The following is a 55,095-nucleotide window of genomic DNA, read 5'->3' as shown; positions in this document are numbered from 1 at the left end:
CCTCAACGGCAGTAAGAATTCTGCCTGGTGTGAAATCTGATTTATTGCGCAGCATGAAAATTGACAGGAAAAATCGACTATAGTTGCCCGTTATTTAATCCCCTCAGGGTGAAGGGGTAAAGCAAAAGGAGTTGCACTGTGTCAGAACAATCGTTTGATCCCAACGCGCTGTTTAAGCAGCCTGCCATTTCTCTTCCCTGTCGTCTGTTTGAGACGATTAACCGCATGGATGAGTACAGTGCCGAGGATATGCGCTATGGCGACGTGTCAGAATCCCGTCTGAAAAACGATTTCAAGCTAAGGGACGTTTCCGCAAGGGTGGATCCTTACAGGGGTGAGAGGATAACGGCATCGCGTTTTAATCTCTTTAATCAATGGGCATCACAACCCCTAACTGTGAAAGAACGATCGGATATTTTATTTGATGAATTTCGCGAGTTATCGAGGGTGTTTTCATTCGTTGGTCCTTATCGGGGTCTGATTGAGAAGTTAATTACCCATATGCAGACAGGGAATGGTGCGTTATTTAGCAGTCACTTGTTAGACAGTGCGTATAAGGAGCAGATAGTGAATGATTCATCAAGAGATAGCTCACTTCTGAAAATCAAGAATACATTATCTGATTTTATTAACTGGGAGGTTGGGCGCTACGATAGTAAAAATAAATACAAGTTTACCGAGAATATGTATAAAACTATTTTACCAAAATTCAATAAATGGGTGGATAGAATCAACTCGCTTACTATCAGCGTTCATGATGTGTGGGCAACCACGATTACGTTAAAGTCTCTTGTCATCAACGGGGATAACTATTCTGCTACCATTCACTATCGGGCACAGGACCATTTTGGGCTGGATTCCAAAGATGTTCTGAACCCGATTTACAGGCAGTTTAGAATTTTTCGCATCTGGTTTTTACTGCAACATTATGATAAATATTCATTTAAGCCATTCATTACAGAGATGAACGCTACCATAACAATAACAGGTAATCGCTATGATTAATTCAAAAATAAAGACGAGTCGGCAACGTTTTGAAAAAGTAGTGCCGGCCACTGTCATTTTGGTTTCCGCTCTTATCATACTGTATTTTTTCCTCAGGCCAGTGAAAATTGTCAGTACTGTCCGTGAATGGAATCAGGGTTATTTTTTTGTGGGTAACTTTCCCATGACGGCTAAAGCGAGAATTGAATGGTGGGAAGAGAATAAAGAAGTGTTAAAGGAAAAATACAACATGCCTTTTATTGGTACTGATAAGCAATGGACAGTATTGATTGGCGAAGCAGGTGATGGTTTTCAATTTCTGCAGCACAGGGCCAGCGACAATGACCTTATTTGTTTTGACAGTCTTAAGCCTGGCGCCAATTGTGCCGAAAAAAAATGGCTGTTATGGATATCGCACTTTAATCAAGTCGACACCAGATACACGACGGATGATAGTGAATATATTCAGCGTGGCGTAAATGCTGAAATTAAGCGCGTTGATAATTAATAGCGAATGCTGAGATTAATCCGTAGTATCGGACTTTTTTTCTGAATCTCTGGTACAGATTGGCAGCAAAAATTTCGTATAGTGTAAAATCTGATTTATTGTGCAGCATGAAAATTGACGAGAAAACCAGGCTATAGTTGCCCGTTATTTAATCCCCTTCAGGGTGAAGGGGTAAAGCAAAAGGAGTTGCACTGTGTCAGAACCATCGTTTGATCCCAACGCGCTGTTTAAGCAGCCTGCCATTTCTCTTCCCTGTCGTCTGTTTGAGACGATTAACCGCATGGATGAATACAGTGCCGATGATATGCGCTATGGCGACGTGTCAGAATCTCGTCTGAAAAGCGATTTCAAGCTAAGGGACGTTTCCGCAAGGGTAGACCCTTACACCGGCGAGAGGATAACGGCATCGCGTTTTAATCTCTTTAATCAATGGGCATCACAACCCCTAACTGTGAAAGAACGATCGGATATTTTATTTGATGAATTTCGCGAGTTATCGAGGGTGTTTTCATTTATTGGACCTTATCGGGGTCTGATTGAGAAGTTAATTACCCATATGCAGACAGGTAATGGTGCGTTATTTAGCAGTCACTTGTTAGACAGTGCGTATAAGGAGCAGATAGTGAACGACTCATCAACGAATAGTTCCCTCCTGAAAATCAAGGGTACATTATCTGAGTTTATTAACTGGGAGATTGGGCGTTATGATAGTAAAAATAAATCCAAGTTTTCTAAAAGTATGGCTAACATGATTTTACCAAAATTCAATAAGTGGGTGGATAGAATAAATTCACTCACTATCAGCGTTCATGATGTGTGGGCAACCACGATTACATTAAAATATCTTGTCATCGAAGGTGATAACTACGCTGCTACAATCCATTATCGGGCACAGGACCATTTTGGACTGGATTCCAAAGACGTTTTGAATCCGGTTTACAGGCAGTTTAGAATTTTCCGTATCTGGTTTTTACTTCAGCATTATGAAAAATATTCATTTAAACCTTTTATTACAGAGATGAACGCCACCATAACAATAACAGGTAATCGCCATGATAAAATTTAAGGGTAGGACGAATAAGCAACGTTTTAAACAGAGGGTGATGGTTGCTGCCGGTTTTACCATTGCTCTTATTTTATTGGTTTTTTTTCTTAGGCCGGTTAGCATTGTCAGTGTTGTTCGGGAATGGAATGAGGGATATTTTTTTGTAACTAATTTTCCAATAACCGATAAAGGGAGGATTGCATGGTGGCAGAATAATAAAGATTTATTAAAAGAAAAATACAATATGCCATTTATTGGCACTGATAAGCAATGGACAGTATTGATTGGCGAAGCAGGTGATGGTTTTCAATTTTTGCAGCACAGGGCCAGCGACAATGATTTACGCTGTTTTGACAGTCTAAAACCTGGCGCTAATTGTATCGAGAAAAAATGGCTGTTATGGATATCGCACTATAACCAAACCGATACCAGTTACTCTATGGGTGATAGCTTATATGTCCAGCTTGGCGAGAACGCTGAAATTAAGCGTGTTGCTGATTAATAGATAACGTTGAGATTAATCCGTAGTGGCTGACCCTCTTTTTCGGTCAGCCAGTGATGTTGATCCGCTGCCAACCCGGTTTTACGGGACGATCGGAAAAGATGATCGCCCCCTACGCAAGATCGCAATGGCGTCGGGGTTTTAAAATTCACAGCGAGCAAAAGTTCTGCGGGGATGGGGCCAGATTGAGGTAAGCCGGACGTCACGCGACAGGACGTCGCGTGCCGAGGCCCGCATGGATGCGGCCGTTGCCGTTCCGGCGTGCTCAAACTGGCCCCGGACCTGAAGCCAGACTACCAGCCATTCATTTTGTGGGGATCCCTCAGTGATCGCCCCCTACATCAGATCGAAACGCTGTGGAGGTTTTAAAGCTGAGCGGATCAGCAGTGACGGAAGATCATAAAATCAGCCCCCAATACCCCAACGGCATAAAATTTCGTTTCCCGCAGCAAAACACGCGTCGGCAAGCATCGGCCGAAACGATAACGCAGCATTGCCTGCGCCTCCTCCGTTAAAGTGAAATGAACTTATTGAGGAGACGCTATGCTCGCACAACGTTTACAGGATGCCACTCTGCTGCGCCAGCAGGCTTATTTCAACGGACAGTGGCAGGATGCTATCAATGGCGAAACCCTGCCGGTGATCAACCCTTCTACCGGGGAGGTGCTCTGTACGATCCCGTCGCTCGGTGCTGAGGAAACCGAACAGGCAATTGCCTTTGCCGATGCGGCGCGCAAAAGCTGGGCGAAAACACCGAATGCGCAGCGCGCGCTGCTGCTGGAGAAATGGCACCAGCTGATCATCGACAACGCCGACGACCTGGCGATTATCATGACCGCCGAGCAGGGTAAACCGCTGGCGGAAGCCAAAGGGGAAGTGCTGTACGGCGCAGGATTTGTGAAATGGTTTGCCGAAGAAGCCCGCCGTATCTACGGTGACACCATCCCGGCACCGAGCGACGACCGCCGCATCCTCGTGCTGAAACAACCCGTTGGCGTGGCGGCGGCGATTACGCCGTGGAACTTCCCGATTGCGATGATCACCCGCAAAGTCGCCCCGGCGCTGGCCGCCGGCTGCCCGATTATTGTCAAACCCTCAGAGCTGACGCCGCTCTCGGCGCTGGCGCTGGTTGAGCTGGCCCAGCGTGCAGGCATTCCTGCGGGCGTATTGCAGATTGTCACCGGGCTGCCGAAAGCGATTGGGGAAACCCTGACGGGCAGCCGCACGGTGCGTAAAATCTCCTTTACCGGTTCAACCCGTATTGGTCAGCTGCTGATGCAGCAGAGCGCCGACAGCATTAAACGCCTGAGCCTGGAGCTGGGCGGTAATGCCCCGCTGATCGTCTTCGATGATGCCGATCTGGATATCGCCATCAGCGGCGTGATGATGAGTAAATTCCGCAATGCCGGACAGACCTGCGTCTGTGCCAACCGTATCCTGGTGCAGCGCAATATTTATCCGCGCTTTGCCGAACGTCTGCTGGCCGAAGTGGCGAAACTGAAAGTCGCCGACGGATTCGCCGAAGGCAGCACCATCGGGCCGCTGATCAATCAGGCCGCAGTCGCTAAGGTGAACGGCCATATTGAAGATGCGCTCAGCCACGGCGCAGAGCTGCTGGCCGGTGGCATCAGCAACGGCAACGGCACCTTTGTGATGCCGACGGTGCTGGGTGACGTCACCCGCGCCATGCGCATTGCCCACGAAGAGACCTTTGGCCCGGTCGCACCGCTGTTTATCTTCGATACGGAAGAGGAAGCCATTGCGATGGCGAATGACACACCATTCGGTCTGGGTGCTTATTTCTTCACCGAAGATATTCGTCGAGCCTGGCGCGTTGGCGAGGCGCTGGAGTTTGGCATGGTTGGATTTAATACCGGATCGGTTTCGCTGGAAGTGGCACCGTTTGGCGGGATTAAATTATCCGGCGTGGGCCGCGAAGGTTCACGTTATGGCATCGAAGAATATTTGGAATCGAAGGCCTTCCATTTCGGGAGTCTCTAACTTACCCGTCATACTTCAAGCCGCAGATGCGTTGGCTGCATTCATTCACCCCAGTCACTTAGTTATCTAAGCTCCTGGGGATTCATTCTCTTGCCGCCTGCCTGCAACTCGAATTATTTAGGGTAAGGATTAAGGTTAACTCTTAAAAAAGGCCCGCCACCCATAAAGGTGCGGGCTTTTTTTTTATCGGTAATACCAGCACTTAACGCAAAACTGAAACATTCACCGCTCTTATTTGGTGCAAGTTTAGTACCGAATTCACCGCGCTGGTGCATCTTTTTTGTGATGAAAATCATCTATTTAATCACTCGGTTTATCTGGAAAAAAACACCTGCTATTACGGCAGAAAATTTTTTTGCACCCGCTTTTACGCATTATTATTTTTTTGCACGAGTGGCATACTTTCTGCATTGCTTAATACAAATGAAATAACTAAGACCAAAAAGTTCTGGTCTCCATTAAGGGTCTATTCATGCTCAGTTTCGATCCCGACAAAATAGCGTTACCGGCAGGACACTTCATTAATGGTCAGCATCTGACCGGTAAAGGTGAAGCATTAACGGTTAACCGTCCTTCCGATGGCTTACGTGCCGCCGAACTGTTTGAAGCCGATGCCGCGCTGGTCGACGACGCCGTCAGCAATGCTGACCGTGCGGTGCGTGAAAGCGGCTGGGCATCCTGCCCGCCACGCCAGCGCGGTGCGGTGCTGAAGCGCTGGGCTGACCTGATTGCCGCTGACCCGTTGCTGGCGCAGTTAGAGTCTCTCGGTTCTACCCGACCGATTCATGACGTGGTGAACCACGAAATCCCGTTTACCGCCGAAGCGATCCGTTTCTATGCCGAGTGCGCCGACAAATACAGCGGCGATGTGCTGCCCACCCGCGATGCCAGCCTTGGCATGCTGGTGCCGGAGCCTTACGGCGTGATCGGGGCGATTACCCCGTGGAACTTCCCGCTGTCGATGGCTTCCTGGAAATGTGGCCCGGCGCTGGCAGCAGGAAATGCCGTGGTGCTGAAGCCCTCCGAGCTGACGCCGTTCTCTACCGTGCGGATGGCCGAGCTGGCGATCCAGGCGGGCCTGCCTGCGGGCGTGCTGAACATTATTCAGGGCGGCGGGGCCGTGACGGGCAGTTCGCTGGTGGCCCATCCGCTGGTGCGTAAAGTCTCCTTCACCGGATCGACCGCCACCGGGGCACGCATTATGAGCGATGCCGCGTTTAACGGCATGAAGCCGGTGACGCTGGAGCTGGGGGGTAAAAGCCCGCAGCTGGTGTTTGACGACTGCGGCGATATTGATGACGTCGCCGGGCGTATCCTGCGCGGTTTCACCGCCAACGGCGGCCAGGCCTGCGTCGCCGGAACCCGTCTGATTGTTCAGCGCGGCATCCACGATGCGCTGATCGGCAAACTGATTGAACTGTGCCAGGGCTTCCGCGCTGGCGTGACCTGGAATGACGCCAGCCGCTATGCGCCGATGATTGACCGCCGTCAGGCGGAAAAAGTGGCCTCCGTCGTCAGCAGCGCACGTCAGCAGGGCGCGGAAGTGCTGGTGGGCGGCGAGCGTTTTGCGGATACCGGTGAAGGCTACTTCTGGCAGCCAACGCTGCTGGCCGTCAGCGGCAACGATAACCCGGCGGTACAGGAAGAGATCTTTGGCCCGGTCCTCACCGTGCAGATCTTCGACGATGAAGCCGAAGGCCTGGCGCTGGCTTCCCATCCGACCTACGGCCTGTGCGCCGGGGTGCATACCAAAAATATCGACCGTGCTCTGCGTGCGATGCGCGGCATCGCCGCCGGTACGGTGTGGATCAACCGTTATGGCCGCTCCGGCGACTTTATCATTCCTACCGGGGGCTTCCACGGCTCCGGCATCGGCAAAGATCTGGGCCGTCAGGCGTTTGAGGCCTGCCAGCGCTACAAAAGCGTGCTGATCGATTTCTGAAACCTGTTTTCATCCTAAACCGAACTCTGTAGAGGTAGCGTAATGGCTGTGTTTAAACCGAAATACATCACCTTCGATTGCTACGGCACGCTGATCAACTTCGATATGGCCGGTGCTGCTGCCGCCATCTTCGCCGATCGCGTCAGCCCGGCTCAGATGGTGGCGTTTACCACCGACTTCTCAAACTACCGCATGGATGAAGTGCTGGGTGCGTTCAAGCTCTATCCGCTGGTGGTGGCCAATGCGCTGTACCGCACCTGTAACAAATGGGGCGTGGAGTGTACGGATCAGGACTGTGCAGACGTGATGACCGCCTGTGCCACCTGGGGCCCGCACCCTGATGTGCCTGCCGGGCTGGCTATCGTGGCGAAAGAGTTCCCGCTGGTGCTGCTGACCAACTCCACCGATGAGCTGATCAAAAACCATATTCCGCGCCTGGGCGCACCGATCCACATGACCATCACCGCTGAAGAAGTGGGGGCGTATAAGCCGCAGATGAAAGGCTTTGAGGTCATGCTCAACAAGCTGAACTGTGGCCCGGAAGAGATCCTGCACGTCTCCAGCAGCCTGCGTTACGACCTGATGACGGCTTATGACCTCGGCATCAAAAACAAAGTGTTTGTTAACCGGGGTCACGGTCCGGGTAACGCGGCCTATGAGTACAGTGAAATCAACGATATTGGTGGTCTTCCGGGCATCGTCGGGCTGTAGGCTTCAAGAGGAGCAGGGCAATGAAACTGGAATCATTCTGGCAGGCAACGGCACCCGCGTTTACCGGTGCAGCAACGGGCGACCTGCCAGCCACTGCCGATGTGGTGGTGATTGGCGGCGGCTTTACCGGCATCTCTGCGGCACTCAACCTTGCCCGCAGCGGCGTGAAAGTCGTGGTGCTGGAAGCGGGTGAAGTGATGAGCCAGGCCTCCGGCCGCAACGGCGGCCACTGCAATACCGGCGTGGCGCAGAACTTTTCCGCGCTGGTGGAAAGCCAGGGTGTCGAACAGGCCACCCGCTATTACCGTGCCTTTGCCGATGCGGTGGACTATGTACAGAGCGTGGTGGTAGCGGAACAGATCGACTGTGATTTCCGTCGCTGCGGCAAGCTGAAGCTGGCAAGCAAAGCCTCGCATCTGCCGTCGCTGGTGGCGGCATGCGAGATGATGAAACGCCATGTCGACCCGGATGTGGAGATCCTGAGTGCCGATGAGGTGAAGCGTGAGATCGATTCACCGCAGTTCCACGGCGCGCTGTTACAGCGCCACGGCGGCCAGATGCATATGGGGAAATTCGGTGTCGGTCTGGCGGAAGCCGCTGCCCGTGCTGGTGCGGCGATTTATCCGCACAGCGCAGTGACCGGTCTGACGCGCCTCAACGGCTATCGTCACCGCGTCAGTACGGCGAAGGGCGACATCGTGGCAGAAAAAGTGCTGATGGCGACCGGTTGTTCGAACATTGGCCCGTTTGACTGGTTCCAGCGCCGCATTATTCCGGTGGGCAGTTTTGTCGTGGTCACCGAGCCGCTGGATGCCAGCCTGCTTAACCGTTTACTGCCGGGTGACCGTACCTACGTCACCTCGCTCAATCTGGGCAACTACATGCGTACCACCGCCGACCGTCGTCTGGTGTTTGGTGGCCGCGCGCGCTTTGCCATCAGCAGCCCGACCTCGGACGCCAAAAGCGGCGACGTGTTGAAAGCCGGCATGCAGAAGATGTTCCCGACGCTGGGCAAGGTGAATATTGATTACTGCTGGGGGGGACTGGTGGATATGACCGCCGACCGACTGCCTCATGCGGGCGAACAGGACGGGGTGTTTTACTCGCTGGGCTACAGCGGGCATGGCACTCAGATGTCAGTGTGGATGGGCCGGGTGATGGCCGATCTGATAGCAGAGAAAAGCAGCGACAACCCGTGGCAGCGCAGCAGCTGGCCAGCGGTGCCCGGTTACTTCGGGAAGCCCTGGTTCCTGCCGGTAGCCGGGCTGTATTACAAAGTAAAAGACAAAATGTCCTAAATAAGAACATACCCGTTCAGGGTAACCGTGACTCACAACGATTTTTGAGGGTGTGCAAATGAGTAAATTTCGCAAAGAATTTAGCCGTGTTAACCCGAATTTGACCCAGGCGATTACGGATGTTGCTATTTCCCGACGTGGCATGATGAAGCTGCTGTCAGCAGGCGCGGTAATGAGTACCGGCCTGATTGGTTTCCCGGAGTTCAGCTTCGCGGCTGAAGCCCCGGTGAAGGGCGGCAAACTGCGTGCGGCTGTTGCCAACGCCTCTGCCAGCGATACGCTTGACCCGGCGAAAGGCAGCAACAGCGGCGACTACTGCCGCCAGTTTATGTTCTACAGCGGTCTGACCGAACTGGATAAAGAACTGAAAGCGCAGCCTGCGCTGGCAGAGTCCATTACCAGCACCGACGGCCTGAACTGGAACGTGAAGCTGCGGAGTGGCGTGACGTTCCATGACGGTAAAACACTGACCGCGACCGACGTGGTGTACTCCCTCAGCCGCCATAAAGATCCGGCGGTGGCGTCAACGGTGATCACCCTCGCCAGCCAGATGAAAGAGATTAAAGCGGTCAGCCCGTCTGAAGTGCAGATCACCCTCGAACAGCCAAACTTCGACCTGCCGTCGATTCTGGCGACCAGCTCCTTCCTGATTGTGCAGGACGGCACCAAAGACTTCAGCAAAGGCATCGGCACCGGGCCGTTTGTGCTGACCTCGTTCCAGCCGGGTGTGCGCACCGTCGGCAGTAAAAACAAAAACTACTACAAGCCGGGCCTGCCTCACCTCGACGAAGTGGAGCTGATGGGCGTGACCGATCCGGCAGCACGCGTCAATGCGCTGATGTCGGGCGACCTGCATATGGTCTCCACGCTATCCGCCAACGACGTGAAGCGTCTGCGCCAGAACGGCCAGTTCACCATCATGGAAAGTAAATCAGGGATGTACAGTGACCTGATTATCCGCACTGACAAGACGCCGGGTAGCAATGCTGACTTCGTACTGGCAATGAAATATCTGCAACCGCGCGAAATGATTGTGAAAACCGTCTTGCAGGGCTTTGGTGACGTGGGTAACGACACCCCGGTTCCGCCGTGGCATCCGATGTTCAACAAGGATCTGCCACAGCGACCGCTGGATCTCGACAAAGCCAGGTTCCACCTCAAGAAGGCCAATATGGTCGGTGCGAAAGTGGAAATCATCACCACGCCAAATATCGAAGGGGCAGTGGAAGGCGGTCAGTTAATACAGCAGATTGCACGCTCGGCCGGGCTGGATGTGGCCGTGCGTCGCGTGCCGTATGACGGTTACTGGTCAGCTCACTGGATGAAAGATCCGATTGGTTACGGCTCGGTCAACCCGCGTCCGACGCTGGATATGCTGTTCTCCCAGTTCTACTACTCTTCCGCGCCGTGGAACGAATCCGGCTGGAAAAATGCGCAGTTCGACCAGCTGGTCACCGCCGCCCGTGGCGAAAGCGACCAGGGCAAACGCAAGCAGATGTATGGCGACATGCAGAAACTGGTGTACGACAACTGCGGCACGCTGATCCCGGCCTTCATCAGTTCGATGGACGGCTGTAGCAATAAAGTGAAAGGGGTTGAAGCGATGCCGTCAGGCATGATGATGGGCTATCGCTTCCATGAGTATGCCTGGCTGACGTCGTAAATCTTTAATCTTTCACCAGGAGAATGGCGATGAACAGGTACATTTTCACACTGATATTCCGGCGCATAGGGTCGGGTTTACTTACGCTTCTCATTGTTTCGGCGCTGGTGTTCTTTATCACCAGTATGCTGCCGGGCGATGCGGCGCAGATGATCCTTGGCCAGTCCGCGACGCCTGAAACGGTCGCGGCACTGCGCCAGCAGCTCGGTCTGGATCAACCGCTGATCATGCGTTACTTCAGCTGGCTGACCGGTATGTTTCAGGGCGACTTTGGCACCTCCTTCGCCAGTAATCTTCCGGTGACGCAACTGGTGGCGCAACGTATTCCGGCCACCTTCCAGCTCGCCGTCACCACCACCCTGGTGTCGGTGCCGCTGGCGCTGTTTATCGGTATCACCGCCGCCATGAAACGCGGGTCGTTCCTTGACCGCGCACTGGTGGTCAGCACCATGGCCGTGGTGGCGGTGCCAGAGTTTCTGGTCGCCACCGTGGCAGTGATTATCTTTGCGGTCAAACTGCACTGGGTGCCCGCGATGTCGCTTGGCTCCACCCATCAGGATTTCCTGGGTTTCCTGCGCACCTTTGCCCTGCCAGTGATGACGCTGTGCTGCGTGGTGGTGGCGCAGATGGCAAGGATGACGCGCGCCGCTATCGTCAACCAGATGGACAGCCCGTATCTGGAAATGACGTTGCTGAAAGGCGTTTCGCCGCTGCGCGCCATGCTGCGTCATGCGCTGCCGAATGCGGTAGGGCCGATTGCCAATGCCATCTCACTCAGCCTCTCCTACCTGTTTGGCGGGGTGATTATTATCGAAAGTATCTTCAGCTATCCGGGGCTGGCCAGCCAGATGGTCGATGCGGTCAGCAACCGCGACCTGCCTGTGGTGCAGCTCTGCGTGATGTTCTTCGCCGTTTGCTATCTGGTGCTGTTACTGGCGGCTGACATTCTGACTATTGCGTTCAATCCTAAGTGGAGGGGCTGATGAACACATTGACGCTGCCGTGGCGCTTCTTTCAATCTCTCACTATCAGTGGCCGCATCGGCCTGCTGATCACCCTGTTCTGGATCTTTATGGCGGTGTTTGGCACCGCGCTGGCGCCGCACAATCTGGAAGATATCGGCGGTGGCCCGCTGTTCGGTGACTTCAGCCGTGAATTCTGGTTTGGCACCGATTATCTCGGCCGTGACATCTTCAGCCGTATTCTGTTTGGCGCCCGCTACTCGATCGGCCTGGCGCTGACCGCCGCCCTGTTGGCGAGCCTGGTGGGGACGCTGCTGGCGCTGCTGGCGGCCGTGGCCGGGCGCTGGCTGGAGGAAGTGCTGGGGCGCATCAACGATGCCATGCTGGTGCTGCCGGGGAAAATCCTCGCGCTGATGATCGTCGCCGTGTTCGGCTCGTCGCTGCCGATGCTGATTATTACCGCCGTGTTTACCTACTGGCCGGGCGCTTACCGCATCGCCTATGCGATGGCATCCAGCCTGCGTTCGATGGACTATGTGCAGGCATCCCGTCTGCGTGGTGAAAGCCGTCTGTACGTTGCCATCCACGATATTCTGCCGAATATGCTGCACCCGATGCTGACCGATTTCGGCCTGCGTTTTGTCTACATCGTTCTGCTGCTCAGCGGCCTGAGTTTCCTCGGCCTCGGCGTTCAGCCGCCGTATGCTGACTGGGGCACGCTGGTGCGCGAAAACCTGCAAGGGCTGTTTGATGGTTCGCCTGCGGTGCTGATGCCAGCGGTGGCGATTGCCAGCCTGACCATCGGTGCCAACCTGTTTATCGACAGCCTGCAATCGATGCGTTCATTAACTGTTGTTGCTAAGGGGACCGCATGAATATTACGCCACATGCGTCAACGCCGATGGTGTCTGTCGACAATCTGCGTGTGACCGCCCAGGCCGATGATGGCCGCGAGATCGCCCTGGTAGCGGATATCCATTTCACCGTGCAGAAAGGGGAAGTGCTGGCCCTGATTGGTGAATCGGGTTCGGGCAAAACCACCATTGCGCTGGCACTGATGGGTTATGCCCGTCACGGCTGTAAGATCGCCGGGGGCACCGTTCATGTGGCGGGCACCGACGTCACGTCGCTGACGCCATCGCAGCTGTGCCAGTTCCGGGGCAACAAAGTCGCCTATATTGCGCAGAGTGCTGCGGCCTCGTTTAACCCGGCCATGAAAATCATGGACCAGGTGGTCGAGCCGGTGGTGATCCACGGAGTGATGAACCGCGCCGATGCCGAAACCAAAGCGATTGAACTGTTCCGTGAGCTGGCGCTGCCCAACCCGGAAACCATCGGTGACCGCTATCCGCACCAGGTGTCCGGCGGCCAGTTACAGCGACTGATGACGGCGATGGCGCTGATCAGTGACCCGGAAGTGGTGATCCTCGATGAACCCACCACGGCGCTGGATGTGACCACCCAGGTGGAAGTGCTGAAAGCGTTTCGTCGCGTGGTGCGCCAGCGTGGCACCACCGCTATCTACGTCAGCCACGATCTGGCGGTGGTGGCGCAGATGGCCGATAAAATTCTGGTGCTGCTGAAAGGGGCGATTGCCGAATACGGCACCACCGAGCAGCTGCTGCGTGCGCCCCAGGCGGAATACAGCCATCTGCTGCTGGAAGCCGCGAAGCAGAAGCCGCGTCCCAGCCCGTGGGAAGCGCAGGATGAGAGCGTGCAACCGCTGTTGCAGGTGCGCGATCTCTCCGCCGGTTATGGCCCGCTGGACAGCAACGGCCAGCCGAAGATTAAGATCCTCGAAGACATTAATTTCAAACTGTACCGCGGCCAGGCCATTGGCATTATCGGTGAGTCCGGCTCGGGTAAAACCACCCTGGCGCACGCCATTGCCGGAATGAACAAGCCAAGCGGCGGGCATCTTCTGTTTAACGGCCACTACATCGAAGGGGACATGTATAAGCGCCCGGAGAACGAGCTGCGCCGCATTCAGTATGTGTTCCAGATGGCGGACACCGCGCTTAACCCGGCGCACAGCATTGAAACCATTCTCAAGCGCCCGCTGAAGCTGTTCCACGGGTTGCGCGGTGCGGCGCTGGAAAGACGCATGTTGCAACTGCTCGATCTGGTGCGCCTGCCGCGCAGCGTGCTGTGGCGTAAGCCCTGGTCGCTCTCCGGCGGGCAGAAGCAGCGTGTCAACCTGGCGCGTGCGCTGGCGGCGGAACCGGATTTGATCCTGTGTGATGAGGTGACCTCGGCGCTGGATACCGTGGTGGCCGCTGCCGTACTGGATTTGATCACCGAGTTGCGGCGTGAGCTGGGTCTGTCGGTGCTGTTTATCAGCCACGACCTGCATGCGGTACGTTCGGTGTGTGACGAGATTATCGTGGTGAAAAATGGCCGCATGGTCACCCAGGTGGCGCGTGCTGATTACGACAAGCCGTCAACCGAGCTGTACTATGAGAGGCTGAAACGTGCGGTGCCGGAGCTGCGTCAGGGCTGGCTGGACGAGCACGAAGAGAGTGATATCGCGTTGTGATGTTATCCCGGGTCAGGCATGCCTGACCCCTACGGTAAACCGGGGAATGCCTCTTGCCTCGGCTATAAAACCTATTTACGTAGGGGCGAGGCATGCCTCGCCCACAAATTTCAAGGTAAGGAACAACATGCCCGCACCGATTCGATACGTACAGGACAGCCCTCACTTTCCGCTCGCAGCGGATGTGGTGGTGATCGGCGCCGGCATTGCCGGAGCGGCCGCGGCCTATGAACTGGCTAAAAAAGGCGTCAGCGTGGTGCTGATTGAAAAGGGGCTGGTCAGCGGCGAACAGTCCAGCCGTAACTGGGGCTGGTGCCGTCAGCAGAACCGCGACGAGCGCGAACTGCCCCTCATCAAATATGCCCTGCAACGCTGGGGTGAGCTGGGTGCAGAAACCGGTGAAGAGCTGGGCTTTCGTCGCAGCGGGCTGGTGTATGCCACCAAAAGCCAGGATGACATTAATGCCTGGGAAGCCTGGAACACTATGGCGAAAGGCTATGGCTTCCACAGCGAAATTCTTACCGCTGAACGCGCCAGGGCGATGACGCCGGGCAGCACCAGTGCGTGGCTGGGTGGCGTCTCTTCGCCGACGGACGGCCACGCTGAACCCTCACTCGCCGCACCGGGTCTGGCGATTGCCGCTCAGCGTCTGGGCGCGCTGGTGTTTCAGCAGTGCGCGGTGCGCGGACTGGATATCTCTGCCGGGCGCGTCAGCGGTGTATTGACCGAACGCGGCCTGATTAAAACCAGCAGCGTGATCTGCGCGGGCGGCACCTGGACATCGATGTTCTGCCGCCGCCACGGCATCGATCTGCCGCTGGGCAACGTGATTGGTACGGCCTTCCGTACCGCACCGATCGAACAGAAAATTGCCTTACCGCTGTATACCCCGGGGTTCGCCTGCCGTCCGCAGCTGGATGGCAGCTATACCGTTTCCGTCTCCGGCCGTGGACGTCTGGAACCTGGCCTTCAGGGGCTGCGCTATGCGCGTCAGTTCTGGCCGACCTTTAAAGCGCGACGTAAAAACCTGAAGATTCACCTCGGGCTTGCGCCGTTCTTCAACGGCCCGGAATCGCTCGCCCGCTGGCAGATGGATGGCATCTCGCCGTTCGAAAAAGTGCGTATTCTTGATCCGCGCCCGGATATGGCGATGGTGGAAGAGGGACTGAGTGCGATGCGCAAAGAGTTCCCGTCCATGCAGAACGTGCGCCTGGAGCAGGCCTGGGGCGGGATGATCGACAGCACCGCCGATGCGGTTCCGGTGATCTCCCCGGTCGGTAAATTGCCGGGACTGATCCTCTCGGCCGGTTACAGCGCCCACGGTTTCGGTATTGGCCCCGGCGCAGGCCGCCTGGCTGCCGATCTCGCCACCAAAGATACCCCGATTGTTGACCCGACGCCGTTCCGCTATGAGCGTCTGATCGACGGTTCCGGCCTTGATGCGCCGGGCATGATGTAAGGAGCTGAAATGACTATTGAATTCGTTGCGATGAATGAAAATCATCTGGATGCGGCATTTGCCCTGACGCAGCAGATGAAGTGGCCACACCGCCGCGCCGACTGGCAGCAGGCGCTGCTGCTGGGCGAAGGCCTGGTGGCGCAGGAAAATGGTGAGGTGATGGGCACCGCGCTGCGCTGGCGCTGGGGGCGTGACTACGCCACCCTCGGGCTGGTGATTGTCGACGGCGCGCAGCAGGGGCGCGGCATTGGTAAACAGCTGATGCAGCAGACGCTGGCAGCGCTGGAAGGTAGCCATGTGCGCCTGCACGCCACGGAAGCGGGGCAGCCGCTGTATGAAAAACTGGGCTTTGTCGCCACCGGCCATGTAGAGCAGCACCAGTGCCGCGAACTGCCTGCGGTTAAGGCGATTGCCTGCGGTCCGCAGCAGCGGCTGCGGGTCGCCGGGTTACAGGATGCGGCGCTGTTAACGGCGCTGGATCGTCAGGCGCTGGGGCAGCATCGTCCCCTGTTGATCGCCAATCTGATCGACAGTGCGGAGCGTTTCCTGGTGCTGGAAGAGAATGGCACGGCGGCGGGCTTTGCCTGCCTGCGGCGCTTTGGTCATGGCTACGCTATCGGCCCGGTGATCGCGCGCACGCTGCCGAATGCGAAGCTGCTGGTCAGCCAGCTGTTAAGCGGTGTCAGCGGCCAGTTTGTGCGTATTGATACCGACCGTTCAGCGGGCTTGGGTCCGTGGCTGAATGCACTGGGGATGGTGGAAGTGGATGCACCAACCACCATGTACAAAGGCGTGCCGTGGCAGCCTGAAGCGGGCGGGATGCAGGCATTTGGGCTGATGAGCCAGGCGATGGCCTGATGAATATTGTCTATAAGTCAGAACCCGAACGCGGGAATAAATGGGCCGCCCTGGTCGCAGAAATGGCCCCGGCAGCCAGCTTTCGCCTGTGGCCGGATATTGGCAACCCGGAAGAGGTCGAGTACCTGGTGGCCTGGGTGCCGCCGGACACTATCATGCAGCAGTTTCCCAATCTGAAAGTGCTGTTTTCTGTTGGGGCAGGGGCCGACCAGTTCGACTATGCCAGCCTGCCGCCGGAACTGCCGGTGGTGCGGATGATCGAACCGGGCCTGACCAGCGGAATGGTGGAATACGTCACCTTCGCCGTGCTGGGCCTGCACCGCGATATGCCACGCTACCTGCAACAGCAGCGCGACGGTATCTGGCAGGCACACAGCGTGCACACTGCGGCCAGCCGTCGCATTGGCGTGATGGGCCTGGGCACGCTGGGCGAGGCGGTACTGAAACCGCTGGTGGCGCTGGGCTTTGACTGCGGTGGCTGGAGCCGGACGCCGCGCGACCTGCCGGGCGTGCGCTGCTGGGCCGGTAACGACCAGTTGCCTGAGTTCCTCGCCCGTACCGACATTCTGATCTGCCTGCTGCCGCTGACGGCCAGCACGGAAGGGATGCTGAACGCTGACCTGTTCAACCAGCTCCCCGCCGGAGCCGCGCTGGTGCAGGTGGGGCGCGGGGCGCAGCTTAATTACGAGGATCTCGTCAGTGCGCTGGACAGCCAGCAGCTGAGCGCCGCCGTGGTGGATGTCACCGCGCCGGAGCCGCTGCCCGCAGGACATGCGTTCTGGCAGCATCCGGCGATCTGGCTGACGCCACATATTGCCAGCCAGACGCAGCCAGAAAGCGCAGTGAAAGCCCTGCTGGACAATATTCGCCGCTTTGAACGCGGTGAATCCATGATCGGCGTGGTCGATCGCGATAAAGGATATTGAGATGGATATGGCGCATTTAGTCGCGCTGCGACGTGACCTGCATCAGCATCCCGAACTGGGTTATCACGAGCACCGCACCAGCGGTCTGGTGGCTGACTTCCTCACGGCGTTAGGGCTGGAAGTGCATTGCGGCATCGGTCAAACCGGCGTGGTGGGGGTGCTGAAACGCGGCACCAGCACGCGGGCAATCGGTCTGCGGGCCGATATGGATGCGCTGCCTATGGACGATAACGGCAGCCAGCCGTGGAAAAGCCAGCAGCCGGGCAAGTGCCACGCCTGCGGTCACGATGGCCACACCGTGATGCTGCTGGGGGCGGCCGAGCAGCTGGCCGCTGACCCGGATTTTGACGGCACGGTGAACTTTATCTTCCAGCCTGCGGAAGAGGGGCTGGCCGGGGCGCAGGCGATGATCGACGACGGCCTGTTTACCCGCTTCCCCTGTGATGCGGTTTACGCCATTCACAACTGGCCACAGCTGCCGCTGGGCACCGTCCAGACGCGGCCAGGGCCGATTATGGCGGCGGGCGATGCGTTCAGCATCACCGTGGAAGGCGGCGGCGGCCATGCCGCGCAACCACAGCTGACGCCGGATACCCTGCTGGCGACCAGTGAGCTGGTGGTGGCGCTGCATACCATTGTCAGCCGCGATCTCGACCCGTGCGATCCGGCGGTGTTGACGGTAACGCGCATTAACGGCGGCTTCTCCCACAATATGATCCCGGCGCAGGCGACCCTGACCGGTACGGTGCGCACTTTTGACAGCGCGGTGCAGGACCGCATTGAGCAGCGCATGCGCGAACTGGCGCAGCATGTGACGGCGGCGCACGGGCTGACCGCCACGGTGACCTATGACCGTTACTACCCGGCGACTATCAACAGCGAAGATGAAGCGGGCGTTGCGCTGAACGCCGCACGCCGCGCGGGTCTGGAGCACGGCCCTGCGCCGAAACCGGCGATGACCTCGGAAGATTTCTCCTTTATGTTGCAGGCCAAACCGGGCGCTTACGTCTGGCTGGGCTCTGCGGAAAGCCGCCCGCTGCATCACTCTGAATACGACTTTAACGATGCGCTGATCCCGTACGGCATCCGCTGGTTTTGCGCGGTGGTGCAGGAAACGCTGGCGGTAAAAATTTAATCCAACGTTTAGGACGAATTACGAAAGTTAATGCTGCCGCCGCCCGTGGAACGGCAGCTTTCCCTGACGGCTTATTGCGATACTTGACCCATGCCCGCTAAGGGCAAACTATTCATCTTCACGTCAATGAGGCAAATAAATGCACAATTTACTGGCTGAACAGCAGACATTCTCTGATAACGCCCTGTTTCTGGACGCTCGTGCAGAAAATGTTCCCCGTGGCGTAGTGACCGCACACCCGATCGTGATTGCCAAAGGCAAAGGTTCGGAAGTCTGGGATGTGGAAGGCAATCGTTATTTAGATTTCGTCGGCGGCATTGGCGTATTAAACGTGGGCCACAGCCATCCGGCGGTGATTAATGCCGTGACCGAGCAGTTGCAGCTGGTCACCCACGCCTGTTTCCAGGTGGCGGCTTACCCTGGCTATATCGAGCTGGCAAAACGCCTGAATAAGCTGGTGGGCGCGGGTGAAGAATTCAAAAGCGTGTTTTTCACCAGCGGTGCGGAAGCGGTAGAAAATGCGGTGAAAATTGCGCGTGCCCATACTAACCGTCCCGGCATTATTGCGTTTGATGGTGCGTTCCACGGGCGTACCTTATTAGGCGTGACCTTAACCGGTATGAGCCAACCGTATAAGCAGAACTTCGGCCCGTTCCCGGGGGATATTTACCGTGTACCGTTCCCGAATGCGTTCCACGATATTTCCGAAGAGGATTGCTTAAAAGCGCTGGATACTCTGTTTGCGGTGCAGATCCTGCCTGAGCGCGTGGCGGCGATAATTATCGAGCCCGTGCAGGGCGATGGTGGCTTCCTGCCGGCGTCCCCGGCGTTTATGCGGGCACTGCGTGACATCACTGAGCGCCACGGCATTCTGCTGATCTGCGACGAAGTGCAGACCGGCTTTGGCCGTACCGGCAAGATGTTTGGCTTCCAGCACACCGGGATTGTGCCGGACCTGGTCACCGTGGCGAAAAGCCTTGGCGGCGGTCTGCCGATCTCTGGCGTGGTGGGCAAAGCGGCGATTATGGATGCACCAACCCCAGGCGGGCTGGGCGGCACCTATGGCGGTAACGCGCTGGGCTGCGCGGCGGCGCTGGCCGTGCTTGATCTGTTCGAGCAGGGTAATCTGCTGGAGCGTTCTAACCAGCTCGGCGAGCAGTTGAATGCGCGTCTGCACCAGCTGGCCGACAAATATGCCTGCATTGGTGAAGTGCGCGGGATTGGCTTTATGCAGGCGGTCGAGATTATCGACTTCGAAACCAAACAGCCGGATGCGGCATTGACGCAGAAAATCCTCGATTGCGCCTGCCAGGAAGGGTTGCTGTTGATTAAATGTGGCCTGCACCGTAATACCGTGCGTTTCCTGGCGCCTTTGGTCACCAGTGATTCACAGCTGGAAGAGGCATTGCACATTTTCGATATCGCACTGGCGCGTGCAACGGGGCGTTTAGGCTAATCAGACAGATGCTTCCTCATTGATATTGTTGCAGTTATTGATGATAACGCGCGAAGGGTATGGCGCGGTAAAACACTGGCGCAAGTTGTTGAAAGCGTGTTATACCTTTTGAGTGATGTGAAACAATGAAGGGGTTCTATGAACGGCTTAATGAAACTGGACCGTATCGACATTAATATTCTGGTGCAGCTACAGAAAGATGGCCGTATTAGCAATGTGAACCTTGCCGATGCGGTTGGGCTTTCGCCCAGCCCCTGCCTGCAACGCGTGAAGCGCCTTGAAACCGCGGGATTTATTACCGGTTACGAGGCCCACATCAATCTGACGAAAATCACCGACTCGGTCACTGTTTTCACTGAAGTGACGCTGTCCGGCCATCGCCGCGAAGATTTTATGAAGTTTGAGAACGCCATTCGTGAGGTGGATGAACTGATGGAGTGTCATCTGATCACCGGTGGTTATGACTATCTGTTGCGCTTTATTACCCGCAGTATTGAGCATTATCAGGAAGTGATTGAAGGACTGCTGGATGCCAAAGTGGGCATCGACAAATACTTCAGTTATATCGTGATTAAATCACCGATTATGAAAAGCAGTGTGCCGCTGCGCTCACTGATTACCCGCCATACGCAAGTCGAGTTCTGACAGAGTAAAGTCCAGGACCGCCTGAATTCATCACCCGTAGTGGTCGACCATCCGTTTCGATCGTGTAGTGGCCGACCCTTTGTTCCGGTCGGCCATTGATGCCGGGCGATATGTTGCTTCACCTTACGGGTCGATCGGAAAAGATGATCGACCCCTACGTGATCGATGCAGGCACTGAGTTTCGGTCGACCAGTGACGCGGACCCAGCCAGTAGTGCAAATCCTTAGCGCGGGGTGACCGGAACAAAAGGTCACCCCCTACGAAAATCGTACGATTGTGGCGTTTTTATGACTGCCACTTCCACCCGGCAGAATATTTCCTCCCCCCCCACTAATTCCCCACAAAACGCCGTCTTACCCGGTCTCAACCAAAAAACTCCCGCTGCTAAAGGCTTTACACTCTTTTTAACCCTCAGAAAACAGTCAGGAATCCTTATGCTGAAGCCGGTTGTCCCCGTGGTTGCCGAATGGCAGCGCGATGAATATCTGTTAAGCAGCGATGCCAGCAAACTCGATATTGGCTGGATCCATCGCCAGCTTTCCGAAAAAAGTTACTGGGCAGCCGGGCAGACGCTGGCCACCACGGAGCGCTCCTTGTCGGCATCCATGCCCTTCGGTATTTACTGGCAACAGCAGCAGGTTGGTTTTGGAAGACTGATCACCGATTACAGCCGCTTTGCCTATCTTAGCGATGTGATGATTGATGATGCCCACCGTGGAAAAGGCCTCGGTAACTGGTTTGCCGCCACTATCCTGACCCACCCGGAATTACAAACGATAAAACGCTGGATGCTGGCCACCGACGATGCCCACGAGGTCTATCGCCGGGCGGGATGGCAGCCGGTAGAAAAGCCACAACGATTGATGGAATTTATTCCCACCCCACCAGAGGAAAACACCCCATGAGTTACCGCGTTGGCGTCGATATTGGCGGATCGTTCACGGATTTTGCGCTGCTGGACGAGCGTGATAACAGCATCCGCACCCTGAAAGTCCTGTCGCGCCCTGACAGCCCCGGCAGTGAAATCACCACCGGGCTGGCTGCATTTCAGCAGCGTGACGGCATTGATCCAACAGAGATTACCTATTTCACACACGGCACCACCGTTGGCGTGAACGCGGTGATCCAGCGTAAAGGCGTCAAGCTGGCGCTGTTTGCGACGGAAGGCTTCTGCGATGTGCTGGAACTGGCCCGGCTTAAAATTCCCCATATTCACGATCTGTTCTCGCGCCGACCTGTACCGCTGATCTCCCGCGACCGGGTGTTTGCCATTAGCGAACGTACCGACCGTGATGGCAAGGTGTTACAGCCCGTTGATCGCCAGAGCGTGGTTTATGCGGTGGAAGCCGCCCGCGTGGCAGGCTGTGAAGGCATCGTGGTTTCACTGCTGCACAGTTATCGCAACGGCAGCAATGAAGCGGTGGTGCGTGAGATCGTTGCCGAACTGGCCCCCGATCTGCTGACCTCCTGTTCGGCAGAGATCTGGCCGATTATCCGTGAATACGAACGTACCATCACCGCCGTGATTAACGCCTATGTGCAGCCGAAAGTGATCCATTACCTGGACGCCTTCGAGCGTGCGCTGAAGGAAATGGGGGTGCCGGTTCCACCGCGTATTACCAAATCCAACGGTGGCGTAATGGGACTGGCGCAGGCCAAAGCCGAATGCGTGCAGATGGTGCTGTCCGGCACCGCTTCCGGGGTGATGGGCGCCAGCTATATTGCGGAAAGCTGCGGCTTTGACCGCCTGTTGAGCCTGGATATCGGTGGCACCAGCGCCGATGTCGCGGTAATTATCAATGGCCGCCCGGAATACGGCAGCGGTGAAATTATCGGGGACTTCCCGATCTATATTCCTTCTGTTTCTGTTACCTCGGTCGGTCAGGGCGGAGGCTCCATCGCCTGGATTGACAGCCTTGGCGTGTTGCAGGTTGGCCCGGACAGTGCCGGTTCTCTACCTGGCCCGGTGTGTTTCCGCCGTGGCGGCACGGAAGCCACGGCCACTGACGCCTTTGCGGCCTGTGGTCTGATTGGTCACGGCGATCTGGGGTATAACGCGGTGCAGGTGGATGTGGCCGGGGCGCGTGCGGCAGTTGGGAAACTGGCCGATCCGCTGGGGATCAGCATCGAAGAGACGGCAGAAAATATTATTGCGCTGGCGATCTCCAGTATGTACAGCGACACCAGCGGGCTGATCTCACGCTTTGGCCTCGACCCGCGCGAATTCTATTTCCTCGCCTTTGGCGGTGCCGGGCCGATGATGGGCTGCTTCCTGGCGCGTGAGCTGAAACTGAAAGGCGTGGTGGTGCCGCCGACGCCAGGCGTGCTGTCTGCGCTGGGTGGCCTGGTGGCCGATATTAAAAACGACTTTATCCGCACGCTGTACTGCGACCTGACGGTGGCGGTCAGCGACCGTCTGCAACAGAATGCGCAGCAGCTGCGTACCGAAGCCGAAGGCTGGCTGGCGCGTGAGTACGGTGCAGAGTTGCCGTACGAACTCAGCTTCTCTGCCGATATGCGTTATCGCGGCCAGTCCTTTGAAATTGATGTGGTACTGCAACAGTCCTGGCTGCTGGCAGGTGATCTGGCGGCGATCCGCAGTGCCTTCGATGCGCATCATACCCGGTTGTTTGGTCATCATGATGCTGAGGCTGCCGTGCAGTTGATCAATCTGCGGCTGGTGCTGTCATCGCCGACCCCGAAACCGCGCCTGACCACGCTGGCGGCGGCCGAAGGGCCGGTTCCGGTGCTGCGTGAGGTGGAAGCCTGGATTGACGGACGCTGGTGGCAGGTGGATGTGGTGTCACGCAGTGCGCTGTTCGCCGGGCATCAGCTCAGCGGCCCGGTGATCATTGCACAGGATGACTGTACCACCTGTGTTCCCCCGCAAATGCAGGTCGATGTTGACCACTATGGCAACCTGATTATTACCCCGCAAACCGGAGCACATCATGGCAATTGATGGTCGTAACCTGCAAATTCTCGCCAACTACTGCGCGGCCGCTGCCGATGCGATGGCGTTTACCCTGATGCGCACCGCGCACTCCACCTTTGTTAAAGAGACGGAAGATTTCTCCTGTCAGATTGTCAGCCGTGACGGCCTGGCGTTTGCCTCACCGCGCAGCTTTGGCGCGCCCTGGTACAGCGGCATTGATTATGGCCCGGTGCTGGAGCTGATTGATGGCTACCAGGAAGGGGATATCTGCATCACCAATGATTCCTATGCGGGCAATGTTGCCACGCACTCGCCGGATATTCATATCTGGAAACCGGTGTTTTATGACGGCGAAATTACCTGCTTTGTAGTGGGCCACATTCATAACACTGACGTGGGCGGTGCGGTGCCTGCTTCACTGTCGCGTTCCCTGACGGAAATCGTGCAGGAAGGTATCCGCATTCCGCCGCTGAAAATCATCAGCGGTGGCGTGCTGAACCATGAGGTGGCGCGCATTATGCGCCTTAACGTGCGTGCGCCGGATCAGAACTGGGGCGACTTTAATGCCCAGATCGCGTCCGTGAATATTGGCGAGCGTAAGGTGCAGGAGATCATCGCCCGCTTTGGTATCGATGACTTCCTCACCGGTATTGAAGGTATCCTCGATTATGCCGAACAGCAGGCGCGCGGCATTATCAGCACTATCCCGGACGGTGACTACTTCTACGCGGATTACGCGGACGAAGATGGCGAAGGCGGCTATCCCTGCCGTATCGCCGTGACGCTGCGGGTCACCGGCGACAGTCTGGAGCTGGATTATACCGGCAGCGACCCGCAGCTGATGTCATCACTGAATATGCCCACGGGCGGGCGCGAACGTCACCCGCTGGCGCTGGTTGGCGTGACCTATGTGCTCTCCACGCTCGATCGTTCATTGCTGCTGAATGCCGGTACGCTGCGGCCGACGCGGGCGATCCTGCCGCCAGGCACCATTATGAACTGTGAAGCCCCAGCTGCGGTTGGCATGCGCTCTCTGACCTGCGCCATGTCGCAGATTGCCACCGTCGGTGCATTCTCGCTGGCGATGCCGGAGCGCCTGCCGGCGAACTCACCTGGCGGTAACTCGATTATCAATATTCGTACCGTGGATGGGCTGAATCGCAGCGTGGTGGCCTCGCTCGGCCCGGTCGGTGGCGGCGCGGGCGGCACGCCTAAACATGATGGCCCGGACGGCTCCGGTGGTTTATCCGCATTCCTGAAAAACACACCGATTGAGATCAACGAAGCCGAGGTTCCGGTGCGTTTCCTGCGTTATGGTCTGGCGACGGACAGCGCTGGTGCCGGAGAATATCGCGGTGGGCTGGCGACGGAAATGGCCTTTGAGGTGTTTGCACCGAATACCACCATTACGGCGCGTAACCGCAACCGTTCCGTCTTCTCCTCTGCCGGGGCGGCAGGTGGGCGGGCCGGAAGCACTTCATGGTTCCGTACCGAACATGCCGATGGCCGGGTAACGGAGCATGGAAATACCGATGTGATCCACTGTGGTCCGGGTGATGTGGTGGCCATCAAAGGTCCGGGCGCCGGTGGCTACGGACTGGCGAAGCACCGCCGGGTGCAGGCGGTTTTGCAGGATGTGCAGTGTGGTTTCCTGACGGAGCAGGCGGCGCGGGAGCAGTACGGTGTGGCGTTACAGCGCGGTGAGATCGACGAAGTCGGTACAGCCCGTCTGCGGGCTGCGATGCCGGAGGGCAACGGCGAACACTTTGATGTCGGTGATGCTCGGCGCACCTTCGAAACGGTCTGGACCCCAGAGCGTTATCAACGGCTGACGGCGTTTCTGGCGCAGCAACCTATCGTGTGGCGCCACTTCCTCAAGCACCAGGTGTTTGCTGCGGTGAAAGCGGGTGAGTGCAGTGAACTGGGGCTGGATGAGCAGATGTCGCAGCTGTTTGCCGGGCTGAAGCTGCGTTTCCCTGCGCTGGGCGCGGTGTAATTATTTCCCCCACACAAATTCTGCGAGCTGTCCCGAATAACGGGATTTGTGTGGGGACTGTTTTGTATTTTGCGATGGTAATTGCTTTTTTTTACGGTAATATTTCCGTGCGATAAAGTTGTTTTTTAATAGTGTAAGTCAGTCACGATAATATATTACGGGAATCAATAAGAGAGGTAGATATGGATTTCAGCCTTAAAACATTTATGCATGCGGGGATTGGTGGCTCGGGATTAGGTTTTGGCTCGTCAGGGTTTGTCCCTCTGTTATTCCCCTCAATGCCGTTCACTGACTTTATGATGTATTTTGGTGCGATAGCCGGGGCAGTGGTCTTCATCTTGCTCTATCTGTACTTCGTCTGGCAGGATCGCTAATGCAGGCATCCTGGTATTTTCCGCATGATAATCAACAGTTGATGCATTTCTATTTTGTCATTTGTTCAGCTTATATGTTGATTCATCTGGTTCTGGACTGGCGGTCAGAAAAAACACCGCCATTTTCATTCAGTAACATGAAATATAAATTACACCAGGTTTTCTCTGGTATAACGTTAGCATCAAGCGCTTTTTTCATCGTTATTATTGTGGACCTGTCGAATCCACTCCGTTATTCCGATGCATTAATTGTACCGCTTACTTATGCAGCATTATCTGGAATACTGATTTCCCTTTCTGATATCGTTCCAGACGCTGACGAACAAGGGGAAATAAAACGGTGACGGACGACTGCATGGGGGGCAGTCGTCCTCTGATAAAGATTACTCTTCGTCAGCAAAATACCAGTAGCCGCTGTTTACCAGCGCTGCCAGCTGAGCGAGGAAGGATGGGTCATCCAGCGCATCACCGAACTGATCCTGCCCCAGCGTTAAATCGTTCGCCAGTGCGGTCAGGGCTGCCCGGTGCTGCGATTCAACCTGCTCACCGTTGATAAACACGGCATTACCAATCGATACCACGCGCAGGCCACCAAGGCGTGAAAGCTGATCACCCTGTTGCAGTGCATCGTAGATCTCATCCGGTTGATAAGGCGGTTCCGGTGGCGCAACGTCCAGTTCGTGGCGAGATTGTGAGATAAACTCACCAAACCACTGATTAAAGTGCTCAGGTTGGTTGATCACCTCCATCATCATGGCGCGAATGCCGTCCAGTTCAGCAGGCAGGATCTCTGCGTTGTGCTCGCGAGGCTGCACATCCGGATCGCTGAAACGGCGGCTGCCCAGCTCACGCGCCAGCACGTAATCAGCAAAGCCGCTGATCAGTTCGCGACCGCTGGGTGCGCGGAAGCCGACCGAATAGTTAATAGCGTTTTCCAGCGAGTAACCTTCGTGCGGGAATCCTGGCGGAATATAGAGAATATCGCCGGGTTCCATCTCTTCATCGATGATGGCGTCAAAAGGTTCAACCTGAAGCAGATCCGGGTGTGGACAGTGCTGCTTCATTTCCGTTTTTTCACCCACGCGCCAGCGACGGCGGCCGGTGCCCTGGATAATAAACACGTCATACTGGTCGAAGTGAGGGCCGACGCCGCCACCTGGCACCGAGAAGGAGATCATCAGGTCGTCAACTCGCCAGTCAGGGATCATCCGGAAGGGATGCATCAGGGCGGCAGAAGGTTCATGCCAGTGGTCTACCGCCTGTACCAGCAGTGACCAGTTGTTTTCGCCAAGATGATCGAAGCTCTCAAACGGGCCGTGACTGACTTCCCATTTCCCGTCCTGGTGGCTGACCAGGCGGCTGTCGACTTCATTTTCCATCGCCAGACCCGCCAGTTCGTCAGGGGAAATAGGGTCAACGAAGTTTTTGAAGCCGCGCTTGAGGACTACCGGGCGTTTCTGCCAGTAGCGCTGAATAAAATCGGGCCAATTGAGATCGAGCTGATAATCCATGATGGTTTCCTGAAACGCGTAAGTGGAAAGATTATAACAGCGCACAGCCACTGTGTAATGTCATGGCAGAGGGCAGATTACTCGTGCTTGTGCAGCAGCTCCTGGCGCTGGAATTCGACTTCCATACGTGCGCCGCCAAGCTCGCTGGTGCCGGCACGAATATCGCCAGCGTACTGTTCGAGAATGTCCCGTGCCAGCGACAAGCCCAGCCCCTGGCCGGGGCGCAGTGTGTCGGCACGCTGACCGCGAATAAACACCAGGTCACGCTTGTTTTCCGGAATGCCGGGACCGTCATCCTCGACGATGAGTAGCAGTGTTTTTTCCGTCTGTTGCACACTGATCTCTACGAACTCCAGGCAGTACTTGCAGGCGTTATCCAGCACGTTGCCCATCACTTCCATAAAATCGTTCTGCTCACCGACGAAAATCACCTCCGGTGAAATATCCAGCGTCAGAACAACCCCTTTACGCTGATAGACTTTATTCAGCGCTGAGCATAATCCGTCGAGCAGGGCTGGCACTGAATGCACATCGCGCTTCAATGCATGGTGATCGGCCTGCATGCTGGCACGATGCAGGTAATAGCCAATCTGTTGGGAGATTCGGCTGATCTGCTCCAGCATGATGGGTTCGGCTTGTTCTATGGAGAGGTTGCGTTCACCACGCAGTGAACGCAGGGTGGTTTGCAGTACCGCCAGCGGTGTCTTCAGGCTGTGTGTCAAATCGCTCAGTGTGGTGCGATAGCGGGTGTAGCGCTGGCGTTCGTTATCCAGCAACAGGTTAAGATTTCGCACCAGCCCTTTTAGCTCCTGAGGCGGGGAGGGGTCCAGCGTGTCGCGGTTTCCGCCTTCCAGTTCACGGACCTGGGCTGCCAGAGCGCCAATCGGGCGCAGGCTCCAGTGGGCGGCCAGCCACAGCAACGGGATAATCAATAGCAGATTGGCCAGCAGCACATAGCTGAACCACGACCACACAACGTCAGAGTGTTGAAGCTCTTGCGGAATGGAGTCGACCACCACGATGGTCAGCGCAGGCAGGTTGGGCGTGGCATCATAACGGTTGACTGCCACCGAGTGGGTGAAGGTATCGTTGCCGTCATCGTCATAGGCGCTTAGCTTACTTTGCGCGTCCTGGTCATTGCCCAGCACTTCACGGCTGGTGTGATTGTTGGTGTCGATTTCATAGAAATCCGACTTATTCAGCCATTCACGACGGATCTTGCTGCGAATATCGGGAACGTCGCGCTGCTGCCACAGCAGTTTACCGTTATTGTCGTAGATGAAGACCAGCGCGGGAAAATTGAGCGTCATGCGCTCGGGCTGTACGATAGTCAGCTTATTGTCCTTCCACTGGGAGAGCGTGAAAAACAGATTACTTTCGCTGCGCAGCACGCGGTAGGTGTTTTTATCGAAGCTCACTACATAGCCGATCACCGCCACCATTCCATAAGAGAGCGACATGGTTAGCACCACCGCTGCGGTGGCGAGTAAGAAACGGACCCGCAGTGAACGCGGTTTTTTGCGGCGCCAGTTAAACATGCTCAAATATCGAAGCGGTAGCCCTGACCGCGCACCGTAGTGATGACGTCCTGAGCATGTTCTGCCAGGATTTTTTTACGTAAGCGGCCCATCAGCACATCAATCGTGTGGCTCTCGCGCAGTTCTGCATCAGGATAGAGCTGCAGCATGAGCGAGTCTTTGCTGACCACTTTACCTGCATTGCGGATCAGGGTTTCAATAATGGTGTACTCAAATGCGGTCAGTTTTATCTGCTGCTCGCTGATAGTCAGCTCACGGCGTGAAAGATCTACCTGGAAAGGGTGCAGGGTAATAATTTGCGAGGCTAACCCGCTGTTGCGGCGCATCAACGCCTGCATTCGGGCGACAACCTCTTCGATATGGAAGGGCTTGGTCACGTAATCATCGGCACCGGCTTCCAGTGCTTCGACTTTCGCCTGCCAGCCGTCACGTGCTGTGAGCACCAGAATCGGCTGACGGACGTCCTGGCTGCGCCAGCGGCGGATGAGTCTCATGCCGTCTTCATCCGGCAGTCCGAGATCGACCAGGGTAATATCCGGAGTGTGTTCATTAAGGAAATAGTCGGCTTCTTTCGCGTCTTCGGCGGCATCAACCTGGTGACCCATCTCACGCAACTGCACCGCCAGATGATGACGGAGCAGCGGATTATCTTCCACAACTAACACTCGCATAACCGAATCCTTAATAAGATCAACTCACCAGAAATAACAACATAGCGCCAGGATGCCTGAAGCAGCAACCGTCTGAGCGCTTATTCACTTTTATTGGGGTATAACTGGCGTTAAGTATAGGGGAGATCAGATAAACAATAGGTTAACACGGGCCGACTGAGCCGGCCCGGTGGGAGGGGCGATTATTTCAGGTCGTCAACCATCTGGATGGCGCGGCCGATATAATTGGCTGGGGTCATCTGCTTCAGACGAGTTTTCTCTTCTTCAGGCAGAGCCAACCCGTCGATGAAGGTTTTCATGCCTTCAGCGTCAACACGCTTGCCACGCGTCAACTCTTTCAACTTCTCGTAAGGCTTTTCGATACCGTAACGGCGCATAACTGTCTGGATGGGTTCAGCCAGCACTTCCCAGTTGTGGTCCAGCTCGTCCAGCAGACGCGCGCGGTTCACTTCCAGTTTGGAGATACCTTTCAGCGTTGCCTGGTAAGCGATCAGTGCATAACCCACGCCCACGCCGAGGTTACGCAGCACGGTGGAGTCGGTCAGGTCGCGCTGCCAGCGTGATACTGGCAGTTTGCTGGCAAGGTGCTGCATCATGGCGTTAGCCAGGCCGAGGTTGCCTTCGGAATTTTCGAAGTCAATCGGGTTCACCTTGTGCGGCATGGTGGAAGAACCGATTTCACCCGCAATGGTTTTCTGCTTGAAGTGGTTGAGTGCGATGTAACCCCAGACATCACGATCGAAGTCGATCAGAATGGTGTTAAAGCGCGCCATGCAGTCAAACAGCTCGGCAATATAGTCGTGCGGCTCGATCTGTGTGGTGTACGGGTTCCAGGTCACGCCCAGTGAGGTCACGAACGCTTCACTGAACTCATGCCAGTCCACTTCCGGGTACGCGGCGATGTGGGCGTTGTAGTTACCGACGGCACCGTTGATTTTACCCAGGATTTCAATACGTTCTAACTGACGCAGCTGGCGCTCAAAGCGGTAGGCGACGTTCGCCATCTCTTTACCCAGCGTGGACGGTGTAGCGGGCTGGCCGTGGGTGCGCGACAGCAGCGGGATATCACGGTACTGCACCGCCAGGTCCTTCACGGCAACGATGATTTTGTTCCAGTAAGGCACAATCACCTCACGGCGTGCGGTTTCCAGCATCAGCGCGTGTGACAGGTTATTGATATCTTCTGAAGTACAGGCGAAGTGAATAAATTCAGACACCGCGTGCAGGGCAGGGACGGACTCCACTTTCTCTTTCAGAAAGTATTCCACTGCTTTCACGTCGTGGTTGGTGGTGCGCTCGATAGTTTTGATACGCGCAGCATCTTCTTCGCTGAAACCGCTGACAATGGCATCAAGGTAAGCGTTTGCGTCGGCATCAAATGCAGGAACTTCCTTGATCTCAGCGCAGGTTGCCAGTTTTTGTAACCAGCGAACTTCAACCTCAACGCGGAATTTCAGCAGGCCATATTCGCTGAAAATACCACGGAGTGGGCTGACTTTGTCGCCATAACGGCCATCTACAGGTGAGACGGCGGTCAGAGAGGATAATTCCATTGTTGCTGCTCCAGGATCGGTTAAAAATCAGGTTGGGGTCCCGTTAAGGCGGGCCAGAATCGCTTTTGCCTCATTGACTAAGCGGTTACGGGACAACATTAGCTGCAGACGGCCACCGCCGACCTGCTGCCACAACACTGCCGCGCGGATACCCGCCAGCAGTGTCGCACGAACTTTGCTCTGTACCTGGCTATTCTGCAGGACAGCCGGGGAACCGGTGACCTGGATACGCGGGCCGAGCGGGCTGATCACATCGACATAAATCGCTGCCATCGCGCTTAGCAGGGTATCAGACTCCAGATCGTAGTGCGCCAGCTGGCGATCGAGCTGGGCAATACGGCTGGACAACTCATTTAACGCGTTTTTGTTGGCATTCAGTTTACGCTCCAGCACCATCATGCTCAGCGTGTAACGCGTTAGTTCGGCACCCAGGCCCTGGCGGCTGTTGCTGTTCAGCACGGCCAGCAGGGTTTCCAGACCAAACTGCAGGTTTGCTTCATCGTTGCCGAACACCGCCAGCGTGGACGACGGGTTCAGATCCAGCAGGCTTTTCAGCGATGTTTTTAACGCGTCAGGCGGGCACTGCCCCTGGTGCGCCAGTTGCTGCACCAGGTGAGCGGACTGGCAGATACCAGCCAGTGCCAGAGTAATATCATAGTAATTCTTCGCCACGGTAACTCCTGTATACGCCAGACTTCAGGCTGCTGATGCGTTGGCAGCTGTTCTGCGGCCCGACTGTTTATGCGTTAACCAGCGGCTGGCGCTGTTCGATGATGCCGCCACCCAGGCAGACCTCATCGATATAGAAAACCGCAGACTGCCCTGGTGTCACGGCCGCCACCGGCTGGTCAAAACGCACTTCGATGCGCTCAGCGTCCAGCGGGGTAACGGTGCAGGGGATATCTTCCTGGCGATAGCGGGTTTTCACCATGCAGCGCAGTGGCGCGGTCAACGTTTCGCGATCCACCCAGTGTAACTGCTGAGCAACCAGGCCAACGGACATCAGGCGTGGATGGTCATGGCCCTGAGCGACAACCAGCACATTGTTCGCCACGTCTTTATCGACCACATACCAGGGTTCTTCGTTACCGTCTTTGGTGCCGCCGATGCCCAGCCCTTTGCGCTGGCCCAGCGTGTGGTACATCAGACCCTGATGCTGCCCCACGGTGTCACCGTCAACGGACACAATTGGCCCCGGCTGAGCGGGCAGATAACGAGCCAGGAACTCGGTAAATTTACGCTCGCCGATAAAGCAGATACCGGTGGAGTCTTTTTTCTTCGCGGTGATCAAATCCAGCTGTTCAGCAATACGACGGACTTCCGGTTTCTCTAATTCACCGACCGGGAACAGGCTTTGAGCGATCTGCTCAAAGCCAAGGGTGTAGAGGAAGTAGCTCTGATCTTTATTGCCGTCCAGCCCACGCAGCAGGCGGCTTTTGCCATCCACATCCTGGCGACGCACGTAGTGACCGGTGGCGATAAAGTCTGCGCCCAGGTCTTCTGCGGCAAATTCCAGGAAGGCTTTAAATTTGATCTCTTTATTGCAGAGAATATCGGGATTGGGCGTACGGCCAGCTTTATATTCCGCCAGGAAGTGTTCAAACACGTTGTCCCAGTATTCGGCGGCAAAGTTGACCGTATGCAGGTAGATACCGAGTTTGTCACAGACTGCCTGCGCATCGGCTAAATCTTCCGCTGCGGTGCAATACTCCTCACCATCATCCTCCTCCCAGTTTTTCATAAACAGGCCTTCAACCTGATAACCCTGTTGCTGGAGCAACCAGGCGGAAACGGAGGAGTCAACGCCGCCGGACATACCGACGATCACTTTTTTCTGGCTGTTAGAACTGTTCAACATTGCTTGTCCGACTTTAAGGAGTCGTTAAAGGCGACTCTGATAAAATTGCGCGGCATTCTATCACGCGTCGGCGACCTGCGCACTCTCGCTAAACGGCCACTGGAAGGCGCTGAGGATCTCCAGCGGATAGCGCGGCCCGGTCTGATAAATGTGCAGGCTTTCTGCCACCAGCGGTGAGCGCAGTTTTTTGGACGTCATAATCTCCTGCGGCGGCAGCCACCAGCAGCGATCAATATCGCGATCCTGCGGGTAAGTCTCGATAGCGTTGGGCAGGTCCAGGGCGAACAGAAAACGCAGGAACGGGGTGTTATCCGGGGCGATCCACTGGTGCAGACGTAAAAAGGCCTGGGGGATAGCATCAATGCCGGTCTCTTCCGACAGTTCACGCACCGCCGCCTGAAGCAGCGTTTCATCGGCCTCCAGATGGCCCGCAGGCTGGTTCCAGGTGGTGCGCCCACGCACGCGTTCTTCTACCACTAAAAACTGCCCTTCAGCCTGTACCACCGTGGCTACGGTGACGTGCGGTTTAAACATAACGCGTTCTCCATTCGGTAAATACGCGCAGCGTACTACGCGTTAATAATTGTCAGATTTCGTTGCTGATATCACGCCATTCGCCTGGTGCCAGGCCCTGTAACTGTAACGCACCCATTGAGAAACGGATCAGACGCAGGGTAGGAAAGCCGATATGCGCCGTCATTCGACGTACCTGACGGTTCCGTCCTTCGTACAGGGTGATTTTCAGCCAGCAGGTTGGGATGGCTTTGCGTTCGCGGATCGGCGGTTGACGATCCCACAACCAGTCGGGGGCGGCCACTTTTTCTACCCCGGCGGGCAGGGTGGGGCCATCTTTCAGATTTACGCCAGTGCGTAACGGTTGCAGATCGCTCTCCTGCGGGTCGCCCTCTACCTGCACAAAGTAGATTTTTCCGGTGCGTTTACCCGGCTGAGTCAGGGTTGCCTGTAGTGCGCCGTCATTGGTCAGTACCATCAGCCCTTCACTGTCACGGTCAAGCCGTCCGGCAGCATAAATACCCGGCTGTGGCACATAATCTTTCAGCGTGCGGCGCCCGGCTTCATCGCTGAACTGCGGTAACACATCAAAAGGTTTATTAAACAGCACCACGCAACGCGGGCCTTTAACGGCAGGTTTGGCGGCGCGGCGCGGGCCGGAACGCCCAGGGTGATGATTCGTCAAGGAAGATTTTCGCATGGTCTTTGCACTGAGTAACAATGAGTGCATTATACCGCAATCCGGAGATGATTGGCGCGGAGTCAATATTCAAGTAGTATTGACGCGCATCTTACAAGTCATTAACAAAAAAAAGCGCTCGAAGGAGAGGTTAATGGAAAGCAAAGTAGTTGTTCCGGCGGAAGGTCAGAAAATCACCCTGGATCAGGGAAAACTCAACGTACCTAACAATCCAATCATCCCGTTTATCGAAGGTGATGGCATTGGCGTTGACGTGTCTCCAGTGATGATCAAAGTCGTTGATGCCGCTGTGCAGAAAGCTTACAACGGTGAGCGTAAAATTTCCTGGATGGAAATTTACACCGGTGAGAAATCGGTAGAGCTTTACGGCCAGGACGTTTGGTTGCCAGAAGAAACTCTCGATCTGATCAAAGAATATCGCGTTGCCATCAAAGGCCCACTGACCACCCCGGTCGGCGGCGGTATTCGTTCCCTGAACGTTGCCCTGCGTCAGCAGCTTGATCTGTACATCTGCCTGCGTCCTGTCCGTTACTACACCGGCACACCAAGCCCGGTGAAACGCCCGGAAGACACTGACATGGTGATTTTCCGTGAGAACTCCGAAGATATCTATGCGGGTATCGAGTGGAAAGCGGGTACGCCGGAAGCAGATAAAGTCATCAAGTTCCTGCGTGATGAAATGGGCGTGAAGAAAATTCGCTTCCCTGAGCAGTGCGGTATCGGCATTAAGCCATGTTCAGAAGCAGGCACCCAGCGTCTGGTGCGTGCAGCCATCGAATACGCAATCACTAACGATCGTGATTCTGTAACGCTGGTTCACAAAGGCAACATCATGAAATTCACCGAAGGCGCTTTCAAAGACTGGGGTTACCAGTTGGCGAAAGAAGAATTCGGCGGTGAGCTGATCGATGGTGGCCCGTGGATGACGGTGAAGAACCCGAACACCGGCAAAGAGATCGTCATTAAAGACGTGATCGCCGATGCCTTCCTGCAGCAGATCCTGCTGCGTCCGGCTGAGTATGACGTTATTGCCTGTATGAACCTGAACGGTGACTACATTTCTGACGCCCTGGCGGCGCAGGTTGGCGGTATCGGTATTGCTCCGGGTGCCAACATCGGTGACGAATGTGCACTGTTTGAAGCCACCCACGGTACAGCACCTAAGTATGCTGGCCAGGATAAAGTGAACCCAGGTTCCATCATCCTGTCCGCTGAAATGATGCTGCGTCATATGGGCTGGTTCGAAGCCGCTGACCTGATTGTTAACGGCATGAAAGGCGCAATCGCGGCCAAAACCGTGACCTATGACTTCGAACGTCAGATGGACGGCGCTAAGTTGCTGAAAGCCTCAGAGTTTGGCGATGCGATGATCAAACATATGTAATCGCGTTAAGCGATAATAAAGCCAACATGATTGTTAAAATTGTGTTGGCTTTTTGTTTCATTGGTTTATTCTGCAAAACTGTACGAATTACAATCAACTTTATACCGCGATAACGATCCACTCCTTCCCTCTGTCATCGTTATATTTATCTGTTTGAACCTGATTCTTGTGACCAAGAAGCTGCTGTGTATTCACCTCCTGCTCTCGATAAATTCGCCCAGCTAACGAACGCTGTTCATTAAGTAACAGTGTTTTAAATCCGTTGGCAGCTTTTATACACATTAGGCGAGGTGCAACTGGTCATTCCCAAACAGTAAGGATTCGGCTAATCTAAATACCCATAACAACAACATGAGTATTCATAGTGATAGCTGAATTATCTGCGGCGATGACCGCTATAAAGGAAACGGCAGGTCTCGTTAAAGTTATCCATAACGCAAAAACTGATACAGAAGTTAAAGCTGCAACTATTGAGCTTCAGAATAAACTAATCACACTTCAGGCTGAGTGCTTTAACCTTGGTGATGCGATCCGACATCGTGATGAAGAAGCAGCGCATTTCAAAGCAAAAATTGCAAAGTTTGAAGACTTCAAATCCGATTCTAAAGGTTATGTTCTACATCGGACTGAAGGTGAAACCTTGGTGTACTCGAAACAAGTTGTCGTGGATGATTTGGAGATGATGGTGCATGCCTGCCCACATTGTTATCAGCAGAAGAAAATATCTATGCTTCAACCAGGCATAGAAAAGAGCGTAAAAGGTGGTTATTGGGTTTATTTTTGTCCATGCTGTAATAGTCAATTCAAAATGGATAAAACCCCTGCTGCAAATGCCACTCAAGTAAGAACGCAGCGCTTTACTTCTGGGGGGAGGATATGGTAGTTACTTAATCTATCTTGTAGGGATATCAAAGTTTTAAACAGCAAAGCGTCCTTTTGGCGCTTCTTTTTTTATGGGGATTCAAAATGCATGATTTATTCGTGCTGCCTTATGCAGAACGCATCACGACGAACTTCATGCGGAGGGGCGTGTATATGATGCAAAGTATGGCACTCAGCCGGAATTGATCATTTTCACTCTTGTAGAGCCCTGGAACTTGGCGTTATTGCCACGGGAAGGAAAAAGAGCGAAGGCAAAAATACGTGATATTAAATATATCCTGGAGTGCTGGGGAGGCAGGCCCGCACCTGAAGGTGCCTGAGTTGACTACTCATCGATCGCTGCGGGTTTAAAGGTTTGCTGCAAACAGATATTAATCGGTGGCCATCACTGACAGATCACGACGGGTTCATTATCGACAGTTGCATTGCATGACTAGAGAGGAAAAAATCAAAGGGGTACGAGCCCATGACCGCTTAACGTTTCACTCCTAATTATGGGCCGACGGCGTCGTTATTTAGATGGCACTGTCAGGAAAGGTATAATACAGATGAGGGTTTTATCAGTGGGCTATTGTGTATTCTTGTAGTTAAGTTTGATTTGGATTAAGTAATACGCCCGCGTAGGCGGGCATCTTGTTTAAATTGGTCTCTTGGATGTTGACTTGAAAACAGTCCTGCTAACCTCTGCGACAAATATGTCCTCATCTAAAAAAGTCAATAATGCCTTTACATCTCTTTTCGTGTTTGGCATGACTATTTTTTCAATTCCAGTGCTAATATCCGTTTTTAAATCGAAGTTGACTTTTTGAGCGGCATTTTTTAGTTTGGAAATTTGTTCTCCTAATATGCCAGATTTGTTTATGAGGGTGATTTTAGTCCTTATTACAGTATCTGCAATTAGTTTCATATCAAATCCGGCATCAGTTTTAAATACAGCGTTCGTGCAAAAAGATGCCAAGTCTGCGTCAGTTGCCTCTGTGAAATATCTATCCATATTAAATATACCTCGAAGCTTAATGAGGCTTTTGAATTTAATTGTATTTTTTTCAATCACGGCAACTAACTTATCATCAATGTTAAAACCAGTGGATGAGGCCATTGTGAAAACATTTCCACTTAGCCATAATGACTTACTGATGTCGAGAATCTGTCCTTTATTGAAGCTTTGGATCGCTATTTTATCACTATTAGCACGGTGTTCAATCCCTACGAACAGAGCTTTGATGTGCTCTACAGGAACAGTCTTAGGATCCCATACTGGAATTCCTGTGTTTCTTCTTACAGCATCAATTAAATCATCAGATTCTGTAAAATCCTTTAAATAGAGATGCTCACTATAGGAAGGTTTATAACCTGCGTAGAACTCTATTGGTTCATCATAGTGAGACTCAAAATAAGCATGTTGTTCTTTAAAAATACCGATGAGTTTTTCATCTGTTTTTTTATCGGTATCAATACGCATAATCCTATGCGTAGTATTGTTATCCATTACAGCAAATATAGGCATATTATTACCTTTAAGTATGTAAGTATGTGTAGTCAGTAAGCTTAATAATGTTGAAGCTTTTACCCCTAACATCTGTGATTATTTCTTTTGAGATAAGAACGAAGCCTACGCCAGTATCATCCTCTGCTTCATAAAACTTATATCCTAGCAGTGAGAGGAGTGGGTTAAAATTATAGTTCTCAGAGAAGCTAATGTAAAAAAGTAATGATAAATAGAAGAATAATGCATATTTCCAGTCAGTTGCTATCGAATCTGTACCGAGGAGCGGGAAAAGATAACTTAGAAAATAATTTGTAACCTCTTTATTGGCTGGGGATATTGAGTCAATATTTTTACTTAAAATTACAAGATTGGATTTTGCGAAAAAAATAAAGAAAACGCAAAAAACAAAGCTCAATATGCAAATGGTTAAGGATGAATAAATCAGCCAGTTAGCTTCTTTAACCATCCCTATAAATACCAATGTTATGCAAACTGGAGCTATTGAGCTGGCAGTCAAAAGTAAACGAGCAATTTTGTTCATGACCTGTCTCCCAAGATAACTGTATGTACATACAGTATACCTAAGGGGCATCCTTACCAATAGGAGAAAATGAAGTTCTTATGGTAAACGCCCATCCTCTACACAGACATTAAAACATAAAAAAGATTAATGCGTACGGACTTTCAATATGAAGATGGTAATAGTGGTCACTTCGACATCAGAGATCACGTTGGTGCCTCTGATGCTGCGTCATATGGAGTGGTTCGAAGCCGCTGACCTGATTGTTAAAGGCATGGAAGGCGCAATCGCTGCCAAAACCGTGACCTATGACTTCGAACGTCAGATGGACGGCGCTAAGTTGCTGAAAGCTTAAGAGTTTGGCGACGCGATGATCAAACACATGTAAGTGTGTTTGTCGGCGGGGGCTTCGGCTCCCGCCATCTATCAAAAAGCCTGAACATCCACTTTCCCACAATGGTTCCCTCTCAGGGAAGCCTGCCTTGCGTTTCTGAATACACTGTCCCGCCTTCACGTTTACCCATGCCCAGGACAACGACCGTGACAACTTCATCTTGAACGAGATAAACCAGTCGGTAACCGGCAGACTTTAACTTGATTTTATATTGGTCTTTACGACCATGAAGCTGAGCGGAGGGGACGCGTGGATTTTCTAAACGCTCCTTTAATTTCTTCTTGAACTGCTCCCTGATCGGATGCCCGAGTTTTTTCCATTCTTTCTCTGCTGAAGGGACAAATTTAAGTTTATAGGTCATCTAACGAAATCTCTTTCGCATCCTGTAGTTCTGGCATGCGTTCATCGACGATACGTCCCAGCTCTGCATCCTCGGCCAGTTCCATCAGATAGGCGTATATCGCTGGAGGTACGCAGTAAAATGCGGGTTCATTGCGATTCAGGATAGCGATTGTCTCGCCCTCAGCTGAACGTACCGTACCCATTGGGTCGCGCTTGAGATCGGTGATGCTGGCCGCAGTGTTGGTCAGAATTTGAAAAGGCATGTTTTCAACCTCTTATCAGTTGTACGTAATGGTTATGGTACAGAGTACTATGAACGCTAAGTGACGCTAATAATAGCACCATAGAAAGTGCAATCAAAGGTGCTCATGATTCGTTTTGCGGCTCTTGTCGTGCCATTTTTAGCATTTAATTGGAATGAAGTAAGAAAGATATTTCTTTATTAAATCTAACTTCCATAAAGAGTAAACATATCGTGAAAAGCATCACTGCTATTTAATTTTTAGCCCGAAAGTGGCGGTTATGTGCCTGGTACGACGGATACACTGTTCACCTTATCAAACCAAAGGATGGACTTTTATGACCCGGTACGAAGAACAGCTATTAGCGGATGAAGAAAAATATTGTTCACACGGTGATACCGTACATTACGTCACTACACCAAAAATTTTTGATAGCTGTAAAGGCAGTTACCTCTTCGATGCGGAAGGAACGCCTTATCTGGATCTTCAGATGTGGTATTCCGCAGTGAACTTTGGCTATGCCAATCCCCGACTGGAAAATGTTCTTAAACGTCAGATTGATGTTCTGCCGCAGATTGCCAGCCAGTATTTGCACCCCACTAAGATTGAATTAAGCAAAGTGATTGCCCAGGATATGGAGCGCAAGTTTGGTCTGCCGGGGCGCGTCCACTATAACGTGGGGGGATCACAGTCTGTTGATGACTCCCTGAAGCTGGTTCGCAACTATTGTAACGGCAAAAGTCGGATGTTTGCTTTTGAGGGGGGATACCACGGACGTAGCCTGGGAGCATCCTCAATTACCTCCAGCTACCGTTACCGGCGTCGTTTTGGTCACTTTGGCGAGCGTGCCCAGTTTATTCCTTTTCCCTATCCGTTCCGGCGTCAGAAAGGCATGACCGCGGAAGAGTATGCCGAAAAGTTGATTGCTGATTTTGCGCGTCTGTTTGAAAACGAATATCACGGAGTATGGGATCCTAAAGTTTGCCAATCCGAGTTTTCCGCCTTCTATATTGAGCCGGTTCAGGGAACCGGTGGCTATGTGATCCCACCGCGCAACTACTATAAGGGACTGAAAAAAGTGCTCGACGAGCATGGCATCCTGCTGGTGGTTGATGAAATCCAGATGGGCTTCTACCGTACCGGCAAGCTCTGGTCGGTAGAGCATTTCGGCATTACGCCGGATGTTCTGGTGTTCGGTAAGGCATTAACCAACGGTCTGAACCCGCTTGCTGGCATCTGGGCACGTGAGGAGATGATTAATCCCGCCACCTTCCCGGTAGGATCAACACATTCAACCTTTGCCTCTAATCCTTTGGGAACGGCTGTCGGGCTGGAAGTGATGCATATGCTGGCAGAAAAAGACTATGAAAAACAGGTGATGGAGAGTGGGGCGCATTTCCTTGAAGGGCTGAAGTCATTGCAACTGCGCCACCCGGAAATTGGCGATGTGGACGGTCTGGGGCTGGCGCTGCGTGCCGAACTTTGTACGGTCGATGGCTTTACACCTAACAAAGCGCTGCTGGACAAAATGGTGGATATTGGGTTGTCCGGTACGCTGGATTATCAAGGTCAAAAAACCGGGCTGGTGCTGGATGTGGGCGGCTATTACAAGAATGTGATTACCTTCGCACCTTCACTGGAAATCAGCCGCGCTGAAATCCATCAGGCGATTGAATTGCTGGACCAGCTGATCGTGCGTGCTAAAAAAGAGATGTGACATCTCCATGGCAACGCCTCATTTTATGGGGCGTTTAATCAGTGCGGGTGAAGATGCGCATCTCTGGCCAGGCAGAGAATACCCAGCAGGATCAGCACGCCACCGATCATTTTAGCCAGCGAGAGATCGTCGTTAAACAGCCAGAGGGATATCAGCGCCACGGAGATAATATCAAGATGCGAAGCGGCAAAAGCGGGGCCGACGGGTGCGTACCTGAGCAACGTCATCCAGGTATAAAAAGCGCCAAGATAGCCTGCAAAGGCAATATAAACCCACACATGAGCAAAGATGCGGTACAACCATGCGGCATCCAGCGTCAACGGAGACGCGTAGATCGCCGTGTATTTGAAACTCACCTGTGCCAGCGTATCAAACAGCATCAGCGCTAAAAATCCCAGCAGATAAAAGCGTGTCATTATCCCATTCCTACGGCCGTCACACCCAGCGCGATAAGCACAATACCAATCACGCGCCACCGGCTTAACCGCTCTTTAAGCCACACTCTGGCTGCCGCCATCACCACCACGACATTGATGGATCCCAGCATCATGGCGACGGACAGCGGAACCAGCGATAAGAAGGCCAGCCAGAGGACAAACTCCAGTACGTAACAGGCTGCACCCAGCCAGATCCAGCCATGGCGCAGCATATGACGCCAGTAGGCGAGGCCACTAAACCGGGTGCTGTTATGCGTGGCGGCTTTAAAGGCGAGCTGGCCGCAGGTATCGAGAAGGATATTTAACAGCCACAACGCCAGGGAGAATTGACTTATCACGCCGGGGTACTGAGCGTGGTGTGTAAACGCAAGGCGGCAGGTTCCCTGTTGTTCTTCGCCTCGCTTTGCTGCTGGATAAAACCCAGCGTAAGGGCGATCAGCTCCGTGCGATCGTTATCAATAGTGATCATATGGTAACTGTTCTTCAACAGCGTCAGTGCCACCTCGCCGCTGACGTTGTCACGTACCAACAGTGCATTACGACGGTGGGCGATATCGTCATTTTCGGCGTGGAGCACCAGACAGGGGGCGGTGACCTGTGGGAGCGCCCTGCGTACGTTGCGCGATAGCGCCATCATCTGGCTCAGTGACGGCCACGGATTTCCCGGCAGTCCGGCCACTCCGCTGTCGCCTTCCTGCATGCTTTTGGCAATACGGCGGCGCAGGCTTTCATTACGGATACCGTAAGGCTCTTTCTCGTTGAATAGGCGATGGCGGCCCAGGTGAAAACACCCGGCCAGCGGCAGTAGCCATGGCGCGGCGAAGCGCGAAAGAGGAGGAATGCTCCAGCCGTCATAACGAAACGTTGCGCTATAGACCAGGACGCTGTCCACCGGAAAATCAGACGCATATTTTAATGCCAGCACGGCGCCCATCGACAGACCACCGACCACCAGATGGTCTACCTGCTGCCGCAGTTTTTGCGCCCCGTTGATAACGCTTTGATACCAGTCCTGCCAGCGAGTGGCGATCAGATCGTCAACGCTGCCACAGTGGCCCGCCAGCTGCACAGCGTAAACCGTATGACCGGCTTGATTAAGCTCTCGGGCCACACCTCGCATTTCGGCAGGCGTTCCGGTGAGCCCGTGGATCAGCAGCACGCCGATCCGGCTGGTGCCGGGCAGCAGAAAATCATATTTTTTAATCATGCGTCTTCCATGGCATCAGCGGATTAAAAGAAGTGGGGTCAGGCTCTCTTGCTGGCGTGTGAAGTAACCGCTCGAGTGAGGGTATCGCATCACTGAAGTGGTGAAATACCGTGTGTGTAATCCCCTGACGGCGGCACTCTTCGATTAAATCCCCCCTCGCCAGAACGTGATCGGCCTGCTGTGACACGCAAAAATCAGAACGTCCATCGCCCACCATCAGTACCCGGCCCTTAGTGGTTTGAGCAACGGCACATTTGCATACGCCGCTGGCATGGCGACAGTGGTCATCACGCCAGGGAAAACTAAGCTTCCAGCGGCGTTCGCTATATTGTTCCAGATGATTGGCGATGATGGGTAAATGCCCCAGGCCGTGATGATCCAGGATGCGCTGGATAGCGTAATCCAGCCCGTCGCTAACAATTGTCAGGGGAACCGAAAAGCGTTGAGCGAGGGCGACAAAGTATTTAAAAGCAGGGTCGATAGGGATACCGCTCAGACAATTATCCAGTGCGTCACGCGTCATATCCAGTAGCGCAATTTGCCCTGACATGCACTCTTCAGAGCCTATTTCACCCGCCAGCCACTGCTGCTCCAGCGTTTCCCATCCGGGAAGAGCAAAACGTGCCAGCAGGGTATCCGTTGTGTCTTCAGGGCTAATCGTTCCATCGAAATCACACAAGATGCTGCAGGGGAGATCACCATTACATTCGTGAGAAAGCCTGATTGTCATGTACACACCTATTTATCTGTACAGGGTCTTAAGGGAATACGTTCGTGTTGGTGGGAGAAAATTCTCCGCTAATTTAAGACTCGTGTGATAAATGAAGAGTCAACAATAGGAAATGGCAGGGGTTGTTTAAAGGTGATCGGTTGCCACTCAGGTTAAATAGCATTTTTTCACAGAGGGGGGATGAATGATGGCATCACTTCCCGCTCCGGTTCTGTAAGAATGAGTAAAAAATTCCGATAAGTGCTGGTTAACCATTAGCACGCTATGTTAATTTAGGTCTCCAGGCAGCGATACGAGGAAAATGGTTATGACCTACTTCAAGTATGCCATGCAGCGGATTAAACTGATTACCACCGAAGTGGAATGCCCTGATTGTCACCGACCCGGTCGGCAGTCGATTACCAAGCAATCAAAAGCATCTCCGATGAAATGCCCGCATTGCGAGACGAGATTCACCCTTCAGCAGTAACCGTTACCGATTTTGTCACAGACCGCCTGATGGCGGTTTTTGCTTTTTTGCCGTCCCGCTTTGCCACATACATTATTGTCGCATCATGTTCAGCGCCGCTGATCGGAGTAACGCTTTTTCTACTATAAAAATAGCGGCCTGTTACCCGGTTTAAAGAATGTCCACTGGGTTTGTGACGGTTTTCTTCAAGGGCAAATGCTATGCTAATCGTGCTTATCTGCTGTTAAACGCCAACAGGCCGGGTTTACTGCATGCTTATATTTCATTTTCGCAGGTCGCAATGTCATGAATAATCTGCACCGTTTGTGTCTGGTTCTGGGCGACCAGCTATCGTTTGACCTGGCCTCATTACAGGGGTTGGAGGCGGAGCGCGATACGGTTTTACTCGTCGAGGTCATGGAGGAGGCCAGCCATGTTCCTCATCATCCGCAAAAAATCATATTGATCTTCAGCGCCATGCGTCATTTTGCCCAGGCGTTACAGCAACGTGGCATCCGGGTTGAATATGTCACTCTCGATGACCCGAAAAACAGCGGGTCAATACCCGGGGAGCTCAGGCGCTGGCACTCGCTGGTGGCGCCGGACGAAGTGCATCTGACCGAGTGCGGCGACTGGCGACTGGAGGAGTCGATAAAGGCGTGTGAATTCCCGATTCACTGGCATAGCGATACCCGATTTCTGTGCACGCGTAGTGAGTTCTCTTCCTGGGCTGCAGGTAAAAAACAGCTGCGCATGGAGTTTTTTTATCGTGAGATGCGCCGCAAGAGTGGGTTGTTGCTGAACGACGACGGCAGTCCTGTTGGTGGGGCATGGAATTTTGATGCTGAAAACCGCAAAGCGCTGCCCAGGAATGTCACAGCGCCATACCCGGCACGTTTCAGTGCAGATGCCATTACCCGTGACGTCATGGCACTGGTGGGCGAACATTTTAGCCATCATTATGGTTCAGCCACTTCCTTCGATTATCCGGTGACTCACGAAGATGCGCGCGCGCTGTGGGATTATTTTCTCGATTACGGTCTTGCAGCGTTTGGTGACTATCAGGATGCGATGGCCAGCGATGAGCCTTTTTTGTTCCATGCCCGCATCAGTGCGGCGCTTAATATCGGCCTGCTTGACATGCGCCAGTTATGCGCTGATGTGGCGTCTGCCTTTAAGGCAGGCCATGTTGCACTCAATGCTGCCGAAGGATTTATCCGTCAGTTGATTGGATGGCGTGAGTATGTGCGCGGCGTCTACTGGCTGAAAATGCCCGAGTACGCCAGCGGTAATCTGTTTGCAAATCGGCGGATGCTGCCAGAGTTCTACTGGACGGGTGAAACTCAGATGAACTGTATGCGGCAAACCATCGGGCAAAGCCTGGAACATGCCTATGCCCACCATATTCAGCGCCTGATGGTAACCGGTAATTTTGCGTTGCTCGCGGGTATTGCACCAGAACAGGTATGCCAGTGGTATCTGGCGATTTATATGGATGCATTTGACTGGGTTGAACTCCCCAATACGCTGGGTATGGTGATGCATGCCGACGGGGGATATCTGGGATCTAAACCTTACTGTGCCAGCGGCCAGTATATTCATCGTATGTCTGATTACTGCCGTAGCTGCGCCTATAAAGTCAGTGAAAGCACGACTGACAACGCCTGCCCGTTCAACGCCCTCTACTGGCATTTTTTGATGCGCCATAGCGATATTTTGCGGAATAATCCGCGTATGAACCTGACGTATAAAAACCTTGATCGTATGACAGAAGCCCGGCAGCAGGCGCTCTGGCAGCACGGTGAAGGGCTTCTGGCCCGCCTGGATGCCGGTAAGCCGTTGTGAAAAAAAAGAGCGATCTCCCAGTCAAAATTTGCGCGGTTTGCGGGCGGCCTTTCAGCTGGCGCAGAAAATGGGCGAGCTGCTGGGAAGAGGTGCGCTACTGCTCAGAACGTTGCAGGCGACAGCGGGTACCGCGTTAAATGTCGCGGTGACGGTGAAGACTCATCGAACAACTAAATTTCCCGCCACTTCAGGCGCTTTCCAGAATCTCACCGCAAGGTGCTTGATCGCAGCACCGATTCAGCGGTACTGTATATAAATACAGTGTTGTTGAGATTCCCCTTATGCAGTTCATCCGCCCGATCGACAGTTATCACGCCCTCCACCTGCCTCTCTTCCTTGAGCGCGTTCCGTGTGGGTTTCCCAGCCCGGCGCAGGACTATGTTGAAGATCGCCTTGATCTCAACAAGTTTGCCATTAAACACCCCAGCGCCACCTATTTTATCAAGGTGAGCGGTGACTCGATGCGTGGGGCAGGGATCGGTGACGGTGACCTGCTGATCGTCGACCGCTCACTGACCGCCGTTCATGGCGACATCGTGGTAGCTGCTGTGGCGGGGGAATTTACGGTCAAAGAGTTACGTACCCGGCCCACGCTGCAACTGGTTCCCCATAACAGTGAGTATTCGGCGATCTCCTTCCTGAGTGAGGAAGAGCTGGAGATTTTCGGCGTGGTGACGTTTACCCTTAAAGCACACAAATAACCATGTATGCGCTGGTGGATGTGAACAGCTTCTACACTTCCTGTGAAACGGTTTTTCGCCCGGATCTGCGTGGACAGCCCGTGGTGGTGGTATCCAATAACGACGGCTGTGTGATCTCCCGCTCGGCGGAAGCCAAAGCGCTGGGGATCAAAATGGGCGCGCCTTATTTTAAGCTGAAACAAGAGCTGCATCGCCAGCATGTACACGTGTTCAGCTCTAACTACGCGCTCTATGCTGACCTCAGTGAGCGGGTGATGATGTTGCTGACTGAGATGTCCCCGGGCATTGAGATTTACTCGATTGATGAAGCCTTTATTGATGTTGCCGGGGTGGCGAACTGCATGCCGTTGGACGCCTTTGGTCACCAGATGCGCAGCCGCATACTGAAAGAGACGGGGCTGACGGTGGGCGTGGGGATTGGGCCGACTAAAACGCTGGCTAAACTCGCCAATTATGCGGCGAAAAAGTGGAGCAAGGCAGGCGGCGTGGTCGACCTGTCGAATGTTGCTCGCCAGCGTAAACTGCTGGCGCTGGTGCCGGTAGAAGAGGTGTGGGGTGTGGGCCGCCGGATCAGTAAAAAACTCAATTTGATGGGGATTGAAAATGCGCTGCAACTGGCGGAATCGTCCCTGTGGGTGATCCGCAAACATTTTAACGTGGTGCTGGAAAGAACCGCTCGCGAACTGCGCGGCGAGCCGTGCCTCGGCATGGACGAGTTTGCGCCTACGAAGCAACAGATTATGTGCAGCCGCTCGTTTGGGCACCGCATCACCGACTATGAAGAGATGCATCAGGCCATCTGTGCCTATGCTGAACGTGCCTGTGAAAAACTGCGTCAGGAGAAACAGTTCTGCCGTTTTATCAGCGTCTTCCTGCGCACCAGTCCGCATGCGGAAGGCGAGGTCTTCTACGGCAACCAGGCTTCCGGCACGCTGCTGATCCCGTCTAATGATACGCGTGACATTCTCCGTGTGGCGACGGATGCCCTCGATCGTATCTGGATTGAAGGGCATCGCTATATGAAAGCCGGGGTGATGCTGGGGGATTTCTTTAGCCGGGGTGAGGCCCAGTTAAACTTATTTGATGAGTATCAGCCGAAGCCAAACAGCGAAGCGCTGATGCAGGTGCTGGATGGGTTGAACCAGTCGGGCAAGGGGAAGGTATGGTTTGCCGGGCAGGGCATCGAAAAATCCTGGGCGATGAAGCGGGAGATGCTGTCCCCTGCATATACCACCCGCTATGCCGACTTCCCGGTGGCGAAGTAATCTGATTTTATGTCCACCTTTACCAGACCGATGCATCTGCTGCGCCTTCCAGAGTGTCCCGCGTCGGTTGTTTTTATCTTTTGTTGAGCATTTTATGCATGAGCGTCGATAAAGTCTTCTGACTGTTGCACGTGGTGGAACACCCGTTATAATGTTCCACATCACGGAACAGGGATTGCGCCATGATTAAGAGCTTTAAACATAAGGGACTCAAAAAATTCTTTCTTAAAGATGATAGCAGCGGCATTGAACAGAAACTGGTGGGCCGAATACGTCATCGTCTGACCGTTATTGATGCTGCTGACAGTATCGGAGCGATCGATATGCCCGGTTACGACCTGCATCCGCTCAAAGGCGATCGGCAGGAAATATGGTCAATCAGCGTGTCGGGTAACTGGCGTATTACGTTCAGATTTATCGATGGCGATGCTGAAATTCTTAACCTGGAGGATTACCACTGATGAAAATGGCTAACCCTGCTCACCCTGGTGAAATCATTGCGGAAGCGCTGGATGATATGCATGTTAGCGTTCGCCAGTTCGCCAGGGCAATGGAGATTGCTCCCTCAACGGCCAGTCGATTGCTGTCAGGATATACAGCGGTAACGCCTGAGATGGCATTGCGTCTCGCGGTTGTTGTCGGGAGTACGGCGGAAACCTGGATGAAAATACAGGCAAACTATAGTCTGCATCAGGCACGACAAACACTGGATACCCGTCATCTGCACCGATTATCGGCAGCATAAAAAAAGCCGTAAAACCCGCCTGTGTAACGCAGGCTAATGCCCGCTTCTGATATGCACACGCTCTTCAAGCTGGTGCCATAACGCCAGCAGAACGCCCGGCAGGCAAACACCGATAATCACTAAAAAACCCATCAATGGCCCACCGATCAGCAGCAGAGAAAAGAGTAATGCAGTGTTCATATTGTTCCTTCGTTATCAGGCTATCGCTGAGGTTTTATGCTGTTCCACCTGTGGAGAGCATGTTTTGATTAGGATCACGATTGATGATTTTGGTTATCGGCGGCACTAAAAAAAACATGAAATTTACTTCCCCCCTCACGCGTACGCAAAAAACGATGTAACTTTATAAAAACACAGTTACCGACAAGACAGCGCTAACTGTTTATCAACCCGGCATTTGCCGGGTTTTTTTATATCCCTTCATCGGTAAGAGGGCACAGCAAAGGGGGCAACATGGCAGCAATGATATTAGCAGTGAGCCTGGGAGCCGCAGCGACAAAGGGGGCCGGCGTGGCCGGATTTATCGGCGTCACCGACTACGGTGTTCTGTTTGGCGCTTTTGCCGGTGCCGTTTTTTATGTTGTCACGGCGGCAGACCTCCAGGTTATCCGTCGGGCAGCCTACTTTATGGTGTCATGGATCGTGGGTATTTATGGTGCAGGCCTGGTCGGGGCGAAAATGGCGCTGGTGCTGGGGTACAGCGATAAACCGCTGGATGGTCTTGGCGCCGTGTTGTTGTCTGCACTGGCGATTAAAACGTTGACGTTTTTCAGCCAGCAGGACCCGGCAAAATGGCTGGCACGCTGGAGAGGAGGACCTCATGGTAACAAGTGATCCTATGGTCATCATTAATGTGGTGGTGTGCTCGGCAATCGTGCTGCGCCTGATGTTTTTCTATAAAGCCGGAGCACGACATCAGCGGTGGGCGTCGTGGCTGGCCTATCTGATTATTCTGGCTTACGCCTCTGTACCTTTTCGTTTTCTGTTTGATGTCTATGCCCATACGCACTGGGCCGCAATTGTTATCAATGTGATTTTTTGCGCGGCGGTCTGGCGTGCAAAAGGCAATGTGGCGCTGATTTTTCAGGTGCTGCGCCCACGGCGATAAGAACGGCGACGTGTTTTGAGGCGGCGAGTGTTCCTTATTTATACCGGACCTGACGGAAACGCTGCTTGAAACGAAAACAGGCCCGGTCACGCCGAATGCCCGACGCAGTTTACATAACGGGCTGGCGGGCTGTGGTGCGAAAGAAAACGGCGTGCTCACGATGGCCACCCGCGTCACCTCCACCCCTGTCACCAGCGTACCCACGGGTTATGCCATCCTCAATATCAATGGTGTTGGCCGCAAACGGCCGTACTACCGTCGATAAAAGGTAAAATCATTAACCGCCCTTTAATTGGGCGGTTTTTTATTTATCGTGATCAATTGTCCGAATCAGACTCTTTTCCTGATAACCCTTAGTGAAACAAGTGATAAATTCCTCTCTGTGAGTCATTTTTTCCGTTGTTTCAGGCTGGTATTAATCTGAATTAAGGCAGTAAAAAACCTTTTTTAACCAATAAACGCATGAAAAGCAGGCAATGGCTGATTTAAATCCAGCGGCGGGGTTGTGATGATGTCACCAGGCTACGTAAAATAGGTCCAAAAGGTAAATCAGGAGAAGATCGTGTCTGACACTGCATCTGGCGAACATCAATGTGAACGGCTTGAAGAAGCCAAAAATATCGCCCTCGGCTGGCGTATTGTGGGGCAGATGCCACCACAGACCCTTGAGGAAGCCATTCAGATGCTGCGCGACAGCTCAGATTTTGCCGCGAAAGTATGCGACTTGCTGACAGAAGAGCTGGCCGCGAATAAACGACGCTAAGGCGCGTCGTCTGAACAGGATCACAGCCGCGCTGATTCACCGCGATGCCGAAAGCGGGACCACTCTTCCCAGCAGTTTTCCGGGTTTATATCACTGAAGTTCTGTAACGGATCGAGCGCAAAAGCGATACGGTCGGGAATAGACACACACATGGCGGTGTCGCGCAGTGCCTCTACCTCTTCGCGCGTCAGACTCGCCCCTTTTTGTCGTTCCGCATCGCTCAGCAATCCCATCAGTGAGGGAATATAAATTGTGGCCATAGTATGCCCATCTTTCTCTATCTATTGTGATGGTTAATTTTTCGGCAGCAAGAGAGGGAACTTTAGAGATGGGGCTTACATAGGAAGCTAACTGGTTACAAAGACTGATATTTTAGGCAAAAAAAAGCCCGCTAAGAGCTTTAATGCGGGCCAACACCAGGGAAATCTATTAAAATAAATAATAGGATGATTCTGAACGAATGCAAATGGAAAGCATCTTTATTACGCACTAAATTCAAAATTCTTGGCAGGTCACCGCGTGTATACATCAAAATTCTTCTGACACCATCCACTGATCGGCTTCATCAAACATCTCTTCGACGATGCGCAACAGCGTGGATTTATCGCTTTTACTGGCGTCGCTCTTCACACCGTTAGCCTGCATGGGCTTCACCTTGACCTGTGCGTCAGGAAAAACTCTCTTTACTCGCTTCTCCAGCTCATTAAGAATAAGTTGTTCGGCATTCGCCAGGCCGGCTACGTTGCGCTTGTCATAAATCAATTCAACAAACATCTTTGCTCCTTGTGCATTTTTGCTGGATAAAAATACAGGTATCTCCTGCCGGGTTCAAACACTATTTCCGCTCTGAGAGGAAAAAGGCAGCAAACTGCAAAACAGAGGCATCTGCGGCGGTAGAATAGAGCATCCGTTGAAAAGGAGAGCAGCATGAACAAGATGATGACAAGTGCAATGGTGTTAATGATGATGGGATTATTGGCTGGCTGTACCAGCGACCACATCATGCATATGCGGGATGGCAGTACCGTGGTGGTTGAGGGTAAGCCTCACCTGGATAACGCCACCAAAATGTTGATCTATACTGATGCCACCGGGCGCACCCAGGCCGTGAATCTGGATGAAGTGCAAGGGATGTCCCGGCTAAAAAATTGATCGCCAGAGTTCCCATGACCACAGTGAAACCGACAATGACGCAAAATATTTATGACGACCCCGCTTTTTTCGCTGGCTATGCTAGCTTAAATCGTTCTGTTCAGGGGCTGGATGGCGCGCCAGAATGGCCCGCCGCGCAGGCATTATTGCCCGATCTCAACAACTGTCACGTTGTGGATTTGGGGTGCGGCTATGGCTGGTTCAGCCGTTATGCCTGCCAGCAAGGGGCAAGCTCGGTACTGGCGCTGGATGTTTCTGAGAAAATGCTGACCCAGGCTGTCAGCCTGGGTGATGACCCGAAAATTGACTGGCGGCGTGCCGATCTGGAGATAGTGCAGCTTGCGGAGCAGCAGTATGATTTTGCCTGGAGCGCGCTGGCGCTGCATTATGTTGAAGCACTACCTGCATTATTGCGCACAGTATTCTCAGCGCTAAAACCGGGCGGGCAGTTTATCTTTACCGCAGAGCATCCCATCTATACCGCCCCTCGTCAGCCAGCCTGGCAGCACGATCAGCAGCAACAGAAATGTTGGCCGCTGAGTGATTATCAGCGTGAAGGTCAACGCGTGACGAACTGGTTTGCTGAAGGTGTGATCAAACAGCACCGTACGCTCGGTACCTGGGTAAACGAGCTGATTGCGGCTGGATTCAGCATTACGGCGTTAAATGAGTGGGGACCAACAGCTCAGCAGATTGCACAACAGCCTGCGCTGGCGGAAGAGATGGAACGCCCGATGCTGTTTATCATGGCGGTGACCAAACCCCGCACCTGACTAACTGCCACCGACAGGCAGCACCGAGTGGCGCAGGTCGAGCACGTTATTTTCCGCTTCATCCAGCAGCGCCAGCCACTGGCGCACATCCACTTCCTGCCAGGCCAGATGCCCGGCGGTGGTGCCCATCAGCACCACATCCGGGCGTAACGCGCGATAAAACTCCAGCGACTGCCGCAGTTCACTCTCATTACTCTCATCAACCAGCACGGTCACCCAACGCCCATGAGATAGCGTGACAGTGTCACCGACAAATAAATAGGTTTTGCCATGAGGAGAGGCATAGAGATAGCTGGTGCTGCCCGGCGTATGCCCTGGCGTGGGCACAACATGAAAACTGCCGCAGTGGACCTCGGCCGCATTGAATGTGGCATCGGCCTCTGCAAAGTGGCTGATCGGGCCTAATGCACGAGCATGACAGTAGAGAGCGGAATTGAAACGCTGTTGTAAGCGCCGGGCGCCCGGACTGGCTTCATGCCAGTGCGTCAGATAGTGGCGAATAATACCGCCCTGATCGGCAATCACCTGATGGTCTTCCGGGTGTTCAACCCGCGATATCAGCAGATTGCCACGCACATGTTGCAGTAAGAAGCCATGCATCATCAGGACGGGCTCATCGTCACTGGCTGGAAATTCTGGGGTGGATACCCAGAGATCTTCATATAACTGCTTCATCTTTTTGCGCTCCCAACGATCAGCGCAGCACAGGATGTCCTGATACCTGTAACGAGGCGGTGGTATTTTCCACCGTCAGCATCCCCTGGGCGCCAAGGGGCAGGGTGACGGTGTCCGCACTGTGGCCAAAAGGTAACCCGGTAATCACCGGAATACCGGTCAGATCGCGTATCAGGTTCCAGACGCTGGTGAAATCGTAGCCATTGTCGTAATCCGTAGAAGTGGTTCCGCTAAAGCTGCCGGTAATAATGGCCTTCTGGCGGGAAAGAATACCGCTCTGATGCAGTTGCAACAGCATGCGTTCGATACGGAAAGGGTGTTCATTCACATCCTCGATCACCAGAATGCCGTCCTGAATATCAGGCATCCAGGGTGTGCCGATCAGTGAAGCGATCATCGCCAGGTTGCCGCCCCAAACCGTACCGGTAGCCTGAACGCGTTGCGAGACTGTCGTCCACTCCAGTGTTAATCTAGGCGAAGTTAGCGCGCGCCAGAAGTGCTCGACGGTAAAATCAGACAAAACCTCAGCACCGAAATTGCCCGCCAGCATCGGTGCGCTGAAGCTTTGCATCCGACTTTGCGCTAATAAAGCCAGCTGAATCGCGGTAAAATCGCTGTGGCCGCAGAGGGCGAGCGGGGCATCGGCCAGGCGCTCACGCAGCGCCGCGTAGTGAATATGCGGCAACAGTCGGCTGGCACCATAACCTCCGCGAACAGCCAGAACGATATCCGGCAAGGGATCGCGCTGTGCCAGATCGTTGATATCGGCCAGTCGCTGGCTGTCGTTACCGGCAAAACGCTGCTCGCGGCGCGCAATAACGCCGCTGTTATCAACCCGGTGTCCGTCAGCCTGCAAACGCGCAACGCCGAGCGCTGCGGCGGCAGGATTGTGGCAGTAGCCAGAAGGAGCAATCAGATGGACCGTACGTGGGATTGTCGCCATAACACTCACTTTGATGATTTTTTATGCGCCAGCAGTGAATTATTTCGAACCGGGCGCTGTCCAATTGATTCGATGATGACGAATAGCCGCGCTGAAGTCACCAGCATGGCGCACAATTTAAGAGTTACGGTAATTTCCTAATGGCCGGCAACCCGTATGATAGTCGCGAAGCTAAGGCTCAGAGGATAGGAAAAGCGTGAGAAAAAGCGTGAAAATGGCGGCGATTATCGCTGCATTATTACTGGCAGGTTGTGCCAGTGAACCCCAGAGAAAAATGGTTCGTCAGCCGGATACCCCATTAACCCAGGCCCCGCCTTCACAGGTTGCCAGCGCCTGGTCGATGATGACCGAGCAGGCAGCAAAGCGGAATGGTGTGGATCAGAAGCTGGTGGAAGCGATTATTACCGTGGAGTCGGGCGGCAATCCAACGGCTGTCAGCAAGTCGAATGCCGTTGGACTGATGCAGATAAAAGCCTCTACGGCCGGGCGGGAAGTGTATCGTTCACAGGGCCTGCGTGGGCAGCCAACCAAGTCTGAACTGCGTGATCCGGTGAAAAATATCGATATTGGTACCGCGTACCTGCGTATTCTTCAGGAGCAGCAGCTGGCAGGGATCCGTGACCCGAAAACCCTGCGCTATGCCACTATCGTCTCTTATGCTAACGGTGCGGGCGCTTTGCTGCGGACCTTCTCTCGTGACCGCGATCGTGCCATTGCGATGATCAACGCCATGACACCGGAAGCGTTTTACCAGCATGTGCAGGATAAACATCCTGCGGCTCAGGCGCCACGTTATCTGTGGAAAGTGACCACCGCCTATCGCACCATCTAAATTAATCCTGGAAACGGTTGGCTTTATCACGCGCCAGCCGTTCCAGCGAGAAAATCACCTGTTGCAGCTCACGCTCCTGCCCGGCATTCAGAGACAGGAAGCGTAAGCTGAGGCGCGGTGTCACGATTGTCTCACTTTTACTGCCCACCACGCTGCGTTTACCAATGGTGATCAGTTGCGCATCCACTTCAAAACGGCCATATTCCCCCATCTCCACGCGC

63 protein-coding genes and 2 pseudogenes (2 of these 65 running past the window's edge) are annotated in these 55,095 nt (G+C 53.9%); 41 read left to right on the top strand and 24 right to left on the bottom strand.

Annotation, left to right across the window (positions count from 1 at the left end):
* The 6 genes from ACFL9S_RS08050 to ACFL9S_RS08025 all read left to right on the top strand — a co-directional run.
* Window positions 1-15, top strand: partial view of an MFS transporter gene (locus ACFL9S_RS08050; RefSeq protein WP_405261313.1) — the 3' end only. 1,212 nt of this gene lie to the left of the window's left edge; 15 of the gene's 1,227 nt are visible here — the last part of the coding sequence; its start codon lies beyond the left edge, outside the window; the stop codon is at window positions 13-15.
* 123 nt (window positions 16-138) lie between these two features.
* Window positions 139-1,005 carry a DUF3289 family protein gene (locus ACFL9S_RS08045; protein WP_405261312.1) on the top strand — a complete coding sequence of 289 codons (867 nt, stop codon included), beginning with the start codon at window positions 139-141 and terminating at the stop codon, window positions 1,003-1,005.
* Window positions 998-1,492: a DUF943 family protein gene (locus tag ACFL9S_RS08040; protein ID WP_405261311.1), complete on the top strand. Its 495-nt coding sequence runs from the start codon at window positions 998-1,000 to the stop codon at window positions 1,490-1,492. The genes ACFL9S_RS08045 and ACFL9S_RS08040 overlap by 8 nt, the downstream gene beginning before the upstream one ends.
* Before the next feature lie 193 nt (window positions 1,493-1,685).
* Complete coding sequence (locus ACFL9S_RS08035; protein WP_405261310.1) at window positions 1,686-2,558, top strand: DUF3289 family protein; 873 nt, start codon at window positions 1,686-1,688, stop codon at window positions 2,556-2,558.
* The gene (locus ACFL9S_RS08030; protein WP_405261309.1) at window positions 2,545-3,039 is read left to right on the top strand and encodes a DUF943 family protein; all 495 of its coding nucleotides are present in this window, start codon (window positions 2,545-2,547) and stop codon (window positions 3,037-3,039) included. Before ACFL9S_RS08035 ends, ACFL9S_RS08030 begins: the two co-directional genes overlap by 14 nt.
* Window positions 3,040-3,582: 543 nt before the next feature.
* Window positions 3,583-5,040 (top strand): NAD-dependent succinate-semialdehyde dehydrogenase, encoded by a 1,458-nt coding sequence (locus ACFL9S_RS08025; protein WP_405261307.1) that lies wholly within the window; start codon window positions 3,583-3,585, stop codon window positions 5,038-5,040.
* 113 nt (window positions 5,041-5,153) lie between these two features.
* Here the strand turns inward: ACFL9S_RS08025 and ACFL9S_RS08020 are convergent, their stop codons facing one another.
* Window positions 5,154-5,336, bottom strand: coding sequence for a hypothetical protein (locus ACFL9S_RS08020; protein ID WP_405261306.1), 183 nt, complete (start codon window positions 5,334-5,336; stop codon window positions 5,154-5,156).
* Between the two features lie 176 nt (window positions 5,337-5,512).
* Here ACFL9S_RS08020 and ACFL9S_RS08015 point away from each other — a divergent pair, with 176 nt between their 5' ends.
* From ACFL9S_RS08015 to ACFL9S_RS07930, 18 genes are all read left to right on the top strand, one after another.
* Entirely contained in the window at window positions 5,513-6,982 is a 1,470-nt protein-coding gene (locus ACFL9S_RS08015) for an aldehyde dehydrogenase family protein (RefSeq protein ID WP_405261305.1), read from the top strand.
* A gap of 42 nt (window positions 6,983-7,024) precedes the next feature.
* Window positions 7,025-7,693 (top strand): haloacid dehalogenase type II, encoded by a 669-nt coding sequence (locus tag ACFL9S_RS08010; protein WP_405261304.1) that lies wholly within the window; start codon window positions 7,025-7,027, stop codon window positions 7,691-7,693.
* Window positions 7,694-7,713: 20 nt separating this feature from the next.
* Window positions 7,714-8,991 (top strand): NAD(P)/FAD-dependent oxidoreductase, encoded by a 1,278-nt coding sequence (locus ACFL9S_RS08005; RefSeq protein WP_405261303.1) that lies wholly within the window; start codon window positions 7,714-7,716, stop codon window positions 8,989-8,991.
* Between the two features lie 58 nt (window positions 8,992-9,049).
* The gene (locus ACFL9S_RS08000) at window positions 9,050-10,654 is read left to right on the top strand and encodes an ABC transporter substrate-binding protein (protein ID WP_405261302.1); all 1,605 of its coding nucleotides are present in this window, start codon (window positions 9,050-9,052) and stop codon (window positions 10,652-10,654) included.
* A 29-nt stretch (window positions 10,655-10,683) separates the two neighbouring features.
* Window positions 10,684-11,637 carry an ABC transporter permease gene (locus ACFL9S_RS07995; protein ID WP_405261301.1) on the top strand — a complete coding sequence of 318 codons (954 nt, stop codon included), beginning with the start codon at window positions 10,684-10,686 and terminating at the stop codon, window positions 11,635-11,637.
* Window positions 11,637-12,491: an ABC transporter permease gene (locus ACFL9S_RS07990; protein ID WP_133843266.1), complete on the top strand. Its 855-nt coding sequence runs from the start codon at window positions 11,637-11,639 to the stop codon at window positions 12,489-12,491. Before ACFL9S_RS07995 ends, ACFL9S_RS07990 begins: the two co-directional genes overlap by 1 nt.
* Window positions 12,488-14,152, top strand: coding sequence for an ABC transporter ATP-binding protein (locus ACFL9S_RS07985; protein WP_405261300.1), 1,665 nt, complete (start codon window positions 12,488-12,490; stop codon window positions 14,150-14,152). The genes ACFL9S_RS07990 and ACFL9S_RS07985 overlap by 4 nt, the downstream gene beginning before the upstream one ends.
* 127 nt (window positions 14,153-14,279) lie before the next feature.
* Complete coding sequence (locus ACFL9S_RS07980; RefSeq protein ID WP_405261299.1) at window positions 14,280-15,611, top strand: NAD(P)/FAD-dependent oxidoreductase; 1,332 nt, start codon at window positions 14,280-14,282, stop codon at window positions 15,609-15,611.
* Between the two features lie 9 nt (window positions 15,612-15,620).
* Window positions 15,621-16,469, top strand: coding sequence for a GNAT family N-acetyltransferase (locus tag ACFL9S_RS07975; RefSeq protein ID WP_405261298.1), 849 nt, complete (start codon window positions 15,621-15,623; stop codon window positions 16,467-16,469).
* Window positions 16,469-17,395, top strand: coding sequence for a 2-hydroxyacid dehydrogenase (locus ACFL9S_RS07970; protein WP_405261297.1), 927 nt, complete (start codon window positions 16,469-16,471; stop codon window positions 17,393-17,395). Before ACFL9S_RS07975 ends, ACFL9S_RS07970 begins: the two co-directional genes overlap by 1 nt.
* A gap of 7 nt (window positions 17,396-17,402) precedes the next feature.
* On the top strand, window positions 17,403-18,530 hold the full coding sequence (locus tag ACFL9S_RS07965) for a M20 aminoacylase family protein (protein ID WP_405261356.1): 1,128 nt from the start codon (window positions 17,403-17,405) through the stop codon (window positions 18,528-18,530).
* Between the two features lie 139 nt (window positions 18,531-18,669).
* The gene (gene gabT, locus ACFL9S_RS07960; protein WP_405261296.1) at window positions 18,670-19,986 is read left to right on the top strand and encodes a 4-aminobutyrate--2-oxoglutarate transaminase; all 1,317 of its coding nucleotides are present in this window, start codon (window positions 18,670-18,672) and stop codon (window positions 19,984-19,986) included.
* 138 nt (window positions 19,987-20,124) lie between these two features.
* A complete protein-coding gene (locus ACFL9S_RS07955; RefSeq protein ID WP_105594848.1) occupies window positions 20,125-20,631 on the top strand; it encodes an Lrp/AsnC family transcriptional regulator in 507 nt (168 codons plus the stop codon).
* A 434-nt stretch (window positions 20,632-21,065) separates the two neighbouring features.
* Entirely contained in the window at window positions 21,066-21,536 is a 471-nt protein-coding gene (locus tag ACFL9S_RS07950; protein WP_405261295.1) for a GNAT family N-acetyltransferase, read from the top strand.
* On the top strand, window positions 21,533-23,593 hold the full coding sequence (locus ACFL9S_RS07945) for a hydantoinase/oxoprolinase family protein (protein ID WP_405261294.1): 2,061 nt from the start codon (window positions 21,533-21,535) through the stop codon (window positions 23,591-23,593). Before ACFL9S_RS07950 ends, ACFL9S_RS07945 begins: the two co-directional genes overlap by 4 nt.
* Window positions 23,583-25,562: a hydantoinase B/oxoprolinase family protein gene (locus ACFL9S_RS07940; protein WP_405261293.1), complete on the top strand. Its 1,980-nt coding sequence runs from the start codon at window positions 23,583-23,585 to the stop codon at window positions 25,560-25,562. Before ACFL9S_RS07945 ends, ACFL9S_RS07940 begins: the two co-directional genes overlap by 11 nt.
* A gap of 182 nt (window positions 25,563-25,744) precedes the next feature.
* Complete coding sequence (locus ACFL9S_RS07935; RefSeq protein WP_405261292.1) at window positions 25,745-25,936, top strand: hypothetical protein; 192 nt, start codon at window positions 25,745-25,747, stop codon at window positions 25,934-25,936.
* A complete protein-coding gene (locus ACFL9S_RS07930; protein ID WP_405261291.1) occupies window positions 25,936-26,280 on the top strand; it encodes a hypothetical protein in 345 nt (114 codons plus the stop codon). The genes ACFL9S_RS07935 and ACFL9S_RS07930 overlap by 1 nt, the downstream gene beginning before the upstream one ends.
* A gap of 39 nt (window positions 26,281-26,319) precedes the next feature.
* Here ACFL9S_RS07930 and ACFL9S_RS07925 read toward each other — a convergent pair whose 3' ends face one another.
* The 8 genes from ACFL9S_RS07925 to rluE form a co-directional block, all read right to left on the bottom strand.
* On the bottom strand, window positions 26,320-27,447 hold the full coding sequence (locus ACFL9S_RS07925; protein WP_405261290.1) for a JmjC domain-containing protein: 1,128 nt from the start codon (window positions 27,445-27,447) through the stop codon (window positions 26,320-26,322).
* 77 nt (window positions 27,448-27,524) lie between these two features.
* A complete protein-coding gene (gene phoQ, locus ACFL9S_RS07920; RefSeq protein WP_405261289.1) occupies window positions 27,525-28,985 on the bottom strand; it encodes a two-component system sensor histidine kinase PhoQ in 1,461 nt (486 codons plus the stop codon).
* A gap of 2 nt (window positions 28,986-28,987) precedes the next feature.
* Complete coding sequence (phoP, locus tag ACFL9S_RS07915) at window positions 28,988-29,656, bottom strand: two-component system response regulator PhoP (protein WP_405261288.1); 669 nt, start codon at window positions 29,654-29,656, stop codon at window positions 28,988-28,990.
* A 182-nt stretch (window positions 29,657-29,838) separates the two neighbouring features.
* A complete protein-coding gene (gene purB, locus ACFL9S_RS07910) occupies window positions 29,839-31,209 on the bottom strand; it encodes an adenylosuccinate lyase (protein ID WP_405261287.1) in 1,371 nt (456 codons plus the stop codon).
* 27 nt (window positions 31,210-31,236) lie between these two features.
* Window positions 31,237-31,881 (bottom strand): high frequency lysogenization protein HflD, encoded by a 645-nt coding sequence (hflD, locus tag ACFL9S_RS07905; protein WP_405261286.1) that lies wholly within the window; start codon window positions 31,879-31,881, stop codon window positions 31,237-31,239.
* A gap of 67 nt (window positions 31,882-31,948) precedes the next feature.
* Window positions 31,949-33,067, bottom strand: a complete 1,119-nt coding sequence (mnmA, locus tag ACFL9S_RS07900; protein ID WP_405261285.1) for a tRNA 2-thiouridine(34) synthase MnmA — start codon at window positions 33,065-33,067, stop codon at window positions 31,949-31,951.
* Window positions 33,068-33,127: 60 nt separating this feature from the next.
* Window positions 33,128-33,601 carry an NUDIX domain-containing protein gene (locus ACFL9S_RS07895; RefSeq protein ID WP_405261284.1) on the bottom strand — a complete coding sequence of 158 codons (474 nt, stop codon included), beginning with the start codon at window positions 33,599-33,601 and terminating at the stop codon, window positions 33,128-33,130.
* Window positions 33,602-33,653: 52 nt separating this feature from the next.
* Window positions 33,654-34,310, bottom strand: coding sequence for a 23S rRNA pseudouridine(2457) synthase RluE (gene rluE / locus ACFL9S_RS07890; RefSeq protein WP_405261283.1), 657 nt, complete (start codon window positions 34,308-34,310; stop codon window positions 33,654-33,656).
* A 103-nt stretch (window positions 34,311-34,413) separates the two neighbouring features.
* Here rluE and icd point away from each other — a divergent pair, with 103 nt between their 5' ends.
* On the top strand, window positions 34,414-35,664 hold the full coding sequence (gene icd, locus ACFL9S_RS07885; protein ID WP_405261281.1) for an NADP-dependent isocitrate dehydrogenase: 1,251 nt from the start codon (window positions 34,414-34,416) through the stop codon (window positions 35,662-35,664).
* A 99-nt stretch (window positions 35,665-35,763) separates the two neighbouring features.
* Here the strand turns inward: icd and ACFL9S_RS07880 are convergent.
* Window positions 35,764-35,904, bottom strand: a pseudogene (locus ACFL9S_RS07880) (integrase); the annotation flags it as partial.
* Between the two features lie 124 nt (window positions 35,905-36,028).
* Here ACFL9S_RS07880 and ACFL9S_RS07875 point away from each other — a divergent pair.
* Complete coding sequence (locus ACFL9S_RS07875; RefSeq protein WP_405261280.1) at window positions 36,029-36,547, top strand: hypothetical protein; 519 nt, start codon at window positions 36,029-36,031, stop codon at window positions 36,545-36,547.
* Window positions 36,548-37,183: 636 nt separating this feature from the next.
* Here ACFL9S_RS07875 and ACFL9S_RS07870 read toward each other — a convergent pair.
* Window positions 37,184-38,053 carry a DUF4868 domain-containing protein gene (locus tag ACFL9S_RS07870; RefSeq protein WP_405261279.1) on the bottom strand — a complete coding sequence of 290 codons (870 nt, stop codon included), beginning with the start codon at window positions 38,051-38,053 and terminating at the stop codon, window positions 37,184-37,186.
* 10 nt (window positions 38,054-38,063) lie between these two features.
* Entirely contained in the window at window positions 38,064-38,576 is a 513-nt protein-coding gene (locus tag ACFL9S_RS07865) for a hypothetical protein (RefSeq protein WP_405261278.1), read from the bottom strand.
* Window positions 38,577-38,775: 199 nt separating this feature from the next.
* Between ACFL9S_RS07865 and ACFL9S_RS07860 the strand changes: the two are divergent.
* Window positions 38,776-38,910 (top strand): annotated as a pseudogene (locus tag ACFL9S_RS07860) (NADP-dependent isocitrate dehydrogenase); the annotation flags it as partial.
* Window positions 38,911-39,022: 112 nt separating this feature from the next.
* Here ACFL9S_RS07860 and ACFL9S_RS07855 read toward each other — a convergent pair.
* Window positions 39,023-39,310, bottom strand: a complete 288-nt coding sequence (locus ACFL9S_RS07855) for a type II toxin-antitoxin system RelE/ParE family toxin (RefSeq protein ID WP_405261277.1) — start codon at window positions 39,308-39,310, stop codon at window positions 39,023-39,025.
* Window positions 39,300-39,554 (bottom strand): type II toxin-antitoxin system Phd/YefM family antitoxin, encoded by a 255-nt coding sequence (locus ACFL9S_RS07850; protein WP_405261276.1) that lies wholly within the window; start codon window positions 39,552-39,554, stop codon window positions 39,300-39,302. Before ACFL9S_RS07850 ends, ACFL9S_RS07855 begins: the two co-directional genes overlap by 11 nt.
* Before the next feature lie 316 nt (window positions 39,555-39,870).
* Here ACFL9S_RS07850 and ACFL9S_RS07845 point away from each other — a divergent pair, with 316 nt between their 5' ends.
* Window positions 39,871-41,250 carry an aspartate aminotransferase family protein gene (locus tag ACFL9S_RS07845; RefSeq protein WP_405261275.1) on the top strand — a complete coding sequence of 460 codons (1,380 nt, stop codon included), beginning with the start codon at window positions 39,871-39,873 and terminating at the stop codon, window positions 41,248-41,250.
* 38 nt (window positions 41,251-41,288) lie between these two features.
* On the opposite strand, the gene ACFL9S_RS07840 is transcribed toward ACFL9S_RS07845, so the two are convergent.
* The 4 genes from ACFL9S_RS07840 to ACFL9S_RS07825 are packed head-to-tail and all read right to left on the bottom strand — an operon-like array spanning window position 41,289 to window position 43,624.
* Complete coding sequence (locus ACFL9S_RS07840; protein ID WP_405261274.1) at window positions 41,289-41,666, bottom strand: DMT family transporter; 378 nt, start codon at window positions 41,664-41,666, stop codon at window positions 41,289-41,291.
* Window positions 41,666-42,025 carry an EamA family transporter gene (locus ACFL9S_RS07835; RefSeq protein ID WP_405261273.1) on the bottom strand — a complete coding sequence of 120 codons (360 nt, stop codon included), beginning with the start codon at window positions 42,023-42,025 and terminating at the stop codon, window positions 41,666-41,668. Before ACFL9S_RS07835 ends, ACFL9S_RS07840 begins: the two co-directional genes overlap by 1 nt.
* Window positions 42,022-42,894: an alpha/beta hydrolase gene (locus ACFL9S_RS07830; RefSeq protein ID WP_405261272.1), complete on the bottom strand. Its 873-nt coding sequence runs from the start codon at window positions 42,892-42,894 to the stop codon at window positions 42,022-42,024. Before ACFL9S_RS07830 ends, ACFL9S_RS07835 begins: the two co-directional genes overlap by 4 nt.
* Window positions 42,887-43,624, bottom strand: coding sequence for an MtnX-like HAD-IB family phosphatase (locus ACFL9S_RS07825; RefSeq protein ID WP_405261271.1), 738 nt, complete (start codon window positions 43,622-43,624; stop codon window positions 42,887-42,889). Before ACFL9S_RS07825 ends, ACFL9S_RS07830 begins: the two co-directional genes overlap by 8 nt.
* A gap of 301 nt (window positions 43,625-43,925) precedes the next feature.
* Here ACFL9S_RS07825 and ACFL9S_RS07820 point away from each other — a divergent pair, with 301 nt between their 5' ends.
* From ACFL9S_RS07820 to ACFL9S_RS07790, 7 genes are all read left to right on the top strand, one after another.
* A complete protein-coding gene (locus ACFL9S_RS07820; protein ID WP_405261270.1) occupies window positions 43,926-44,093 on the top strand; it encodes a YnfU family zinc-binding protein in 168 nt (55 codons plus the stop codon).
* 285 nt (window positions 44,094-44,378) lie between these two features.
* Window positions 44,379-45,917, top strand: a complete 1,539-nt coding sequence (locus tag ACFL9S_RS07815; protein WP_405261269.1) for a cryptochrome/photolyase family protein — start codon at window positions 44,379-44,381, stop codon at window positions 45,915-45,917.
* Window positions 45,914-46,054 carry a DUF2256 domain-containing protein gene (locus ACFL9S_RS07810; RefSeq protein ID WP_405261267.1) on the top strand — a complete coding sequence of 47 codons (141 nt, stop codon included), beginning with the start codon at window positions 45,914-45,916 and terminating at the stop codon, window positions 46,052-46,054. Before ACFL9S_RS07815 ends, ACFL9S_RS07810 begins: the two co-directional genes overlap by 4 nt.
* Window positions 46,055-46,198: 144 nt before the next feature.
* Complete coding sequence (gene umuD, locus ACFL9S_RS07805) at window positions 46,199-46,618, top strand: translesion error-prone DNA polymerase V autoproteolytic subunit (RefSeq protein WP_405261266.1); 420 nt, start codon at window positions 46,199-46,201, stop codon at window positions 46,616-46,618.
* 2 nt (window positions 46,619-46,620) lie between these two features.
* Window positions 46,621-47,883, top strand: a complete 1,263-nt coding sequence (umuC, locus tag ACFL9S_RS07800) for a translesion error-prone DNA polymerase V subunit UmuC (protein ID WP_405261265.1) — start codon at window positions 46,621-46,623, stop codon at window positions 47,881-47,883.
* Window positions 47,884-48,065: 182 nt separating this feature from the next.
* Window positions 48,066-48,344, top strand: a complete 279-nt coding sequence (locus ACFL9S_RS07795) for a type II toxin-antitoxin system RelE/ParE family toxin (protein WP_405261264.1) — start codon at window positions 48,066-48,068, stop codon at window positions 48,342-48,344.
* Window positions 48,344-48,628, top strand: coding sequence for a HigA family addiction module antitoxin (locus tag ACFL9S_RS07790; protein WP_405261263.1), 285 nt, complete (start codon window positions 48,344-48,346; stop codon window positions 48,626-48,628). The genes ACFL9S_RS07795 and ACFL9S_RS07790 overlap by 1 nt, the downstream gene beginning before the upstream one ends.
* 33 nt (window positions 48,629-48,661) lie before the next feature.
* Here the strand turns inward: ACFL9S_RS07790 and ACFL9S_RS07785 are convergent, their stop codons facing one another.
* Window positions 48,662-48,808, bottom strand: a complete 147-nt coding sequence (locus ACFL9S_RS07785) for a hypothetical protein (RefSeq protein WP_405261262.1) — start codon at window positions 48,806-48,808, stop codon at window positions 48,662-48,664.
* Window positions 48,809-49,081: 273 nt separating this feature from the next.
* Here ACFL9S_RS07785 and ACFL9S_RS07780 point away from each other — a divergent pair, with 273 nt between their 5' ends.
* From ACFL9S_RS07780 to ACFL9S_RS07770, 3 genes are all read left to right on the top strand, one after another.
* Window positions 49,082-49,462: a putative holin gene (locus tag ACFL9S_RS07780; RefSeq protein WP_405261261.1), complete on the top strand. Its 381-nt coding sequence runs from the start codon at window positions 49,082-49,084 to the stop codon at window positions 49,460-49,462.
* On the top strand, window positions 49,449-49,736 hold the full coding sequence (locus ACFL9S_RS07775) for a phage holin family protein (RefSeq protein WP_405261260.1): 288 nt from the start codon (window positions 49,449-49,451) through the stop codon (window positions 49,734-49,736). Before ACFL9S_RS07780 ends, ACFL9S_RS07775 begins: the two co-directional genes overlap by 14 nt.
* Before the next feature lie 562 nt (window positions 49,737-50,298).
* Entirely contained in the window at window positions 50,299-50,499 is a 201-nt protein-coding gene (locus tag ACFL9S_RS07770; protein WP_405261259.1) for a hypothetical protein, read from the top strand.
* Between the two features lie 20 nt (window positions 50,500-50,519).
* Here the strand turns inward: ACFL9S_RS07770 and ACFL9S_RS07765 are convergent, their stop codons facing one another.
* Together ACFL9S_RS07765 and ACFL9S_RS07760 are read right to left on the bottom strand one after the other, a co-directional pair.
* Window positions 50,520-50,759 (bottom strand): hypothetical protein, encoded by a 240-nt coding sequence (locus ACFL9S_RS07765; protein WP_405261258.1) that lies wholly within the window; start codon window positions 50,757-50,759, stop codon window positions 50,520-50,522.
* Between the two features lie 268 nt (window positions 50,760-51,027).
* Window positions 51,028-51,273, bottom strand: coding sequence for a DinI-like family protein (locus tag ACFL9S_RS07760; RefSeq protein WP_133843362.1), 246 nt, complete (start codon window positions 51,271-51,273; stop codon window positions 51,028-51,030).
* A 153-nt stretch (window positions 51,274-51,426) separates the two neighbouring features.
* Here ACFL9S_RS07760 and ACFL9S_RS07755 point away from each other — a divergent pair, with 153 nt between their 5' ends.
* Window positions 51,427-51,651, top strand: a complete 225-nt coding sequence (locus ACFL9S_RS07755; protein WP_405261257.1) for a YgdI/YgdR family lipoprotein — start codon at window positions 51,427-51,429, stop codon at window positions 51,649-51,651.
* A gap of 35 nt (window positions 51,652-51,686) precedes the next feature.
* Window positions 51,687-52,424 carry a class I SAM-dependent methyltransferase gene (locus ACFL9S_RS07750; RefSeq protein WP_405261354.1) on the top strand — a complete coding sequence of 246 codons (738 nt, stop codon included), beginning with the start codon at window positions 51,687-51,689 and terminating at the stop codon, window positions 52,422-52,424.
* Here the strand turns inward: ACFL9S_RS07750 and ACFL9S_RS07745 are convergent, their stop codons facing one another.
* Both ACFL9S_RS07745 and ldcA read right to left on the bottom strand, forming a co-directional pair.
* A complete protein-coding gene (locus ACFL9S_RS07745) occupies window positions 52,425-53,099 on the bottom strand; it encodes an MBL fold metallo-hydrolase (protein WP_405261256.1) in 675 nt (224 codons plus the stop codon).
* Window positions 53,100-53,118: 19 nt separating this feature from the next.
* On the bottom strand, window positions 53,119-54,042 hold the full coding sequence (ldcA, locus tag ACFL9S_RS07740; protein ID WP_405261255.1) for a muramoyltetrapeptide carboxypeptidase: 924 nt from the start codon (window positions 54,040-54,042) through the stop codon (window positions 53,119-53,121).
* Window positions 54,043-54,238: 196 nt separating this feature from the next.
* Between ldcA and emtA the strand changes: the two genes are divergently transcribed.
* Complete coding sequence (gene emtA, locus ACFL9S_RS07735; RefSeq protein WP_405261254.1) at window positions 54,239-54,874, top strand: membrane-bound lytic murein transglycosylase EmtA; 636 nt, start codon at window positions 54,239-54,241, stop codon at window positions 54,872-54,874.
* A gap of 1 nt (window position 54,875) precedes the next feature.
* On the opposite strand, the gene ACFL9S_RS07730 is transcribed toward emtA, so the two are convergent.
* Window positions 54,876-55,095, bottom strand: partial view of a flagellar brake protein gene (locus ACFL9S_RS07730; protein WP_405261253.1) — the 3' end only. Its footprint extends 521 nt past the window's final position; only the last 220 of its 741 coding nucleotides appear in the window; its start codon lies beyond the right edge, outside the window; it ends in the stop codon at window positions 54,876-54,878.

Origin of the sequence: Erwinia sp. AnSW2-5 (genome assembly GCF_045107195.1) — a bacterium.
In the GTDB taxonomy this organism is placed as follows: Bacteria; Pseudomonadota; Gammaproteobacteria; order Enterobacterales; family Enterobacteriaceae; genus Erwinia.
Note: the sequence above shows the minus strand (reverse complement) of the source record. Positions and strands in the feature narration are given on the sequence as shown.

Coding starts and splice junctions, on each gene's coding strand:
- ACFL9S_RS08040 (WP_405261311.1), top strand. CDS start 998: ATGATTAATTCAAAAATAAAGACGAGTCGGCAACGTTTTGAAAAAGTA.
- ACFL9S_RS08030 (WP_405261309.1), top strand. CDS start 2,545: ATGATAAAATTTAAGGGTAGGACGAATAAGCAACGTTTTAAACAGAGG.
- ACFL9S_RS08025 (WP_405261307.1), top strand. CDS start 3,583: ATGCTCGCACAACGTTTACAGGATGCCACTCTGCTGCGCCAGCAGGCT.
- ACFL9S_RS08020 (WP_405261306.1), bottom strand. CDS start 5,336: ATGATTTTCATCACAAAAAAGATGCACCAGCGCGGTGAATTCGGTACT.
- ACFL9S_RS08015 (WP_405261305.1), top strand. CDS start 5,513: ATGCTCAGTTTCGATCCCGACAAAATAGCGTTACCGGCAGGACACTTC.
- ACFL9S_RS08010 (WP_405261304.1), top strand. CDS start 7,025: ATGGCTGTGTTTAAACCGAAATACATCACCTTCGATTGCTACGGCACG.
- ACFL9S_RS08005 (WP_405261303.1), top strand. CDS start 7,714: ATGAAACTGGAATCATTCTGGCAGGCAACGGCACCCGCGTTTACCGGT.
- ACFL9S_RS08000 (WP_405261302.1), top strand. CDS start 9,050: ATGAGTAAATTTCGCAAAGAATTTAGCCGTGTTAACCCGAATTTGACC.
- ACFL9S_RS07995 (WP_405261301.1), top strand. CDS start 10,684: ATGAACAGGTACATTTTCACACTGATATTCCGGCGCATAGGGTCGGGT.
- ACFL9S_RS07990 (WP_133843266.1), top strand. CDS start 11,637: ATGAACACATTGACGCTGCCGTGGCGCTTCTTTCAATCTCTCACTATC.
- ACFL9S_RS07985 (WP_405261300.1), top strand. CDS start 12,488: ATGAATATTACGCCACATGCGTCAACGCCGATGGTGTCTGTCGACAAT.
- ACFL9S_RS07980 (WP_405261299.1), top strand. CDS start 14,280: ATGCCCGCACCGATTCGATACGTACAGGACAGCCCTCACTTTCCGCTC.
- ACFL9S_RS07975 (WP_405261298.1), top strand. CDS start 15,621: ATGACTATTGAATTCGTTGCGATGAATGAAAATCATCTGGATGCGGCA.
- ACFL9S_RS07970 (WP_405261297.1), top strand. CDS start 16,469: ATGAATATTGTCTATAAGTCAGAACCCGAACGCGGGAATAAATGGGCC.
- ACFL9S_RS07965 (WP_405261356.1), top strand. CDS start 17,403: ATGGCGCATTTAGTCGCGCTGCGACGTGACCTGCATCAGCATCCCGAA.
- gabT (WP_405261296.1), top strand. CDS start 18,670: ATGCACAATTTACTGGCTGAACAGCAGACATTCTCTGATAACGCCCTG.
- ACFL9S_RS07955 (WP_105594848.1), top strand. CDS start 20,125: ATGAACGGCTTAATGAAACTGGACCGTATCGACATTAATATTCTGGTG.
- ACFL9S_RS07950 (WP_405261295.1), top strand. CDS start 21,066: ATGCTGAAGCCGGTTGTCCCCGTGGTTGCCGAATGGCAGCGCGATGAA.
- ACFL9S_RS07945 (WP_405261294.1), top strand. CDS start 21,533: ATGAGTTACCGCGTTGGCGTCGATATTGGCGGATCGTTCACGGATTTT.
- ACFL9S_RS07940 (WP_405261293.1), top strand. CDS start 23,583: ATGGCAATTGATGGTCGTAACCTGCAAATTCTCGCCAACTACTGCGCG.
- ACFL9S_RS07935 (WP_405261292.1), top strand. CDS start 25,745: ATGGATTTCAGCCTTAAAACATTTATGCATGCGGGGATTGGTGGCTCG.
- ACFL9S_RS07930 (WP_405261291.1), top strand. CDS start 25,936: ATGCAGGCATCCTGGTATTTTCCGCATGATAATCAACAGTTGATGCAT.
- ACFL9S_RS07925 (WP_405261290.1), bottom strand. CDS start 27,447: ATGGATTATCAGCTCGATCTCAATTGGCCCGATTTTATTCAGCGCTAC.
- phoQ (WP_405261289.1), bottom strand. CDS start 28,985: ATGTTTAACTGGCGCCGCAAAAAACCGCGTTCACTGCGGGTCCGTTTC.
- phoP (WP_405261288.1), bottom strand. CDS start 29,656: ATGCGAGTGTTAGTTGTGGAAGATAATCCGCTGCTCCGTCATCATCTG.
- purB (WP_405261287.1), bottom strand. CDS start 31,209: ATGGAATTATCCTCTCTGACCGCCGTCTCACCTGTAGATGGCCGTTAT.
- mnmA (WP_405261285.1), bottom strand. CDS start 33,067: ATGTTGAACAGTTCTAACAGCCAGAAAAAAGTGATCGTCGGTATGTCC.
- ACFL9S_RS07895 (WP_405261284.1), bottom strand. CDS start 33,601: ATGTTTAAACCGCACGTCACCGTAGCCACGGTGGTACAGGCTGAAGGG.
- rluE (WP_405261283.1), bottom strand. CDS start 34,310: ATGCACTCATTGTTACTCAGTGCAAAGACCATGCGAAAATCTTCCTTG.
- icd (WP_405261281.1), top strand. CDS start 34,414: ATGGAAAGCAAAGTAGTTGTTCCGGCGGAAGGTCAGAAAATCACCCTG.
- ACFL9S_RS07870 (WP_405261279.1), bottom strand. CDS start 38,053: ATGCCTATATTTGCTGTAATGGATAACAATACTACGCATAGGATTATG.
- ACFL9S_RS07865 (WP_405261278.1), bottom strand. CDS start 38,576: ATGAACAAAATTGCTCGTTTACTTTTGACTGCCAGCTCAATAGCTCCA.
- ACFL9S_RS07855 (WP_405261277.1), bottom strand. CDS start 39,310: ATGACCTATAAACTTAAATTTGTCCCTTCAGCAGAGAAAGAATGGAAA.
- ACFL9S_RS07850 (WP_405261276.1), bottom strand. CDS start 39,554: ATGCCTTTTCAAATTCTGACCAACACTGCGGCCAGCATCACCGATCTC.
- ACFL9S_RS07845 (WP_405261275.1), top strand. CDS start 39,871: ATGACCCGGTACGAAGAACAGCTATTAGCGGATGAAGAAAAATATTGT.
- ACFL9S_RS07840 (WP_405261274.1), bottom strand. CDS start 41,666: ATGACACGCTTTTATCTGCTGGGATTTTTAGCGCTGATGCTGTTTGAT.
- ACFL9S_RS07830 (WP_405261272.1), bottom strand. CDS start 42,894: ATGATTAAAAAATATGATTTTCTGCTGCCCGGCACCAGCCGGATCGGC.
- ACFL9S_RS07825 (WP_405261271.1), bottom strand. CDS start 43,624: ATGACAATCAGGCTTTCTCACGAATGTAATGGTGATCTCCCCTGCAGC.
- ACFL9S_RS07820 (WP_405261270.1), top strand. CDS start 43,926: ATGGTTATGACCTACTTCAAGTATGCCATGCAGCGGATTAAACTGATT.
- ACFL9S_RS07815 (WP_405261269.1), top strand. CDS start 44,379: ATGAATAATCTGCACCGTTTGTGTCTGGTTCTGGGCGACCAGCTATCG.
- umuD (WP_405261266.1), top strand. CDS start 46,199: ATGCAGTTCATCCGCCCGATCGACAGTTATCACGCCCTCCACCTGCCT.
- umuC (WP_405261265.1), top strand. CDS start 46,621: ATGTATGCGCTGGTGGATGTGAACAGCTTCTACACTTCCTGTGAAACG.
- ACFL9S_RS07795 (WP_405261264.1), top strand. CDS start 48,066: ATGATTAAGAGCTTTAAACATAAGGGACTCAAAAAATTCTTTCTTAAA.
- ACFL9S_RS07790 (WP_405261263.1), top strand. CDS start 48,344: ATGAAAATGGCTAACCCTGCTCACCCTGGTGAAATCATTGCGGAAGCG.
- ACFL9S_RS07785 (WP_405261262.1), bottom strand. CDS start 48,808: ATGAACACTGCATTACTCTTTTCTCTGCTGCTGATCGGTGGGCCATTG.
- ACFL9S_RS07780 (WP_405261261.1), top strand. CDS start 49,082: ATGGCAGCAATGATATTAGCAGTGAGCCTGGGAGCCGCAGCGACAAAG.
- ACFL9S_RS07775 (WP_405261260.1), top strand. CDS start 49,449: ATGGTAACAAGTGATCCTATGGTCATCATTAATGTGGTGGTGTGCTCG.
- ACFL9S_RS07765 (WP_405261258.1), bottom strand. CDS start 50,759: ATGGCCACAATTTATATTCCCTCACTGATGGGATTGCTGAGCGATGCG.
- ACFL9S_RS07760 (WP_133843362.1), bottom strand. CDS start 51,273: ATGTTTGTTGAATTGATTTATGACAAGCGCAACGTAGCCGGCCTGGCG.
- ACFL9S_RS07755 (WP_405261257.1), top strand. CDS start 51,427: ATGAACAAGATGATGACAAGTGCAATGGTGTTAATGATGATGGGATTA.
- ACFL9S_RS07750 (WP_405261354.1), top strand. CDS start 51,687: ATGACGCAAAATATTTATGACGACCCCGCTTTTTTCGCTGGCTATGCT.
- ACFL9S_RS07745 (WP_405261256.1), bottom strand. CDS start 53,099: ATGAAGCAGTTATATGAAGATCTCTGGGTATCCACCCCAGAATTTCCA.
- ldcA (WP_405261255.1), bottom strand. CDS start 54,042: ATGGCGACAATCCCACGTACGGTCCATCTGATTGCTCCTTCTGGCTAC.